24 protein-coding genes (1 of these 24 running past the window's edge) are annotated in these 57,671 nt (G+C 49.6%); 21 read left to right on the forward strand and 3 right to left on the reverse strand.

From position 1 onward, the window contains the following. Positions 1-236: transposase (locus H579_RS0112675; RefSeq protein WP_028300998.1), on the forward strand; the 236-nt coding region annotated here is incomplete at its 5' end. Positions 237-616: 380 nt separating this feature from the next. On the opposite strand, the gene H579_RS0112680 is transcribed toward H579_RS0112675, so the two are convergent. Next, on the reverse strand, positions 617-2,329 hold the full coding sequence (locus H579_RS0112680; protein ID WP_028300999.1) for an ABC transporter ATP-binding protein/permease: 1,713 nt from the start codon (positions 2,327-2,329) through the stop codon (positions 617-619). 213 nt (positions 2,330-2,542) lie between these two features. Between H579_RS0112680 and H579_RS0112685 the strand changes: the two genes are divergently transcribed. The 16 genes from H579_RS0112685 (at position 2,543) to H579_RS0112755 (ending at position 50,099) form a co-directional block, all read left to right on the forward strand. Further along, a complete protein-coding gene (locus H579_RS0112685) occupies positions 2,543-3,238 on the forward strand; it encodes an IucA/IucC family C-terminal-domain containing protein (protein ID WP_028301000.1) in 696 nt (231 codons plus the stop codon). A gap of 281 nt (positions 3,239-3,519) precedes the next feature. Next, positions 3,520-4,233: a 4'-phosphopantetheinyl transferase family protein gene (locus H579_RS0112690; protein ID WP_084624099.1), complete on the forward strand. Its 714-nt coding sequence runs from the start codon at positions 3,520-3,522 to the stop codon at positions 4,231-4,233. A 301-nt stretch (positions 4,234-4,534) separates the two neighbouring features. Next, complete coding sequence (locus H579_RS0112695; RefSeq protein WP_245583263.1) at positions 4,535-5,524, forward strand: TauD/TfdA family dioxygenase; 990 nt, start codon at positions 4,535-4,537, stop codon at positions 5,522-5,524. A gap of 10 nt (positions 5,525-5,534) precedes the next feature. Beyond that, entirely contained in the window at positions 5,535-8,066 is a 2,532-nt protein-coding gene (locus H579_RS28600; protein WP_084624100.1) for a condensation domain-containing protein, read from the forward strand. Continuing rightward, positions 8,063-11,242 (forward strand): non-ribosomal peptide synthetase, encoded by a 3,180-nt coding sequence (locus H579_RS25500; protein ID WP_051227590.1) that lies wholly within the window; start codon positions 8,063-8,065, stop codon positions 11,240-11,242. Before H579_RS28600 ends, H579_RS25500 begins: the two co-directional genes overlap by 4 nt. Before the next feature lie 199 nt (positions 11,243-11,441). Then, on the forward strand, positions 11,442-26,054 hold the full coding sequence (locus tag H579_RS0112710) for a non-ribosomal peptide synthase/polyketide synthase (protein ID WP_028301003.1): 14,613 nt from the start codon (positions 11,442-11,444) through the stop codon (positions 26,052-26,054). A 33-nt stretch (positions 26,055-26,087) separates the two neighbouring features. Further along, a complete protein-coding gene (locus H579_RS29880; protein WP_084624101.1) occupies positions 26,088-27,128 on the forward strand; it encodes a condensation domain-containing protein in 1,041 nt (346 codons plus the stop codon). Beyond that, positions 27,115-36,492, forward strand: coding sequence for a non-ribosomal peptide synthetase (locus tag H579_RS25505; protein WP_084624102.1), 9,378 nt, complete (start codon positions 27,115-27,117; stop codon positions 36,490-36,492). Before H579_RS29880 ends, H579_RS25505 begins: the two co-directional genes overlap by 14 nt. Before the next feature lie 11 nt (positions 36,493-36,503). Continuing rightward, the gene (locus tag H579_RS25510) at positions 36,504-40,499 is read left to right on the forward strand and encodes a non-ribosomal peptide synthetase (protein WP_051227591.1); all 3,996 of its coding nucleotides are present in this window, start codon (positions 36,504-36,506) and stop codon (positions 40,497-40,499) included. 18 nt (positions 40,500-40,517) lie between these two features. Then, positions 40,518-42,230 (forward strand): cyclic peptide export ABC transporter, encoded by a 1,713-nt coding sequence (locus H579_RS0112725; protein WP_028301004.1) that lies wholly within the window; start codon positions 40,518-40,520, stop codon positions 42,228-42,230. A 312-nt stretch (positions 42,231-42,542) separates the two neighbouring features. After that, positions 42,543-44,609, forward strand: a complete 2,067-nt coding sequence (locus tag H579_RS25515; RefSeq protein ID WP_051227592.1) for a TonB-dependent siderophore receptor — start codon at positions 42,543-42,545, stop codon at positions 44,607-44,609. Positions 44,610-44,869: 260 nt separating this feature from the next. Further along, positions 44,870-46,276, forward strand: a complete 1,407-nt coding sequence (locus tag H579_RS0112735; RefSeq protein WP_028301005.1) for a diaminobutyrate--2-oxoglutarate transaminase — start codon at positions 44,870-44,872, stop codon at positions 46,274-46,276. Positions 46,277-46,500: 224 nt separating this feature from the next. Continuing rightward, complete coding sequence (locus tag H579_RS0112740; protein ID WP_281167052.1) at positions 46,501-47,451, forward strand: FecCD family ABC transporter permease; 951 nt, start codon at positions 46,501-46,503, stop codon at positions 47,449-47,451. Continuing rightward, the gene (locus tag H579_RS0112745) at positions 47,444-48,475 is read left to right on the forward strand and encodes a FecCD family ABC transporter permease (protein WP_028301007.1); all 1,032 of its coding nucleotides are present in this window, start codon (positions 47,444-47,446) and stop codon (positions 48,473-48,475) included. The genes H579_RS0112740 and H579_RS0112745 overlap by 8 nt, the downstream gene beginning before the upstream one ends. Positions 48,476-48,486: 11 nt before the next feature. Then, positions 48,487-49,278 (forward strand): ABC transporter ATP-binding protein, encoded by a 792-nt coding sequence (locus H579_RS0112750; RefSeq protein ID WP_028301008.1) that lies wholly within the window; start codon positions 48,487-48,489, stop codon positions 49,276-49,278. 83 nt (positions 49,279-49,361) lie between these two features. Then, the gene (locus H579_RS0112755; protein WP_245583264.1) at positions 49,362-50,099 is read left to right on the forward strand and encodes an IucA/IucC family C-terminal-domain containing protein; all 738 of its coding nucleotides are present in this window, start codon (positions 49,362-49,364) and stop codon (positions 50,097-50,099) included. A 119-nt stretch (positions 50,100-50,218) separates the two neighbouring features. Here H579_RS0112755 and H579_RS0112760 read toward each other — a convergent pair whose 3' ends face one another. Next, positions 50,219-51,106 (reverse strand): LysR family transcriptional regulator, encoded by an 888-nt coding sequence (locus tag H579_RS0112760; protein ID WP_028301010.1) that lies wholly within the window; start codon positions 51,104-51,106, stop codon positions 50,219-50,221. 259 nt (positions 51,107-51,365) lie between these two features. On the opposite strand from H579_RS0112760, the gene H579_RS0112765 reads away from it, so the two are divergent. Beyond that, entirely contained in the window at positions 51,366-53,309 is a 1,944-nt protein-coding gene (locus tag H579_RS0112765; RefSeq protein WP_028301011.1) for a methyl-accepting chemotaxis protein, read from the forward strand. A 239-nt stretch (positions 53,310-53,548) separates the two neighbouring features. Further along, positions 53,549-54,295, forward strand: a complete 747-nt coding sequence (locus tag H579_RS0112770) for a substrate-binding periplasmic protein (RefSeq protein WP_028301012.1) — start codon at positions 53,549-53,551, stop codon at positions 54,293-54,295. A 76-nt stretch (positions 54,296-54,371) separates the two neighbouring features. Here the strand turns inward: H579_RS0112770 and H579_RS0112775 are convergent, their stop codons facing one another. Beyond that, entirely contained in the window at positions 54,372-55,205 is an 834-nt protein-coding gene (locus H579_RS0112775) for a LysR family transcriptional regulator (RefSeq protein ID WP_028301013.1), read from the reverse strand. Positions 55,206-55,396: 191 nt separating this feature from the next. Between H579_RS0112775 and H579_RS0112780 the strand changes: the two genes are divergently transcribed. Next, the gene (locus H579_RS0112780; RefSeq protein ID WP_051227593.1) at positions 55,397-56,620 is read left to right on the forward strand and encodes a YbfB/YjiJ family MFS transporter; all 1,224 of its coding nucleotides are present in this window, start codon (positions 55,397-55,399) and stop codon (positions 56,618-56,620) included. Positions 56,621-56,891: 271 nt separating this feature from the next. Further along, on the forward strand, positions 56,892-57,671 hold the 5' end (the start) of the coding sequence (locus H579_RS0112790; RefSeq protein WP_036566256.1) for a molybdopterin-dependent oxidoreductase. It continues 1,548 nt past the right edge of the window; only the first 780 of its 2,328 coding nucleotides appear in the window; the start codon lies at positions 56,892-56,894; its stop codon lies beyond the right edge, outside the window.

A 57,671-nucleotide genomic window follows, 5' to 3' on the forward strand; every position in this document is an offset into this window, starting at 1 on the left:
CTTTAGGTACAAGGGCATCTCCAGCAGAGAAGATGGCACATAAGTTAAGGACCAAGGCAGGACGAGCGATCTATGCCTTACGTAAACAAACGGTTGAGCCGGTCTTCGGTATTATCAAATCGGTCTTGGGCTTCCGTCAGTTCTCGCTACGAGGACTGAAGGGAGTGACAGGAGAATGGAGCTTGGTGTGTATGGCCTGGAATCTAAAACGAATAGCCAAGTTGCGCCTAAAATAAGGTATTGAACAGGGATATTCTCAAAAAATAGGAATATCCCTGCATAAATCGCAATTTTTTCTGATTTTTAAGCCTATTGACAGCTTAAGTCCGACAGGCTGCTAGAATGTAGCCAACAGCTGTTAGCTGTAACATCATACGAGCAGCAGCTAAGAGCACTTTAGTGGGATTTCCTTGCCAACGTAAATACAGTGTACTCATCAATGTAATCGGAATGGCACACCACACTAAAGACTGCCAAGATATCTCTTGCATATTATCCTCCTGATAATAATGGGCTGATTGCTAAAATAAGCATCTGATCAAAAGTATTCCGGCCTGTGGCCGGAATATACGGGTATTTTTTGTCGAAGAACTTTTGCTCAAGTCTGCCTACTGGTTTAGCAAGTAGCACTTTCCTCTGCGACAGTATTTTTATGCTGCCAGCGTTCTGGCTGTTGCAATGTCAAAAGCTGTGTGTGGAAACGTTTTAACGAGGCTCGATGGGCAATGCTGATTATGGTGCTATTAGGCAGTTCTTGTAGTAATAATTGATAAAGCTGAGTTTCACTCTCAGCATCCAATGCAGAAGTGCTTTCATCTAATAGCAGTAATGAGGGTTTGTAGAGTAAGGCTCGAGCGAATGCGCAGCGCTGTTGCTCCCCAATACTTAGGGTTTGTGACCAATCTGATTCGGTATCCAGTTTTGATAGCAGATGTTCTAAGCCGCACAGCTGAATGACTTTCTGTAGGTATGTGTCATCCATTGTTGGTTTGGCTGGATAATAGAGGGAGTCTCGAAGACTGCCTAAAGGCAAATAGGGTTTTTGTGCCAAAGTTAAGAATTGGTCTCTATTATAGCTGACATGACCTGAAGCTTGTGTCCATAAACCGCTAATAGCCCTAAATAGAGTGGATTTACCAAAACCTGATTCTCCTTGAATCATAAGACGCTCCCCTGAAGGGAGAGAGAGAGATAAACCCGATAACAGTGGTTTTCCTTCTGGTAGCCAAATATGAAGGTCATTTAATTTAAGGCCACTTTCTTGGTGTAAAATAGCAAGCTCTGTCGGGGTTTTGATATCATCTAAGCGCTGTTTAAACCCCGTCAATCGATCAATTACTGATTTCCATTCAGCGAGTTCAGGAAATGCTTCTACTAGATAAGAAAATGCGGCTTGCACCTCTTCAAATGCAGCGCTGGTTTGGGTTAATCGTCCCAAGGGAATGCTGCCAGAAAAAAATACAGGAGAGAGAATAAGCATGGGCATCATAACTGCAGAGCGCATATAAAAAGTTGAATAACCCAAGACTATTTTTTGTCGTTTGATAAGTTTCCAGAAATTTGTCAGTACAGTTTCCAGTCGTTGACTGAAGCGGGCGTGTTCTTCGTCCTCCCCTTGGTAGAGGGCAATTGCTTCGGCGTTTTCCCTGAGTCTCACCATGGAGTAACGGAAGTCTGCTTCTCGTTTTTGTTGTAGAAAGTGGAGGCGTGGTAGTTTGCGCCCTAGCCAAAAGACGCCGCCAGTACCTAATAATGAATAAAGTAAGGCAGCCCATACCAGTAAGCCTGGAATCACCACCTCTTCTCCATTAATAGGAAAACTGAGCAGTTCAGAGGCGTGCCAGAGAATATTGAGAAAGGAGAAGAGGGATACCACCGCCGTTAGCACACCCAAGCTCAACGTGATCGACATGGTAATGAACATCTTAATGTCATCCGCGATACGTTGATCGGGGTTATCCATCTCTGGAGCAGAGAGCTGTAGTTTAAGAAAGCGTTTCTGGTCTAGCCACTGCTTGAGCATATTTTCTGTTGCCCAGCGTCGCCAGCGAAGTATCAGTTTCTGTTGAAAGTGAAAACCAACCATGGTGCCGGTGGTAATAGCAACCTGTAAGCCCATAAACATTAAGCAGCCTAATAAAAAGGCTTGATAATCTAATTCTTGTAATGAGTTATAAAAGTACAGGTTCCAGTAGTTATTCAGAATATTGATACCAACCATAAAGAGGTTGGCGGCAATGGCGCCGACTAGCATCAGTAAAGCTGGTTTTTTTTGATCTGATATCCAGAAAGGTTTAGCCAGCCTCCAGAAGTTGTGCAAAGTGTGCATCTTGGGCAGTCCGTTGAATGTTGAACAAATTGAGATTGATTTACTTGCGGCGCAAGAATAACATTAATGCTAATTATTATCATTGATATATGAGCGCGTTACTGGAGTTATATTATTAGCCTTCCTGAATGGATTTATCAGGCTTGGCCTCCTCTACGGCAACGCTTTAAGCCTAGAGATGCAGATCTGACAGTTGATGAAGCGGCTTACTACTTGACAGAGCTGTACCAGCCTGAGGTGTTGGAGAAGTTGCTAACAGAGTTTGCAAAACACTACCCTGGACGTAAATCTGCAGCCATAGTATCTCAGTGGTCCATGAACTATATGAGTGTCTGTTTGCCTTCCTGTTTGATACCTGTGGTTGCTCTTCAACGCGGAGTACGTATCTGGCAGGAGCCAGTTTCCTTTGTGGTGTCAGATGATATGCCACAGTCACTATGGCTTGTTGGCCAGGAAGAGCAAATTCCTAGGGAGCATCTGCATCAGTACTATCATGATCTGCTGGACTTGCACCTGGGGCAGCTGTTTCCTGTTTTGGCGCGGGTTGGTCGGGTTAGTGATAAGATGCTGTGGAGTAATTGTGCCCTAATTTGGGACTACTTGTTTTATCGCCTAAGTGCTACTCCTGAGCTAACGTCTGTGGCAGAAGATGCAATGAGTTGGTGGTATCAGACTGAACTGGCTGAGAGCCAGATTAGTCTGGATTATTTTCTGAGTCTGGTTGATTCTCCGGTTCCTGAGATAAGGCCGCAGTTGCCGTTACGCAGTCACTGTTGTCTACATTTCAGGTTGCATGACAGGGTAAAGGGGCAGATGGATGTCTTATGTGAATCCTGTCCTAAATTGCATCGAAAGCCTTTAGAGCAACAGATTCGGTATTTAAATGAAATTTATGAAGATTGCGACTGATTTTGTCGCGTCATTTGGTTTCTGGTTGAGAGGGCTGGCTTTTTACGTTATCTAAATTGTTCGGTTTTTATCGGTCATTGATGTTCGTATCTCGGTTAAGCTTTCTTTGAATTGTTTTGTGTAATTGTTATACATATATTATTCGGGCAGTTAGTTTATTTTTCTGATGCTGCTGCTGTATATCCGATACAGAAGGCTTAATAGTATCTAATCTATTTTATAAGCGATTGTTATTGTCGTATAACCCTGAGTTGTTAGGAGAGGCTATTGGGAAGCAGTATATGATGTCGGAAGACTTTGTTATTCAGTGTGTATCTCCTTTTTCAAATGATACTGCCATTACCGTTGATCAGTTCTGGTGTGAGTTTGATGTTAGTAAATACCAGGATGATCTTTACCCGGCTTTAGATATTTCCTTTCCTGATTTTTTGCTTGGTGCTGTACAAAAACGCAAAGCTGAGTTTTTGGCGGGTAGGTATTGTGCTGCCAGTGTATTGCGACGTTTGGGGTCTCAGTCGCTGCAAGTAAAAAAGGGGGAGCATGGTTGTCCGATCTGGCCGGAGGGAATTAAGGGGGCTATCAGTCATACGGGGAATAGGGCGTGTTCTCTGGTATGTGCTGACCCTGGTTTGGCTGGGTTAGGGGTTGATATTGAAGAGGTGGTAACAAGCGAGCTGCTTGAACAGGTGTCTGACATGATACTGGTGGCAGAGGAGCGGCCGTTGTTGCAGCAGAGGTATTTCGATGCCAGGGTTGTTTTTACCCTGATTTTTTCACTGAAGGAAAGTTTCTTTAAAGCGGCTTACCCCATTGTGGGTGAGTACTTTGATTTTGACCGGGTTACTGTTGTTGGTATTGATAGTAAGGCTCAGGTGATTAGCTTTCGGGTTAATGGGCCTCTGCATGAGCGTTTTCCAGATGGGTCTTGTTATCAGGCGCATTATGCTTATGTAACAAAAAGTATCCTGGCGACTTTTGTGTTTTTACCTGTCTGATAGGTGCTGTTTTCTTAATTTTAGAATAAATACTTTGTTAGCATTTTTTCTGTCGTTTGATTTCACTGCTGTTTAAGTTTTATCACTTCATCTGTTCTGCTTCTGAAAGCTGATTAGAGTATTTGCCTGTATCCGGAATGGTATTGTTTATTTTTTGTAAATGATATTTATTATTATTTGCATTTAGTGAATGAGTAATTTACCCTTCTTCGCGGTTGAGGTAGCTGGTTTCGATCTGCCGCCTTTTGAACGGTTTTATGGAAAAAGGGTTCGTTGGAATACGAGCTGCACCAGGATACGAATGAATATGGCTAGAGAGGCATTAAAAAATCATGCCGACAAGTTGACAGGAGTCAGTTGTCATTTTCCAGATGATGATACTTCCCTTTCTTTAATTGTATCTGCCGACCATGGTCAGGATATTAATAAACTGGATGATGAGGCTCGGGAGCTTGTTGTTGATGCGGTCGGCAGTGTAGGGGCAGTGTTGTTTCGCGGTTTTAAAGTCAGTAGTCCTTTTGCTTTTCGGAAATTTGCTGCCAGTTTTGGTGCGCCTCTAGCGGATAGTTATGAGTATGGTTCAACCCCGCGTTCGCGTGTGTCTTCTGGGGTTTATAACTCTACGGAATATCCAGCCCATAGTTCCATCCCTATGCATAATGAGCAGGCTTATACCACGCAATGGCCGTCTCACCTTTGGTTTCATTGTATGAAGGCCAGTCAGAGCGGGGGAGAAACCCCTTTGGCGGATAGCCGGGTCATTTTTAATGAGATCCCTGAGTATATCCGAGAAGCCTTTATGAGTCGGGAGCTGATGTATGTGCGTAACTTCAGTCCTATGTTGGATGTGCCCTGGCAGCAGGTATTTAATACCGAATCCAGGCAGGATGTTGAGACATTCTGTCGCGCTCAGAATATTGAGTGGGAATGGATTGGTAATGATTCATTAAGAACCCGGCAAAAGTGTCAGTCAGTACTGCAGCATCCCGTTACCGGTGAGTGGGTATGGTTTAATCAGGCCCATCTGTTCCATGTCTCTGCCTTGGAGAGTGAAGCCCGTGAGGGGTTAATAACGACTCTGGGGGAAGAAAATTTACCTCGAAATGTTTACTACGGTGATGGTGCTCCAATCGCTGATGCTGATCTGGATGTTATTCGAGCGGTCTTTGATCAGCATAAGCTGGCTTTTCCTTGGCAAAAAGGTGATGTCACCATGATAGATAACCTGCTTGTGGCTCATGGGCGCAACCCTTATGAGGGTGAGCGTAAAGTAATTGTGGCAATGGCATAAGGAGGTTGTCATGGAAAGTGTTATTGGTAACTCACCGGAAACTTCTGATTTGACAGAAGCAGTGGATAAAGTGGAATTGTCCGCTTCTGTAAAAGAACAAGGGCCTTTGAATAATGCTCAGCAAAGGCTGTGGTTTTTGTGTCAAACCCAGGGTGATCCCTGTCAGTTTAATCTGGTTATTACCATAGATCTACAAGGCGCGATTGATTGTGCTCGTTTGGAGCGGGCGATTGATCTGCTGGTTGAGCGTCATCCGGCTTACCGTAGCCGTATTCAGGGTGCGGGCAATGGTCAGCAGGTCGTTTTGCAGTCTGAGTCTCTTGTGTTAGATGAGGAGGACTTGTCGGCAATGCCAGTGGTAGAGCGGGATGCCAGGCTTGCCGGTTATGTTCAAAGTGAGCTGCGAACCCCGTTTGATCTGACAGTCAGTACAGCACCTCGTTGGCAGCTGTTTAAGGTCGATGCTGATCGCTACCAGCTGGTCATGACTGTGCATCATATTGTTTTTGATGGTCAGAGCCTTATGGTGACCATGAAAGAGCTGGCAGAACTCTATTCCTTATCCGGTGCTGATGCTGCTGAGGATTCTTCCAGTCAGGGACAGGGCTCAGGGGTGAGTGGTACGGAAGATATGACTCTGATCGATTATGCCCTGTGGGAGCAGTCTGAACAGGCGATCGGGGCAAGGGAGGAGTCTCTACGCTTTTGGCAGCCAAGATTAAGAGATTTTCCGGAATCGCTGAGTTTTCCTGAGGTTAATTCTGGCGAGTCAGGTGCTGGAGCATACCGGTCTGTGCTGGACCGAAACGTTCTGAAGGTAGTGCGTAAGTGGGCCCATGCTCACAACCTTACGCCTTTTGCACTGCTTAAGGCTGCGTTTGATTTAGTGGTGTTTCGTTATAGCGGTCAGTCCCGTTTTCTGGTTGGGACCGATATTGCAGGTCGTGAGTTGCCTGGGCTAGCCCGTACTACAGGCTTCTTTATTAACCAGTTGTCTTTACCCTGTGAGATTGATGCCGCCAAACCTGTGCTGGAATGGTTGCAGCAGATCGATAGTGATATGGCTCTGGCCCTGAGTCATAAAGATGTACCTTTTGATCGCTTAGTGGCTGCTCAGGCTGGCCAGCATAGTGGTACAGATACCCCTCTTTTTCAGGTGAAGATGAATTATCAGCAGCGCCGGGCAAGAAGCTTGCGTTTTGCTGACGCCAAGTTGATGAAGCATAGGGTTTATCAGCATACAGGGCCTTATCACCTGGTTCTTGATCTGGTGCATGAAGAAGACGGCATCACGGCAGAGTTTGAATATCAGCAGCGTTTCTTCGGTGCTCAGAAAATTCAGCTGGTTGCCGGTCAGTGGCAGCGAGTGCTGGAAAACCTTGATGATCTTGTATCCGGCAATCTGGCTGAGGCGGATGCCCGGCTGGCAGAATGGGAGCGGAAAGTTTTGTCCGAGCAACAGCGTAGTTCACAGCAAAGTCGCGCACAGCAGCGCCCGGTTTCTTCCTTAAGAGCCAGGGGAGGTCGTCGTCAGGCAGTTGCTATTTCCAGTACAAGTCTGGTGAAAGAAAGTTTTATTGATGCTGATAGGTCTTTGCCTCTGGTGATTGAGCAGGGTGACTCGCCAGTGAACCTGATTGAATGGGCTCGCGAAAATCAGCCCATGCTGGAGAGGCGAGTGCTTGAGCATGGTTCAATTCTTTTCCGGGGTTTTGATGTCAGTTCATTGGATGAGTTTGACCACGTAGTAAGTGCCTTATCTCCAGGGGCTCTGGAATATATGTTCCGGGCATCACCTCGCAGCCGGGTGGATGGCAATATTTATACCTCGACCGATTATCCGGCGGATCAGCCTATTTTTCTGCATAACGAACACTCCTATTCACCTCGTTTTCCGTTAAGGCTGTTTTTCTATTGTCATAATGAAGCCGCAACTGGTGGTGAAACGCCGATCGGTTGTGTAAGAGAGATTACCCGTAGAGTACCTGAGGCGATTAAGGAGAAGTTTAAAGCCAAGGGTGTGCGCTATGTGCGTAACTATGGTGATGGTTTTGGTTTGCCTTGGCAGTCTGTGTTCCAGACCGAGGATCAGGCAGAAGTAGAAGCTTACTGTGATTCCATGGGTATTAGCTACGAGTGGAAAGAGGGGGGGCGTCTGAGAACCTTCCAATGGGGCGGGGCCATGATGAAACATCCCCGTACCAATGAAGAGTTGTGGTTTAACCATGCCACCTTTTTCCATGTCACAACCTTGCCGGCAAAGATCAGGGATTCCTTAATGTCCGATTTTGGCGCTATGGATCTGCCAACCAATACTTTTTATGGCGACGGTAGTCCGGTTGAGCCGGAAGTACTTGAGCAATTGCGCACGATTTATCGTGAAGCAACAGTCATGTTTCCCTGGAAGAAGGGAGATGTGCTCTTTATGGACAATATGCTGAATGTGCATGGCAGAACCCCTTACACCGGGCCTCGTAAGGTAATGGTCGCTATGGCCGAGGCTCAATATGGTAAAGACTTGGTAATAGGAGATACGGAATGAGCGACGTAACAGGCTTCCCACTATCACCTCAACAGGCACAGTGGTGGCGTAATCGGGATAGATTCCAGGCTCCGGTCTGGTTGCAGCTGGTTTGCAGACAGTCCCTGGATGTTGTTGCTCTAAAAGAAAGACTGGCACAGCAGTTGGCTAATGAAGAGATTCTGCGTACCCGTCTGCACCGCATCTCGGGTATGGAGTACCCACTACAGGTGATTGAGGATAGCAGTCAAGTTCCTCTGATCGAAAAAGACTGGCGCAATCTTGCTGGCGAAAATATCGAGCAGCTACGTAATGAGCTGGCGACTAAAACCCTGGATAAGGGTTTAGATCAGACCTCTGATGAACTGTCCGTTTACTGTATTGCACTGCCATCAGCAGATGATAAGCCTTGTTTTATGCTGCATCTGTCTGCGCCGGGCTGGATGCTGGATAGTCTGAGCCTGCAATTACTGGCGGAACGTATTCTGGGACTGCAGGCTGGTCCTGAAGAACCGTTGCAATATGTGGATTTTAGTCAGTGGAAACAGGAGCTACTGGAAGAAGAGCCTGACCATCCAGGTGTAGAATTCTGGCAGCAGAATAGCCCTGATAGTGTACCGGCACTGGGCTTGGAAAGCCGGAAGCCAGGTAAACAGATTGCCAGCTTGCCCTTTACTTTAACCGGTACGTTTATATCCTCTCTGGAACAGATTGCAGCGAATCAGCAGGTTTCTTTGTCCTGTTTGCTGATGTATAGCTGGAATGCTTTACTGACCCGTCAGGTGGCTCCAGAAGCTATGCCGGTGCTCTGGTACGATGAGGGCCGTAATGACGATACCTTTGATGCCCTGGGTGTCTACGGACAGACTCTGGCCTGTCAGTCAGTGATTAATCCAGAGCAGTCTCTGCTGGGTCAATTAAAGTCATTTTCCGAAACTGTGGCTATTGCGACCGGCTGGCAGGATTACATGCCAGGTTTCAGCGGCGAGAGTCTGCAGGGAGCAAAAAGTGCTGCCGTGTTTGCCTGGCTATCTGCCACTGATGTATCAGGTAATAATACAAAAAGTTTGGTAGTAGATCGCTTTGGCGGTATCAGTGCGCCAGGGGCGATTCAGTTACTGTGTTTTGCGGATAACCGCTCTGATTTAGCCTGTCAGTTGCTGGCTGACCCAAGCCGTTACGATGAGCAGGCATTAGCTTGTCTGGCAGAACAGTGGCAGCAGCTGCTTAAGGCGATGACAGAAAATCTGGACGTGCCTCTATCCCGCATATCGTTATTGGGTGAACAACAGAGGCAGCTGATGACCCCTGTATCTACCAATGCAGCAACGACTACCAATACAGAAACAGTTTCCAATATAAGTGCTAAGCCAGAAACCTTCCTGCAGAGATGGCAGCAAGCGGTTGCTCAGTACCCGGAAAATGTCGCAGTCAGAGAAAGCGAACGCACCCTGAGTTATTGCGAGATGAATGCTCGAGCTAATCAGCTGGCGGGTTATTTCCAGGCACAAGGTGTTGCCCAAGGTGATATTGTTGGTGTTCATCTGCCAAGAGGTATTGATGCGCTACTGACAATTCTAGCCGTACTAAAAGCGGGTGCGGCTTATCTGCCTCTGGACCCGGATTATCCCGAGGAGCGACTCAACTATATGGTGCAGGATAGTGGTGTGCGCTATATCGTGGGGTACAAACCTGAGTCTGCGCCAGAGGGCCTGAACTATCTGACATTGGACTCTGAACTGGCATTGTCTGAAAACAGCTCGGAGCTGGCCGCAGGGCCTGAGCGTGATGATATCGCTTATCTGATCTATACCTCAGGTTCCGTAGGGCAACCGAAAGCGGTGGAGATCAGCCATGACAACCTGAGCTATTCACTGGCTGCCAGATTGAGCTATTACCGTGAGCCGGTAAAAGCCTATCTGATGATGTCTTCGCTGTCTTTTGACAGTTCCGTTGCAGGTATCTTCTGGGCGCTATCCCAAGGTGGCGAGCTGGTTCTGCCCGCTAATGGTGATGAGCGTGAAGTGCAGGTGCTGCTGGATCTGATGACGCGCTTTAAGGTGAGTCACGGTCTGTCATTGCCTTCCGTATTTAATGCCATGATTGATGCCGCCAGTGCCGAACAGAGAACCGTGTTACAGAACAGTCTGGTGGCTTGGATTGTCGCGGGTGAAGCCTGCCCGGAAGCCTTGATTGAAAAACATTATCAGAGCTTCCCTGCTGCGACCTTGGTCAATGAATATGGCCCGACAGAAGCCACGGTCTGGGCGACGGCTGCTCAGCTCAGTACCGAATCTCCAGTCACTATTGGGCAGCCTGTACCTGGTATGGGTGTCTATCTGCTGGATGAGCAGGGCGAGGCGGTTGCGGTTGGAGAAACCGGTGAAATCTATCTGGCAGGTCCACAACTTGCCAGAGGCTACCGGGGTAAACCGGAACAGACGGCGCAGGCTTTTGTTGAAGGTGTTTCTGCCGCGCAGGGGCAGAGACTGTACCGTACCGGTGATCTGGCACGCTGGCAGGCCAATGGTGAGCTGCAATTTTTGGGGCGTCGCGATCATCAGGTGAAAATTCGCGGACATAGAATTGAGCTGGGTGAAATTGAAGGTCGTCTGAACAGCCATGAAACCGTGAAACAGGCCGTTGTTGTGGCTCGTGAGTCCGGTGATCGTCAGCGCCTGGTGGCTTATGTTATTGAAGATAGTCGCAGTATTGATGTGGCTGTATTGCGCAATCACCTATCTGTGGCTCTGCCAGATTATATGATCCCGGCTGACTTTGTCATTGTGCAGCATTTCCCTTTAACCCCTAACGGTAAGCTGGATCTTAAGGCTCTGCCTGAGCCGGATTCCCAATCCGGTGTGCCTTATACACCACCAAGTAATGATGTGGAACGCGCCTTGGCCTCCATTATCGGTTCTCTGCTGGAGCGGGAGCAGGTGGGGGTAGACGATAACTTCTTCCATATTGGTGGTGATTCCATCCTGAGTCTGCAGGTGGTCAGTCGTGCTCTGGCGGAAGGGATTGCTATCACGGCTCGAGATATCTTTGAGCAAAAGACCGTGCTTAAGTTGGCATCTGTCGCATCCCTAACGGAAAAGTCTTCAGGAGACGTTATTGAGGAGTCCGATGAGCTGCTTATCAGTCTGGATGATAGTGAGCTGAATGCTTTGCTGGATGAGGTTGATAGCGCCTGACCCTGGCCTAATAACTGCCCGATGATTGACAGCTGATCGGGCATTTTAAGTGTTAAGAAATGATTCCCTGCGCTGGCTTTAGCTAGCGGAGTGGGTTTTCTGTTGCCTGTCGAAAGTTTTGTAATGACACTAATGCCTTTTATATCAATACCTTATGGCTTTTGTGTCTTAACGATAAACAGTTCGGAACGTTGTCATAATGACTCAGAAATCTACTCAGCGTGAGAATATCGCTGATATTTATCCTCTTTCCCCTTTGCAGCAGGGGATGTTGTTTCACTCTTTGCTACAGGAAGACTCCGGTGTTTATATCATGCAGGATCGCTACCGGATTCAGGGCCGAATTGATGTTGCTGCTTTTGAGCAAGCCTGGCAAACCGTAGTCGATACCCATCCAGCGCTGCGTACCGCTTTCAGCTGGAAGTCGCAGAAACAGCCTTTGCAGATTGTGTATAAAAAGGTGGCGACCCCACTGACGATTATTGATCTGAGAGGTAAAGACAGTCAGGAGCAGGACAACTATATCCAGGATTTGTTGCAGCGAGAGCAACGTTCCGGTTTTAACATGGCCAAACCACCTCTGATTCGTTTCCGACTGGTGCAACGTGGCGAAGATGATTACGAGCTGGTACGCAGTTTCCACCATATTCTGATGGATGCCTGGTGTATCTCCCTGATTCTGGTGGATTTCCTAAAGGTCTATGATGCGTTAATCAAGGGTGTGCAACCGGAGTTGGAAGTACCCCGCCCATTTCGTGATTATATCGCTTGGTTACAGAAGCAGAATACCGATAATGCCCGTGATTTCTGGCAACAGCATTTGCAGGGCTTATCTTCTCCGACCCCTGTACCTGTGGAAAAAGCCGCTAGAAAAAATCAGTACGGTGAATCTGTACTGGTAGAAGATACCGAAATTAATTTTTCAGAGGCACAGAGCAAACAACTACACAATTTTTGCCGTCAGCACGATCTGACCCCCAATACTTTTTTCCAGGGGGTATGGGCATTGTTGCTCAGTCGTTACAGTGGTCAAAACGATGTGTTATTTGGGGTAACGGTTTCCGGCCGTCCACCTAGCCTGGCGGGCGTAGAGAAAATGGTGGGGCTGTTTATTAACAGTCAGCCCTTACGTGTCAATCTACCCAAAAACACCCGGGTGGTTGAGTGGTTGAAAAATATTCAGCTCGATAACCTGGAGATGCGGGAATATGAGCACACCAGCCTGGTAGATGTTCAGGGCTGGAGTGATTTTCCCCGTGGTGAAGCTCTGTTTGATACTTTGCTGGTTTATGAAAATGCCCCTTTTGATCGCCTGATTTTGGAAGGTGAGTTTAGTTTCCAATGGAATGGTATGCAGCATGGGGTACATACTCATTACGGCTTGACGATTGTTGTCATGCCCCATGATGAGCTAGAGCTGAAGATCTCTTATGACTATGCTCGTTTTGATCGAGCAACCATCGATGCCATGTTACGTCATATGCGTGAATTGGCATTGGCAATGATAGCGGCACCGGATGCTTATCTGGATAAGCTGGACCTTCTTGATAAGGATGAGCAACAGCAGTTAGAACATGGTTTCAACCGTTCTCAACAGGACTTCCCACTGGAACATGGCTATCCAGAGCTATTTAGACAACAGGTCGCCCGTTGCCCTGAGCAAATTGTAGCAGCCTTTCAGGGGCAGACGTTGAGCTTTGCTGAACTGGATCTACGCACTAACCGTCTGGGTCATGTCATTGCTGCTGGTGCCGCAATTCATAGTGTGAATATCGACAGCGCCGCTGGGAGTAGTGACAGTGCGAATCATAACGTAAGCCGTCAAGATGAGTTTTTAGTCGCTCTGCTGGGAGATCGTGATCTGCCCCTGTTAAGCGCCATGATAGCTACCTTTAAAGCTGGTGGTGCCTATCTGCCTCTGGCGCCAGGTCTGCCAGATGGTCGTCTGCAGGAGCTGTTTGAGCTGAGTCAGGCGCAAGTACTGGTAGCCTCTGAATCCTGTCGTGACCGGGCTGAGAAACTGGCGGCGCAGCGTGATTGTCATCTGGTGATTGTGGAAGACCACTGGTTGCAGGGCAATGAAGCCGCTCTACCGGCTATTTCATCCCCAGAGCGCTTGGCCTATGTGTTATTTACCTCGGGTTCTACTGGTACACCAAAAGGTGTGATGGTTGAACAACGGGGCATGTTGAACAATATTTTTGGTAAGCAGCCCCAAGCAGGTTCCCTGGGCTTATCTGAGCAGGATGTCATTGCTCAAACCGCTTCCCAAGCATTTGATATCTCTGTCTGGCAGTTTCTGGCCGCACCGGTAACCGGTGCGCGGGTAGAGATTTTGCCGGATTGTATAGCCCATGATCCTGCGCAACTGATGGATGCGGTCTCTGAACGGGGTATTACCCTGTTAGAAGCGGTTCCGGCCATGATGCGAGGTCTATTGGATGAAGCAAAAGACAGGCAAGCTAAGGGTGATGCTCAGCCCTTTTCTGGGCTACGTTGGCTGATTGCTACCGGTGAGGCTCTGCCTCCTGCACTAGCTAATGAATGGCTGGAATTCTTCCTACAAATTCCGATTATGAATGCCTATGGCCCAGCGGAATGTTCTGATGATGTGGCATTTCATGCCATTCGGGATAAGGACCTGGATCCAACCCATCCTCTACCAGTGGGTTCGCCAACGGCCAATAACCAGCTTTATGTACTGGATGATGATCTGCGCATACAGCCTGTTGGTGTACCTGGTGAGATCTGTGTCGCAGGTACAGGGGTTGGCCGGGGTTACTGGCGGGATCAGGAACGCACAGAACAGGTATTTATTGATCACCCTTTTAATCCAGGGCAGCGCTTCTATCGCACCGGTGACCTGGGACGTTGGTTACCGGATGGCACCATTGAATATCTGGGGCGTCGGGATTTCCAGGTCAAAATTCTGGGTCATCGTATTGAGCTGGGTGAGATTGAAAACCGTCTGGAAGCTCTACCTCAAGTAAAAGCTGCTGCAGTAGTCGCACCACAGGATACCCGTGGTAATCGTCGTTTAGTAGCTTATTGGACTCCCAGAAATGAGCAGGCAATTAGTGACACTGATGAGAAAGTTCTGAAAGAGGCGCTAGCCGCCCAGCTACCGGAATATATGGTACCTGGTGTGATGGTTCGTCTGGATGCGCTGCCATTAAGTGCCAACGGTAAGATTGATCGTAAGGTGCTGGAAGCAAAACAGATTACGCTGGCTACCTCTGAACCGGTTGCGCCTCGTAATGACACTGAACGTGAATTGGCAAAGATCTGGTCTGATATTCTGCAGCGTGAAGATGTGGGTGTTGAAGATAGCTTCTTTGCTCTGGGTGGTCACTCACTGCTGGCGACCCGAGTGATGGCTAGAATCAGAGAGTCCTTTAAGCAGGAGCTGCCGCTACGCACCCTGTTTGAACAGAACACCATTGCCCGCTTAGCCGCATTAATTGACGGAGGTGAGTCAGGTGCCGAGGGTAGTGGCTCTGTGCTGACTAAACAGCCGCGTCCTGATCGCCTGCCTTTATCTTTTGCTCAACAAAGACTCTGGTTCCTGGACCAGCTGGAACAGGGTAGCTCTCAATACAATACCGCATTTGCACTGCGCTTCAGTGGCCCATTAGATGTCGCCCTGTTTGAGTCAGATCTTAATGCTCTGGTTGCGCGTCATCCGATTCTGCGTAGCCGTATTCAGTCCGAAGGTGATACCCCCTGGCTGAGCTTTGATCAGCAGCAGAAGGCCAATTTTCAGTTAGTACAAGTATCAGAATTGGAATGGGCTCAACTCGCTCATCAGGTTATGCCTGAAGAAGTGGCTCGGGATTTTGAACTGGAGCATCAGGCCCCGATTCGTACTTTCCTATATCAGCATCCGCAGCGGGATGAAGCTATTTTCCTATGTGTGCAGCACCACGCGGTGACTGATGGTTGGTCGATTTATAACCTGTTAACCGAACTGGCAGAGATCCGTCTGGCTCGTAGGGAAAATCGCCGTCCTATTCTGGCAGATTTACCTATTGATTATGTGGACTTCAGTCTCTGGCAGCGTCGACCTGAGCAGCAGGCTCTGTTTGATCAGCAGCTGCAATACTGGGAGCAGACCCTGGGTCATGATCCTTATATCCTTGAACTACCTACGGATCGTCCGCGTAGTCAGCAGAAAGATGCACAGGATTACCGTAGTGGCGATGTCCGGGTCACTCTGCAACCTTCGCTAACGGACTCCATTCGTCGTTATGCCGCTGAACGTGCCGTAACACCTTTTACCGTTATGATGGCCAGCCTGCACCTGTTGCTAGGCCGCTATAGTGGTCAACAGAGAATTCAGGTGGGTACTCCAGTTGCGGGACGTAGCCAGCCTGAAACCCATCCCATCGTAGGTTGTTTTGTTAATACCCTGGTGATTGGTAGTGATCTGGCACCGGAAAACTCCTTTAATGAGTTGGTGGCTCAGCTGCATCGGACCATGATTGACGCTCAAGCCAATCAGGATGTACCGTTTGAAAGAGTAGTAGAGACACTGAGTCATGACAGGGACCTGTCGGTATCGCCATTGTTCCAGGTGCTGTTCACCATGCACCAGCATCGTCTGGGACAGCTGGATTGGGGCGATAATCAGGTGGAAGAGGTTGTGGTTGAAAATCGCATCAGCGCCTTTGACCTGTGTGCCGATGTGATTGATGACGAAAAGGATCTGCTGCTTATCTTTGGCTACCGATGTGCTCTGTTCGATCAGAGTACGGTACAGCGTTGGTTGAATCACTGGGTCAACCTGCTGGAAGCGGTTATCGCAGAACCTAAGCAAGGACTGTACCAGTATAACCTGCTCAGTGTTGAAGAACGTCACCAGCAACTGGAGCTATGGAATCAGACCGAACAGGACTTCCAGGCACCTGCAACTCTGACCGAAATGCTGGAAGTTCAGCATAACCGTACCCCTGATGCCATTGCTGTGGAGGCTGAAGACCAGCAATTGACCTATAAGCAACTGCACGAAAAAGCCAACCGGATTGCCCATTGGCTGCTTGAACAGGGTGTTAGCAAGGGGGTTGAGCAAACATCTGGGCAGGTCCCAGAGCACGGCCCTATTGTCGGTATCTGTCTGGAACGATCTGCTGATATGGTGGTTGCCGCTCTGGCAGCACTTAAAGCGGGTGCTGCCTACCTGCCTCTGGCTCCAGATCTACCGGCACAGCGTCTGCAGTATATGCTGGATGATGCGGAAGCCACTGTGGTTCTGAGCCACTCATCCCTGACAGCGGTATGCCCGAAAGCAGATCAAACCCTGCTGTTAGATCAATGGCAGGCCTCATCGAAGTCTGAACCCTATGTGTCAGTTGAATCTTATTCATCTGATGCTCCTGCAATTAGCCGCACAGGTGATGATCTGGCCTATGTGCTCTATACCTCGGGTTCAACAGGGCAACCAAAAGGGGTGTTGAACCTGCATAAAGGTGTTGTGAACCGTATGTGCTGGATTCAATCCCTGTTCCGGCTTAACGGTGATGATGCCATTTTGCATAAAGCACCGGTTATGTTTGACTTCTCCGTGTCAGAAATTTTCTGGGCTCTGACATCCGGTGCCCGACTGGTAGTTGCTAAGCCGGACGGTCATCTGGACAGTGAGTACCTGATTGATCTGGTGCAGGAGAAAGAGGTCACTACGTTAGATCTGGTGCCTGCCATGCTGGGTAGTTTGCTGGATAGTGGCCGTCTGGCACAGTGTAGCAAACTGCGTTGTGTTTTAAGTGGTGGTGAGGCGTTATCTGCTGAGTTGGTGCGTCGCTTCCAGCAGGCTATGGATCTAGATCTGTACAACCTTTATGGCCCTACTGAAAATGCCATCGATGCCAGTTATTACCTATGCCCAAGGGAGTCGATACCTGCGACCCTACCTATTGGTAAACCTCTGCCAAATACCAGCCTGTATATTCTGGATGAATATCAGAACCCTGTGCCTGTTGGGGTGTCAGGTGAGCTTTGTATTGGTGGTGTTCAGTTGGCAAGAGGTTATCTGAAGCGGCCAGATCTGACACAGGCCAGTTTTATTGCTTCGCCTTTTAATGCGGGTGAACGTCTATACCGCACCGGTGACCGTTGTCGCTATCTGCCAGATGGCAATGTCGAATATCTGGGCCGTCTGGATCATCAGGTTAAGCTGAGAGGACAACGCATTGAGCTGGGCGAAATTGATGCTTGTATTGAAGTTCAAGCGGGTGTTGGTGAAGCCATTACCCTGCTGCATGAGGCCGGCGAAGCTTCTCAGTTAGTCAGTTATTGGGTTGCTACAGACGAAGTTTCTGTTAGTACTGAAGCAACAGCCAGTTCCCAATCAGTCGGCATTTCTGAATCAGTATTGCGTCAGGCTCTGTCTAATGCCTTGCCGGTTTATATGGTGCCTGCACGTTTTGTCCAGTTGGATAGTCTGCCATTAACCCGTAACGGCAAGATTGATCGTAAAGCACTGTTGGACATGACTCCCGCGCCTGAAGTACGTGAGGTTATTGCCCCACGCACGGAAACAGAGCGTCAGTTAGCCCGTATCTGGGCTGAAGCGCTGCAGTTGGAAGAACAGGGCGTGGAAGAGTCAGGTGTTGAAGGGTTCAGCGTCGAAGATAACTTCTTTGCCCTGGGTGGCCACTCTCTGCTGATTACCCGCATTATGGCGCAGGTACGCCAGACCTTTGCTGTAGATCTGCGTTTACGCACCCTGTTTGATCACCCTACGGTGGCGGCTATGGCGGAGCAGATTGATAACGCCAGCCATCAGCAGACCCAAACGTTATCCGGTATTGAACGGCCCGAGCGTCTGCCTCTGTCTTATGCTCAGCAACGTTTGTGGTTCCTGAGTCAGCTGGAACCAGACAGCAGCCAGTACAATATGCCGTTTGCCATTCGCTTTAACGGTGAGCTGCATATTCAGGCATTGGTACAGGCCTTTGCTGATCTGGTGCAGCGCCATGAGATTCTGCGTAGCCGTGTCCAAGTAATGGATAATGATCCTGAGTTGATTATCAGCGCCGAGTCTCCTGAAATGGTGACGGAGGCTATCCGTGCCGAGCAGTGGGATGCTGTTCTCGAAGCTCAGATGACTCAGGAAAGCAATCAAGTATTTGATCTGGCAACGGAAGCGCCGATTCGTACACATCTGCTGTATGTTCAGGAACAGTCAACCTCAGAGGCTGAGGTTGCGACAGCAGAAACAGGGGTGCTATTACTGACTCTGCATCACTCCGTAGGTGATGACTGGTCGGTCGGCCTGCTACTGGATGAACTGGCGGAGTGTTATCAGGCTCGGTTAGATCAGAACGAGCAGGATCAAAACAAGCAGGTTCAAACATCTACTGATCTGCAGGCCACAAGTGCCCAGTATGTGGATTACAGTCTCTGGCAGCGTCGTCCTGAGCAACAGCAACGAGATGAAAAAGAGTTGGCTTATTGGCAAGAAACCCTGGGTGAAGGGGATTATCGTCTGCAATTGCCTCAGGATGCTCATACTGCTGCCGGTGATGACAAGGCCTGTGATTTCTGTGATATCACCTTATCCACAGAGCTGTATCAGGCGGTACAGCAGTATGCTCAGCAGCAGGGGGTAACACCTTTTATCGTCTATATGGCGACACTGCATCTGCTGTTGCATCGTTATAGCAGTCAACAGGATATTCGTGTGGGTATGCCTGTTGCTGGTCGCCATCATCCGGAAACACACGGCATGATTGGCTGCTTTGTTAATACTCTGGTGATTCGCAGTCAGCAAGCTGGCGATAAGCTGAGCTTTAATGAGCTGATTCAGCAGATCGGTCAAAGTGTGATTGATGCTCAAGAGCATCAGGATGTGCCGTTTGAGCGCGTGGTTGAACGCCTGGTGCGGGAAAGAGACCTGCAACGTTCCCCTCTATTCAGCGTGATGCTATCGATGGAACAGGCCGATCTGAAGCAACATAACTGGCCGAATCTGACCCTGGAAGAACTGGATATGCCTGGGATTGATGCCCAGTTTGATCTGAGCTTTGATCTGGGGGACCGAGGTGGTGATGCACTGCTTCGAGCCAGCTTCCGCAGCAGCCTGTTCTCCGAGGCCCGTATACAACGACTGTTGCAGCACTGGTTACATTTGCTGGAGCAGGGGCTGGCAACGCCAGAAGGTTTTGTAACGGACTTTAGTCTGCTGACTGCTGCTGAGCAGGAGCAGGTTCTGAGCTTTAACCGTTCTAAACGGGACTTCCCACTACAGCTTAGTTTTGCCGAGCTATTTGCCCATCAGGTGGCTGAGCAGCCAGAGAAAATTGTCGCCAGTTGTCTTGATCAGTCGCTCAGTTTCCAACAACTGGATCAGCGCAGCCGTAATCTTGCGCTGGCTTATCGGCAGGCTGGCTTGCTTCAGGCCGAGGTGCTTCTGGTGGCTGTCTTAGGTGACCGAGGTCTGCCTTTCCTGACCAGCCTGGTGGCTACGCTACGTAGTGGTGGCGCTTATCTGCCATTGGATCCAGGCCTGCCGGATACCCGTCTGGCTGAACTGCTGGCACTGGGTAAAGCTCCTCTGCTGGTCACCACAGCTAGCTGTCGTGAACGGGCGGAGCGTCTGGCATCAAACTGTGGCTGTCAGTTGCTGGAAGTGGAAGAACACTGGTTATCAGAGCAGGGTGAGATAGCCCTGCAGATTGATAACGGTGGTCCGGATAGTCTGGCCTATGTCCTGTTCACTTCAGGTTCAACCGGTACGCCTAAAGGTGTGATGGTTGAGCAAAAAGGCATGCTGAACAATATCTTTGGTAAATGCCCAGCAGATACTTCACTGGGATTATCCGAACAGGATGTGATCGCACAGACGGCTTCGCAGGCGTTTGATATTTCTGTCTGGCAGTTGCTGGCTGCGCCGGTCACTGGTGCCAGTGTGGTTATTCTGCCGGATTGTATTGCCCATGATCCGGAACAGTTGCTGGCTGCGGTGGATGAACACAGTATCAGTCTGCTGGAATCCGTACCCGCTGTTATTCGAGGCATGCTGGATGCAGCAGAAAATCGTTCGGAAGAAAGCTGTTCAGAAGAAAATCAGGTAACAACACTGAATAGTCTGCGTTGGTTATTGCCAACAGGGGAAGCTTTACCGGCAACCCTTGCTAACGAATGGCTGGCCCGTTTCCCTGCTGTACCTATGATGAATGCCTATGGCCCGGCTGAATGTGCCGATGATGTGGCTTTCCATCCTATTCGTACTGCATTAAACGCTTCTCAGCCTGTACCGATTGGCCGTCCGACCGCCAATAATGAACTCTTTATTCTGGATGAAGCGGGTCGTCTGCTACCGCCAGGTATACCGGGTGAGATAGGTATCGGAGGTGTGGGTGTCGGTCTTGGTTATTGGCAGGATACCGAGCGCACACGTCAAGTGTTTGTGAAGCACCCGCTGAAGCCAGAGGCACGTTTCTATCTTAGCGGTGACCTTGGCCGCTGGCGTGAGGATGGCAGTATTGAGTATCTGGGCCGTAAGGACTTCCAGGTTAAGGTACGTGGCCATCGTATTGAACCTGGTGAGATTGAAAGTCGTCTTGAGTTACATCCTGCTGTCAGTACTGCCGCTGTGGTTGCACCGGAAAATAGCCGTGGCGAGCGTCAGCTGGTGGGCTACTGGGTCAGAGTGGAAGGCGTAAAAGATGCCGCAGATCTAAGTACATGGCTGGCAGAGCAGTTACCGGCTTATATGGTGCCGAGCCTGCTGGTTGAACTGGCGGAAATGCCTCTAAGTCGCAATGGCAAGATTGACCGTAAGGCGCTGACCAAGCGTCCGGTGCAAACCCGCCAGCGTATGCGTCGTATGCCGGAAACCGCCACTGAGCTGCAATTGGCCGCTCTCTGGCAGCAGCTGCTGGTTAAGCCAAGAGCAGGCGAAAGTAAACTGGATATCAGTGCGGATGATAATTTCTTTGCCCTGGGTGGTCATTCTCTGTTGGCAACCCGTCTACTAGCACAGATTCAGCAGCAATGGGAGTTGAATCTGCCGCTAAGAGATCTGTTTGAATTGTCGGATATGGCGGCATTAGCATCACGTATTGATGAGCTTCGTGGTGAGGATACGGCTGGTCAGCGTCAAGGCGCGAGCTTGCTGCCGGATGCTATTGAACGACCTGATCAGCTGCCTCTGTCCTTTGAACAGCGCCGTCTATGGACTCTGGATCAGCTGGAACCTGGTAGCAATCAGTACCATGTACCTTTTGCTCTTAAGCTAACAGGTGCTCTGGATGTTTCGGCCCTGTGTCAGGCATTTGAGCAATTGGCGCAACGGCATGAGATTCTGCGTAGTCGCATCCGTGTTCAGGACGAAATACCTTACTTCTTTATTGGCAGTGAGATACCTGCTCTGGAAGTTAGTCAGCTGGCGGATGATAACTGGCAGGAGCAGGTAGGTGCTGCGCTACAGGTTCACTCCTGTAATCCTTTTGATCTGGCGGAGGAATCTCCAATACGGTCTCAGCTGTTGTTAAGACAAGAGCAAGGAGAAGGACAGCAGGAAGCGGTACTGATCATTACTCAGCACCATATTATTACTGATGACTGGTCCGTGCAGATCCTTATGGATGAACTGGCTCAGTGTTATGCCGCTAATCGGGATCAGAGCACTGCGATGCTACCGGCACTGTCTCTACAGTACGCAGATTATAGTGTATGGCAGCAGGCGCCAGAGCAGCAGGAGATGTTCTCAGGTCAGCTGGAGTACTGGAGCAATACCCTGGGTGATGAGCCTTATGTGCTGAATCTGCCGGTAGAGTATCCGGCTGCCGCTGAGGAAGCCCATCTGCCTGCCGGTGATGTGCAGCTGGCATTGCCAGAGGATCTGACAGGGAAGCTGCGGGCTTACGCCAGCCAGCACAATACCACGGTATTTGTGGTAATGATGTCGGCTCTGCATGCCCTGTTATCCCGTTACTGTAATCAAAATGATGTTCGGGTGGGGACTCCTGTTGCGGGTCGTCAACAGCTGCAGACCCAGGATATGTTGGGCTGTTTTGTTAATACTCTGGTGATTGGCAGTCAGGTTGATCATCAGCAGAGCTTTGCCCAGCTGGTGACTCAGGTTGGACAAAGAGTACTGGAGGCCCAGGAACACCAGGATATTCCGTTTGAGCGTGTTGTCGATGCCCTGGTAAAAGAGCGCGACTTTGAGCGTTCGCCGCTGTTCCAGGTAATGCTATCCATGGAAAACACTCAGCTGGACAGCGACTCCTGGCCAGGCTTGCAGCTGTCGGAAATGGATATGCCATCCGGTGCTGCTCAGTTTGCTCAGAGTTGGGAAGTTTATGATGACGGCACCCGTATCAGTGCAAGATTGTACTTTGATGCTGCGCTGTTTGAATCAGCCGGTATGCAACAATGGCTTAATCACTGGCAGCAGTTACTGGTTGTGGCTCTGGCCCAGCCTGAAGCACCTATGGCGCAGCTGGACTGGCTATCGGCTCAGGAACGGACTCAGTTACTGGAAAGTTTTAATGCTGTGGCCCAGAACTTTGATCTAAACCGCTTTTCTGAGCTAAGCCGCTCTTCTGAATCAAGCTTCGACCTGAGTCAGGGCTATAACGATCACTTTAGCCAGCAGGTACAACGCCATGGCCAGCGTCCACTGGTACATTTTGCTGGAGCTGATTCGCTTTCTGGTACTGAAGAAAGCCTGAGTTATACCGAACTGGATCAGCGCACAAATCGCCTGGCCCAGGTGATGCATCAGGCGTTACAAGCTTGCAATGGTGGCGAAAAACTGGTCGCGCTGTTGGGTGAGCGTGATCCTGGCCTGATGGCCGCTATGGTTGCCACCTTTAAAGCCGGTGCGGCTTATATGCCATTGGACCCAAGTTTGCCTGATGGTCGTTTGGCTGAGCTGCTTGAGCTGAGTGGTGAGCCGCTGCTGGTTGCTTCCCGTTCCTGTCGTGAGCGTGCACAACAGCTGGTACATAATCGTCAGAGCCAACTGCTGATTATTGAGGATCACTGGCTTGAAGGTGATACGAGTGCGTTGAATCTGCCGTGTACGCCTGATGACCTGGCCTATGTACTGTTTACCTCAGGCTCCACTGGTACGCCAAAAGGGGTGATGGTGGAGCATAAGGGTATGCTGAACAATATGTTTGGCAAACAGCCTTCTTTGGGACTGGGTGAAGGAGATGTGATCGCTCAGACGGCATCTCAGGCCTTTGATATCTCTGTCTGGCAGTTCCTGGCAGCACCTGTGGTGGGCGCTCAGGTACGTATCCTGCCGGATGAAGTGGCCCATAACCCTGAACGCTTGCTGGCGGCGATAGATGAATATGGCATCACTCTGTTAGAAGCGGTACCGGCGATTATTCAAGGTCTGCTGGATTGTGTGGAACAGCAAAAACAGCAGAATAAGGCCAGCCTGACATCTCTGCGTTGGTTGATCCCAACTGGTGAAGCCCTGCCTCCGGCATTGGCGAATCGCTGGTTGCAGCGTTTCCCGGATATTCCGTTAATGAATGCTTATGGCCCGGCAGAGTGTTCGGATGATGTCGCCTTTTATGCCATTCGTCAGAGTGGTTTGGATGCACGTCGCCCGGTACCTATCGGCCAGCCGACGCCAAATAACCTGCTCTTTATTCTGGATGATGCCCTGCGTCCTCAGCCTATTGGTGTGCCTGGGGAGATCTGTGTTGCCGGTGTTGGTGTCGGACGAGGTTACTGGCGTGATGAGCAACGCACTAAGCAAGCCTTTATTGATCACCCTTTTGCGCCAGGAGAGCGTTTCTATCGCACCGGTGATATGGGGCGCTGGTTACCGGATGGCAATATCGAGTATCTGGGTCGTAAGGATTTCCAGGTTAAGGTGCGCGGCCACCGTATTGAACCGGGTGAAATTGAAAACCGTCTGACCGATCTGGCACAGGTAAAAGCAGCCGTTGTGACTGCCCCTCGCAATGATAGAGGTGTGCGTCAGCTGGTGGCCTATTGGGTGTCTGAAGCAGGGCTTGGCAACAATGCAACTGCTGATACCTTGCGTGAGCAGTTACAGAAACAGCTGCCAGGTTATATGGTGCCAGAGCTGTTTATGCAGCTGGATGCCCTGCCACTGAATGCCAATGGCAAGGTGGATCGTAAGGCGCTGCCTCGTCCTGAAACTCATGCGGTTGAAAAGGTTGCAGCGGCAGATGCCAGTGAAGCGTTGTTGTGCGAACTGATTCAAAACCTGTTGGGACTGGAGCAGGTATGGAGCAACGACAACTTCTTTGCTCTTGGTGGTGACTCCATTCTGGCATTGCAGCTGGTTTCTCGGGCACGACAGCAGGGTGTCACCCTGACGCCGAAGCTTATTTTCCAGCAGCGTACTATTGCTGATTTGGCCCTGGCTGCCAGAAATATGGAGCAGACAGAAACCGAACAGGGTCTCTTGTCTGGCGCGGTACCGCTACTACCTGTTCAGCACTGGTTCTTTGGACATGGCTTTGAACAAGGGAATTACTGGAATCAGGCCATACTTTGTCAATATGAGGGTGAATTGAATGCCACCTTGGTAGAACGTGTGCTTTATAGCCTGGTTAATCATCATGATGCTTTGCGCCTGCGTTTTAAGCCTTCTGAGCAAGGCTGGAAGCAATATTACGGCGGTATTGAAGGAGCTCTGCGCTTCACCACATTGAATGATGTGCAAGAGGATGACCTAGAGACTGCGTTGACACCATTTGCGGCAGGATTGGATATTCAAAATGGTCCTATTAGCCAAGCCGTACTAGTGAATCTAGCTAACGGCCAGCAAAGGCTTTACTGGGCTATTCACCACCTGGTGATTGATACCGTTTCCTGGAATCTACTGCAGGATGACTTTGTTAGCCTGTATGGTCAGCTGGTTAACGGTGAGACACTGCAGTTACCTGAGAAAACCAGTTCCTATCGTCAATGGGCACAGTACTGGCGTGCGCCTGCAACTCAGGCGCGCCTGGTCCGTCAGCAGAGTTGGTGGCAGCAGCAGGATATTGAATTCAGTGTCCCTGTGGCGCATTCGGATGCCTCTCATAAGGTGGCCGATGCCATTACCCTGAGCACTAAGCTGGACAAAAAACGTACCGCTGAATTCCTGAATGAAGCTCAGAAGGCCTATCGAACCCGTCCAGAAGAGATGCTGGCAGCAGCCCTGGCGATGACGCTGAGTGACTGGAGTGGCCAACAGGATATCCGACTGGATATGGAGCATAACGGTCGTACCGGAGGCAGTGACCGTCTGGATATCAGCCGTACTGTGGGGTGGTTTGCCTCGGTTTATCCGCTGAAGCTGTCTGTAGCTTCTGCCCAGAACCCTGGACAGACCCTGAGTCAGATCAAGGATCAGCTCAGAGCGGTACCTGATCACGGTATCGGTTATGGCGCTCTGCGCTATCTGAGCGGAAACAATCCATTCGGTTCTTCATCTGAGGCGCGTCGTTCAGCGGTGTCTTTCGAGTACTTCGGGGTTGTTCAGCAGGATGAGGATGATGGTCCTCTACATGAAACCAGTGAGTGTCAGCCGCTGGAGCGAGGCGCAGATAACCACTGTGAGTATGAATTGGATGTGACTACCCAGATTGTCGATGGCTACTTGTGCCTGGAGTGGACCTATGGTGGTCAGCGTGATTCCCGTCAGGCACAGCAGGCACACCTGGAGCAATTTGTCCGACATCTGCAAAGCCTGATTGACCATTGCCTGAACCCTGAAGCTGGCCAGCTGACCCCTTCAGATTTCCCTATGGCTAAAAACCTAGATCAGAACACATTGAACTCGCTGCTGAAACGATTTGGTTCAGCGTCTAAGGATAAGACCCAATAGGGGCATAGGAATTGAGGGTTATAGGAAACATATATGCACGATATGATCGATAGTATTTATTCATTGTCCCCTCTGCAGCAGGGGTTGTTGTTTCACTCCGTGGCACAACCGGAGTCTACCGAATATTTCATTCAAACCCGAGTGGAATTGAAGGGGGACCTGAATCTGCAGGCATTTGAAGCCGCCTGGAGAGATATGCTGCAGCGGCATAGTATTCTGCGCACTGCCTTTGTCTGGGAGGGGTTAGATACCCCTCTGCAGCTGGTACAACGAGAAGTTGAGCTACCACTGCAGGTTGAAGATTGGCAGCACAGAGATGAAGCAGAGCTTGAAGCTATGCTGGAACAGGATGCCAGTGAGGGCTTTAACCTGGAGATGGCACCGTTGATGCGTTTGCGCCTGTTCCGTTTGGAAGAGAGCCGCTGGCAGCTGCTGTGGTCCTATCATCACCTGTTACTGGATGGTTGGAGTGTTGGACTGTTAATGTCCGACTGGTTCAATCGCTATGCTTATCACTGCGGTGCTATCTCAGGTGTTAGTAGCGTTCCTTCTCTGCCTGAAACTACGCCATTTGCCGATTATATTACCTGGTTGGACGGCCTGGATGAGGTTCAGGCAGAAGCCTTCTGGCGTGAACAGCTACAGGGCTTTACTTCTTCAACACCTCTGCCGCAGCTGGATACGGCATTCACACCGGCACCAGGTTTACCCTATGGTGAGCAGACTATCGATATTCAGGGCGAGCAGTGGCAAGCCCTGCAGAACTTTTGTCAGCAGCAAGGTTTGACGCTGAACACTTTGTTACAGGGTGCCTGGGGAGTATTGCTGGGGTCTCTGGCTGGTCGTCAGGAAGCCCTGTTTGGGGTGACAGTTTCTGGCCGCCCAGATAATCCGCCAGGGGCTGATGAGATGGTTGGCTTGTTTATCAACACTCTGCCATTGCGTTTGCGGTGGGATGAAACCGTTTCTGTGGCGGACTGGTTAAAGCAGCTACACGCTTTGAATGGTGATCTGCGCCAGTATGAGCACTCGCCATTGGTCCGTCTGAAAGGTCTGAGTGATGTGGGGGGGTGATGCGGCCCTGTTTGATTCCATTTTTGTGTTTGAGAACTTCCCGTTTGATGAGAATGAAAGCGGGGAGCTGGGGCTGAGTATGCAGCCTCTGGATGATGGTCAGATGGTTGATGGTATCCGTCAGACCCGTGGTCGTAACAGTTATCCTGTGTCACTGATTGCGGGCTTGGAGGGCGAGGGGCTGCAATTGTTGTTGAGCTATCAACGACAGCGTTTCAGTGATCAGACCATTGACCTACTGTTGGGTCATCTAAAGCAGTTACTACAGGCATTTGTAGCTCAGGCGGAACAGCCTCTGGTTGATTTGAACTGGTTATCTGTTGAGGATCGTTTACAGCAGCAACAGTGGGGGCAGGGTAAAGCCCTGGAGTTGTCTACAGCCAGTGTGGCTGAGATTTTTGCCAATCAGGTGGCCGCGTATCCTGAGCGGGAAGCCGTGGGGGATGGACAACGTAGCCTAAGCTATGCTGAACTGGATCAGCGTTCTGATCTATTGGCTCAGCGTTGTCTGACTGTGGGGCTGACACCAGGTGATACTCTGGCATTAGCCTTATCCCGTTCAGTGGATCAGGTTGTAGCACTGGTTGCGGCATTGAAAGCGGGCTTAATTTATGTGCCTCTGGATACTAGTCAGCCTGTGGGCCGTCTGGCTGCTATCGTAGCTGATAGCGGGGCGCGTCTGGTTCTGTCTGCGCCTTGCCTGTCTGAGTCACTGCAGAATGCTCTGGCCCAGAATCAGGAAACGGCAGACGTCAAATTGCTGCAGCTTAAAGAGTTTGCGCTAGACGAGAAGAGCGTGGATGGCTTAGCTATTAAAGCCTCTCTGCCTGCACCGACCGCAGATGCTACGGCTTATCTGATCTATACCTCGGGTTCTACAGGTACACCTAAAGGGGTGGCAGTCAGTCATAGAGCAATCATCGCTTATACGCAGGGTATCCTGGATGCTCTGTCACTACCTGAGGCCTGTCGTTTTGCCAGTGTCTCGACCCTGGCTGCAGATTTGGGCAATACCCAGTTATTTGGCGCTTTGCTTAGTGGTGGTTATCTGCACCTGGTGGATGATAACACCCGTTTTGATGCTTCTGCTCTGGCGGATCTGTTTGCCCAGCAGCGTATTGATGTCCTGAAGTTGACACCAGGTCACCTGCAAGGTTTGCTGTCTGCCAAGTCTGATGCACGTTTACTACCAAGGCACAGTTTGTTGCTGGGTGGTGAAGCACTGGAAAAAGGCCTGTTGCAACAGATTCAGGCGCTGGCACCTAAATTGTCGGTATATAACCACTATGGTCCAAGTGAAGCGACTGTGGGGGCGTTGTTAAATCCATTAGATATGGCTCAGGTTTGTGCTGATGAAGCGCTTGATCTGCTATCACTGGGTGGCCCTCAGCCCAATCGCCAGGTGCGTATTCTGGATCAGAAGGGACAGCCCTTGCCGAGCGGTGTGCCAGGAGAGATCTATCTGGGTGGTGAAGGTCTGGCGGATGGTTACCATCAACTGCTTGCAATGACCGCTGAGCGCTTTGTCTCTTTACCTGCTCTGGAGGACCTGTCTGCAGAAGATACTGCTGTGGAAAAAACGCTGTTCTACCGTACCGGTGATAGAGGCTGCTGGTTATCTGATGGTACGGTGCGCTTTATGGGCCGTCAGGATAATCAGGTTAAGATTCGTGGTTATCGGGTTGAACTGGATGAAGTGGCTTATCACCTGAGCCAAGTTTCTAAGAGTATTCGTCAGGCCGTCGCCAACCTGTGGCAGGAGGACAAGCGTCCGGCTCGACTGGTTGCCTGGCTGGTGGCAGAGGGCGATCTGAATATTCAGAAGCTTAAACACGATCTGGGGCAGCAGTTACCAGCGTATATGGTGCCGGATGAGATCGTACAGCTGGACCAGATTCCTGTGACCGGCAATGGTAAGGTGGATTACAAACGCCTTCCTGCACCTGTGGTGACCGAGGTATCAGAGAATCATCAACCACCGGTGACAGAGAGTGAAATTGCCCTGGCACAGATCTGGAGTGATCTGCTGCAACGGGATGCGATCAGTGTTAATGACAACTTCTTTGCCTTGGGCGGGGATTCCATCATGCTGTTGCAGGTGATTACCCGTGCCCAGAAGTTAGGGTTAGCTCTAACGCCTGCTCTGGCGTTCCAATACCGTACTCTGTCTACTCTGGCCGCCGCCATTGATGGTGATGCAGAAGATCTGCAGAAGGATAGTGCTGAGACTACTGATGTACGTAAGGTGGTACCTTTTACCCCTGGTCAGCAACAGCGCCTGGAAGGGGAGATGCGTCCTCTATGGTGTCTGTTACAGCTACCAGATGCTATGCAGCAGGAAACATTGGCGACTGCACTAAGTCAGTTACAGCAGCACTATTATCCTTTCACTCTGGTTCAAAATGAACAGGGGGAGTGGCTGCAGAGTCAGAACCGACAGGCTTCTGGTGTTACTGTGATCGCTGCAGATCAGATAGATAGCGCATCAGTGGATACACTGGCTGCATCGCTATTTGTAGACATGCAGCAAAATGATCAGCCCTGGCTGGGTGCTGCGCTATCTGATCAGCATCTATTGTTATGTGCCCATCCATTGGCACTGGACACTGCTGCTTGGCCTTTGTTGCTGGCTGATCTGACTCGTGTATATACCCAATCCCAGGAGAGTACACAATCCCCGAACAGTCAACCGGTACTGGCGACATCGGGTTTCCAGCAGATGCGTTATCTGGAAGCTGAACAGCAGCGTGCTTTGTCTGAAGATCTGGAAGAATCCTGGGAGTACTGGCTGGAGCATGCCGGGCTGGAACTGGCTGCGCCGGAATTTGCTGTTCATGAATCATTCGATACGCAGGCCTCAGAGCTGACGTTATCGGTTGAGAGTCAGGCAAATATTAAGGCCCTGATACAATCCCGTACTGTTACGCCGGTATCTCTGGTGACTTCGGCACTGGCGGCCTTGCTGGCTCGTCAGCAAGATACGGATACCCTGGCGTTGGCGGTCAGTGCTGCGCGTATCGATCTGAATGTTTTACCTGTTGATGATGTGTTATCTCGAACGGGTATTGATGCCAGCCAGCTGTCTGGAGCATTGGATCTGCCGGTGCCTCTGATTGTCGAAGGCTTAAGCGGTGAGACTGAGAATGACTGGCTGCAGGTCAGTGATCGTTTGCAAGCGATGCCTAGGGGCGGTGCGGAATATGGTGTTCTACGTTATTTGACCGATAATGAGTACCTGCTGGAACCTCTGCTGGAGCTGCCTGCCCCTCAGGCCTGGGTGCGCTGGTTGGGTGACTGGGATAGCCAGATGCCACTGGGCTCTTTAGTTGCGCACCAGGATAACCTGGTGACTGATATTCCTCTGATTATTTCCGTGTTTCGTCAGGATGGTGAGCTGGGTATCCGCATGGAGGGTCAGTTGGGTGCAGGTACCACAAGGGATATGGCTACTGAGCTAACGGCTGAACTGGTGTCTCTGTTGGATGTTATTGCTGCTAGCATAGATGCCGAAGAGACATCTGTGGAACAAAGTGCTTTCCCTCTATGCCCTGAGCAGGTCGTTTTGGAAGGCCTGTCAGTGGAATGGCTGCAGGTTGAGGATCTGTATCCCCTGACGCCGATGCAGCATGGCATGGTGATTCAGTCCCTGAAATCCGATCAGTCGGATTATTTGGCACAGACCTGTCTGCAGTGGGATGGTCCTCTGAATCAGGCTGCATTGATTTCGGCCTGGCAACAGTTGGTTGAGCGACACCCTGTGCTAAGAACCGTCTTTTTATGGCGTGATCTGGAGCAACCGTTACAGTGTGTTTTGCGTCAGCTTGATACAAGCCTGATCTGGGATGATATCAGCGACCTAAGCGCAGAACGCCAACAAAGCTACATCGATAGCGCCCTATTACAGGAGAGAGTGGAGCCCCTATCTCTGGAAAAGGCACCTCTGACCTGGTTAAGAGTATTCCGTTTATCTGATCAGCGTTTTGTCCTGTGCCATAGTGCACACCATGCGCTGAGTGATGCTTGGAGCTTTGGCCTGCTACTGGATGAACTGTTGCAGTGTTATCAGGCCCATAAAAATGGCGATTTGGCGGTGTTATCTCCGGTGCGGCCTTTCCAGCATTATCTGCGTTGGTTTGCCAATCAGCCGATGGATGAAGCGCGCTCATTCTGGCAGCAGACACTGGTAGGTTTTGATACCCCAACTGCTCTGCCATTTATGGAGAGTGCTCCGCTGGCGGGTTCTTCTGATATTGGCTCTTCTAATAGTGATAGCAATCATCGTCAACTGGTACTGGGCGTTGAGGAAACCAGAAAGTTAAGTACTTTCTGTCAGCAGCAACAGATAACGGTTAATACTCTGGTTCAGGCCGCATGGGCATTATTACTGGCCCGTTGTAATGATCGTCAGGATGTACTGTTTGGCGTGACCGTTGCGGGCCGTCCCGCTGATCTGGATGGTGCCGATGGCATGCAGGGCTTGTTTATTCAGACCCTGCCATTGCGGGTCGTTCTAGATGAGGACACCCGAGTCAGTGATTGGTTACAGGCGTTGCTGGAACTCAATCTGACTCTGCGTCAGCATGAATACCTGCCATTAACCGATATTCAGCAGTGTACCGAGGTAGACGCCGACCAGTCTCTATTTGACAGTGTGATGGTATTTGCCAATGCCCCTATGGATAATGGTATGGCTAGCCGTCTGCCGGACTGCCAGATCGACTTTATCGAAGATAGAGTACAGACCGAATACCCACTGCTGATTGATGTACTGCCGGGTTCCCGACTGGAACTGCAGTTTACTTTCCTACCTGAGCGCTTCCGCTCGGTCTCTGTGGATAAGCTACTAGGGCTGATGCAGCATATGCTGTTGTCTCTGGCAGAACATGGCGATGCCAAATTGGCGGATCTGACACTGATCAGTGCCCAGGAACAGCAGCAACTGGCTGAGTTTAATCAAAGTGCTAATAATTTTGCTGATTATCTAGGAAAAGGGCCGCAAGAGGGTGAGCCGCAGGGCATAGGCTCTGACTTGCCACTAAATGCCAGCTATCCTGAGCTGTTTGCTCGTCAGGTTGCAGAGCAGCCGGGTAAAATTGCTGCGGTCTGCATGGATCAACAACAGAGCTATCGTGAGCTGGATCTGTGCAGTAATCGCATTGGTCATACTCTGGTTGAGATGGGGGCCAAGCCTGAACAGCTGGTGGCATTACTGGCAGAACGGGGCCTGCCTTTCCTGAATACCATTATCGCCACCTTTAAGGCTGGCGCGGCTTATATGCCGCTGGACCCAGGCCTGCCGGCTTCCCGTTTGGAGCACTTGCTGATTCAGAGTGAGGCTCCGGTACTTGCCGCTTCTGCTCAATTCAGAAAAGAAGCGGATGAACTGGTTGCCCGCGTGAGTGCGGCCACCGGTCGTTCTGTGGCGCTGTGTATTATTGAGGACCATTGGCAAGCTACTAATGAGGAGACGAGTAATCAGAAGGTAGATAACGAAGCGGCTCTGCCTGTGCAGACAACGGCTGATAGCCTGGCTTATGTAGTCTTTACCTCAGGCTCTACCGGTACACCAAAAGGTGCCATGGTTGAGCACAGAGGCATGCTCAACAATATGTTGGGTAACCGGGTTTCTCTGGGCTTATCCGCTGAGGATCGTGTTGCCCAGGTGGCGGCTCAGTCCTTTGATATTTCGATCTGGCAGTTCCTGGCAGCCCCTGTGATGGGTGCTACGGTGCATATTATGCCGGATGAGGTGGCCCGTGATCCTGAGGCCCTATTGCAGGCGGTTGAGCAACAGCAAATCACTCTGATGGAGCTGGTGCCGACTCAGATTCGTGCTCTGTTGTCTGCCGCAGATAACAATGCCCAGCTGACTTCTCTGCGCTGGTTACAGTCTATTGGTGAAGCCTTGCCAGCGGCTCTGGTCAGTGACTGGTTACAGCGTTTCCCTGATACCCCTATTCTGAACGCTTATGGCCCTGCGGAGTGCTCGGATAATATTGGCTGGCATCCGATTACGACCATTCCAGAGGATCTGCATAAGCCAATACCAGTGGGTCGCCCTACGTCCAATAACCAACTCTATATTCTGGATAGCGCCGGTCGTGAACAGCCTATAGGCATTGCTGGTGAGATTTGTGCGGCTGGTGTCAGTGTTGGACGGGGTTACTGGCGTGATCCTGAACGTACTGCCGAAGTGTTTGTTGAACATCCATTTGCTCCGGGTGAGCGTTTTTATCGCACCGGAGATCTGGGGCGCCGACTGGATGATGGCCGTATTGAGTACCTGGGCCGCCGGGATTTCCAATTGAAATTACGGGGGCAGCGTATTGAGCCCGGTGAAATTGAAGCCTGTCTGGAGATGCAGATCGCGGTTGATAAGGCTGCTGTGGTAATTGTGGCGCAGGATGGACACAGCTATCTGGTCGCCTACTGGCAGGGACGTCAGTCAGTGGCAGAAAGCGAACTGCGCGCAGCGGTTAGCCAACAGTTACCTGCCCATATGGTGCCATCGCGTTTTGTTGAGCTGGAAGAATTACCGCAAAACCGCAATGGCAAGGTGGACCGTAAAGCACTGATGCAAAAGCCGGTGGAGTTCACACAGACTGGTAATAGGCAGGCTGGCAATGATCAGAGTGTGCCTTTTAGTGAAACGGAACAGCAGCTGACGGCGATCTGGCAGGGGCTACTGCCGGTTAAACAGTTTGGTACAGAGGACAGTTTCTTTGCGCTGGGCGGGCACTCACTGCTGGCAACACAGGTTATTTCCCGTATCCGTCAGGAGCTGGATATCTCCCTGCCGATTACCGCGTTATTCAAGCATAGCACCATTGCCAGTCTGGCCAGTGCCGTAGAACAGGTGCGGGATCAGCAAGAGAGCGGGGATAATGTAGTGGCAATTAAACCTGTGAGTCGTTCTCTGGCGCTGCCTCTATCCTACGCCCAGCAAAGACTTTGGTTTATGGATCAGCTGGAAGGGGCTGATGGCGCCTACAACATTCCTGTGGCCCTGAAACTGCAGGGCAAGCTGGATCGTCAGGCAGTACAGGCTGCGGTGGATATGATTCTTCAGCGACATGAGGCCCTGCGTACTGGTTTCCGCATCCAGGGTGATGCACCACGACAGTATATTGTTGAGCAGCCAAACAGTGATCTGATCTTCCAGGATCTGAGTCATTTAGATGAATCACAACAGGCGCTACAGGTGCAGCAACTGATTGATCAAGAGGCAGAGCGGCCTTTTGATCTGACTACACCGCCTATGCTGAGAGTGATGCTGCTGCGTCTGGCAAAAGAGAGTCATGTGCTTCAGTTTACCCTGCACCATATTGCAGCAGATGCCTGGTCGCTAGGCGTTCTGGTTGATGAGTTCACTCATTGTTATAAGGCCTTTGCTGAGGGGGCTGAACCTGCATTAACTCCTCTACCAATTCAGTATGCGGATTACGCTTACTGGCAGCGCAGTGATCAGCAACAGCAGAAGTTGTCCCGTGATCTGGATTACTGGCGTCAGCAGCTGCTGGATGTGCCTCTGGTATTGGATCTACCGCAGGCTCTTACACAACACGGCTCTTCACAAAACATCTCGCGTCCGGATAAGCCGGATTATCAGGGGGCCGCTGTCAGCCATACCGTATCAGCCCGTCAGATTGAGGCGCTGAAAACCTATAGCCAGGGGCGCAATGCGACCCTGTTTATGGTGTTGTTAAATGCCTTCAACAGCCTGCTGCAACGGACCACAGACAAGCATGACTTTATTGTCGGTACCGATGTTGCTAACCGTGAGCAGGCCGAGCTGGAAAAACTGATTGGCTTCTTTGTTAACGTGCTGCCACTACGGGCTCAGCTGTCGGATAACGAGAGCTTTGATCATCGTCTATCCAACCTGAGAGATACCACCTTAGGTGCTTATCAACATCAGCAGGTGTCGTTTGATAAGTTGGTGGAGATGCTGCAACCACCTCGTGCCAAGGGCATTAACCCTCTGGTTCAGGTGTTGTTTGTTATGCAGAACACCCCGAAAGGTGACGATGATTTTGCTGGTCTGACCTTTGAAGAGCTGGAGCCTCAGGGAGAAACCTCCAAGTTTGATCTGGCGGTCTTCCTGGAAGAAAGCGATGACGGCAGTCTTAATGCTCGCTGGTTATACCGAACCAGCCTGTTTGATACCACAACCATTGAGCGTCTGACCCAGGGCTTTATGTCTCTGCTGGATTACCTGACGACTCATGCCAACCATAGCAGTCAGCCACTGGAGCAGTGGGACTGGCAATTCTCACAACGGACGACGATTACCCCGGAGAGCAAGGGCGTGCGTAAAAAAGATAAGCTGAAACGTTTAAAAAGTATTAAACCCACTCAGATCAGCCAATCTCCGGCTGAGCAGGTGAAGACCTCTTTATTGAATGAAGAGACTCAACTGCCATTAATTATTGAACCTAAGTTGGGTGAACTGGACCCTATGGTATGGGCGGAGCGGGCCAGAGACTGGATTGAAGAACAGTTGCGCCGTCACGGTGGCCTGTTATTCCGTGGTTTTAACCTGCCTGATGCTACCAGTTTTGAGCAGTTCTCTCAGGCAATTGTGCCAGAGCTATATGGTACCTATGGCGACTTACCGAAGAATAACTCGGGCAAGAATATCTATCATTCCACCCCGTATCCAGAGCAGCACATGATCCTGTATCACAATGAAAGCTCCCATATGTCGTCATGGCCGTGCCGACAGCTGTTCTACTGCGAAACGCCTTCGCCAGTGGGTGGCCGTACCCCCGTGGCGGACTGTCGTGAGGTTTACCGGGAGCTGTCGGAAGAGGTGGTGAAACCGCTGGAGGAAAAAGGCCTACTATATGTGCGTCACTTCACCGATAAGCTGGATGTGAACTGGCGAGACTTCTTTAAAACAGATAGCCGGGATGAAGTAGAGGCTTACTGCCGGGAAGAGGGCATGCGCTGGTATTGGTTGGAAGATGATGGTCTGCGTATTGAGCAGCATCGACCCGCAGTGGTACCTCACCCTGAGACTGGGGATAAGTCGTTCTTTAACCAGGTACAGCTACACCATGAATCCTGCTTAGAGCCTGAGGTCAGAGCAAATCTGAAAGCTCTATTTGGACCCGATAGCTTACCGCGTAACGTTTACTACGGTGACGGTACACCTATCAGCGATGAAGTGATGACAGAGATTGGTCGAGCATATGAAGCCTGCGCAGTACGTTTCTACTGGCAAAAAGGTGATGTGGTCATGGTGGACAATATGTTAGTCGCCCATGCCAGGGATCCTTTTGAAGGGGACCGTAAGATCTGTGTGGCAATGGGAAAAATGCGCCGCGATGAGAATATTGATACTGCGACTGTTGAAGAGTAAAGGGAAAGACAATGACAACTTATCAGGATATCTCGGCAAACTTCCGACTATCACCTCAGCAACGCCTTTGCTGGCTATCTAAACAGCCTGCACCAGTCCTGATTCTGGATATTCGGGGGACTTTTGATCCGTCGCAGTGGTTACAAAAACTGGAAGCCATTGTGAAGGAACAGGAAACTCTGCGTATCTGCCTGCAGTTTCAGCAAGGGTTACAGGTGCCTTTACAGGGCATCAGTAGTCAGGGGGGGGTAGAGATTGTGTCGTCTACCACCGAGTCTTCCAGGGATAACCCGGAAGAACAACCTGTTCCGTCTATCCGGGCGGAGCTGACCCGATTGAGTGATGAGTGCCATCAGTTGCGTTTAATACTGCCAGCGCTGAGCGCCGACCGTGGCACTCTATTGCGTTTGGCTCATGCTCTATCTGGTTTTCAGTCAGAGAGCAATGCTGATGAAGAGGTGACACCATACAACCACTATTCCGCCTGGTTGTATGACCTGCAGGGTGATGAGGACGCAGAAGAGGGTAAGGCTTTCTGGGCACAACAGTGTCCAGAGCAATGGCAACCGGTTGGTCTGGTATATCAGCAGAATACAACTGCTGAAGCAGGGCTATCAGATATTGTATCTGTAGCTGAGGAGGGGGTATATGAAGCCGTATCTATATGTGATGAAACATTGGTTCAGGCATTAGAATCCTTTACCAGTCAGCAGGATATTAGTGCAGAAACTGTGCTGATGACGGCTTGGGCGATCCTATTACGTCGTCTGAGTCTGGACCATACAGAGCAGGCGATTACGCCTCTGGGCTGGGTGCATGATTGTCGTCGTGACTATGAAGAGTTGGCTGATACTTGGGGGATGTTCACCAGACCTCTGCCTTTACCTTGGCAAGCGGTAGAGGGTGAAAGTTTCCAGGTTGCTATGGAACGCATGCAGAATCAGCAGGAAGCGGCCAGTGAGTGGCAGGAATACTACGCTGTTGAATCTGATGCTAAACCAGAGCATAGCCGCTTTGGTTTTGAATGGGGTAATAGCCTAGATAGTACTGAGGGTGAGGTATCAGGGTTAGGCCTTTGTAGTGATGGCTCTATCAGTATTACCCGTCTGCAAGCCTTTAGTCAGGGTTTTGATCTATTGTTGATCCCTACAATAGATACGCAGGGCAAACTGACTCTGAGCTTAAACTATGAGTCCAGTTGTTACAGTGAACAGGCTGCAACTGTGCTGCTGGAGCAGTACCAATCCCTGCTATTGGATGCTTTATCTGCACCTAATAAGCCTGTGGTAACACTGGCTTTGGATAGTGCCACGTTTAACACTTGTCTGGAAAACCTAGCTCCTTCTCAGCCTTGGCCAGTGCTGATGAGCGAGGATTTATATCCGGCTCTATTCAGTCGTTCTGCCCAGGAGCATGCTGAACTTAAAGCGGTGTTGGCCGATGGAACACATTTTTCTCTGAGCTATCGTGAATTGGAAACTCGCAGTAACCAGTTAGCTCATCACCTGATTGCCCAAGACATGGTAGCAGAGTCAAGGGTCGCACTGTATCTGGATCAGGCTCAGGATATGCTAGTGGCGATGCTGGCGGTGATGAAAAGTGGTGCGGCTTTTGTACCACTGGAGATGCGTCAGCCTGCGGCCCGTACCCTGGATATTTTGCGTGACTCTAGTCCTGACCTGGTGCTCTGTGCCCCAGGTCAACCGACACCGGCATTGCTTGATGTACCTTGCCTGATACTGAATCCGCTCTCTTTTGCTGGAGAGTCGGCCTTGGATGGCTACTCTGCTGAGTTACCCGATATCAGTATAGATCCAGATCAAGCGGCTTATCTGCTGTTTACCTCTGGTAGTACCGGTAAACCTAAAGGGGTGGTGGTCAACCATCGTCAGGTTCAGAACTACAGCAGTAGCATTCTGACTCGCATTCCCCTACAGGCGGGTGAAAAAAGTGCGATTGTGACCTCACTGGCAGCAGATCTGAGTTATACCTTACTGTTTACTGCCCTATTAAGTGGCGGTGAACTACATCTGATTGATCGAGAAACCACATTGAATCCAGCAGCTTGGGCGCACTATCAGCAACAGCACCGGATTGACCATCTGAAAGTTGTGCCGTCTTTGTTGGATGCTTGGTTAAGCCATGGTGATGTATCTGGTGTGTTGCCTGGTAAACAGTTAATTCTGGGAGGCGAATCCTGTAAAGCGAGTGTATTGGGCATCTTGCAGCAGCATGCTCCTGAGCTACAAATTTATAACCACTACGGCCCTACGGAGGCAACCATTGGTGTGATGATTCACAAAGTGGATGCTTCTCTACCTGTTCAGGGGTTACCGCTGAGTGAGCGTTTAGATAACACCGCTATTTTCTTACTGGATGGTGATCTTCAGCCTGTGGCAGCAGGTATGTCAGGGGAGCTCTACATTGCTGGGGCTAACCTGAGCCGAGGGTATTTATCTGAGGAGCAAACAGCTGAGCGTTTTATACCTAATCCTTTCTCTGTTGGTGGCAAGCGCTTGTATCGTACCGGTGATCTGGCCCGTTATCTACCCGATGGCAGCCTTGTGTTGCAGGGACGTGCGGACCGTCAGGTGAAGGTTCGGGGTTATCGAGTTGAGCTAGATGAGATCGAAAACCTGATTAATACGTTGCCATCGGTGAATCAAGCAGCGGTGGTGGTGGTACCACGCCTACAAGGTGACCTGCAGATGTTTGCCTTTGTGACCTTGAAGCAGGAGCAGCAGAGCAGTCTGGCACAATTACAGGGGCAGCTGCAGGATCGTTTACCTGATCATATGGTGCCTACCCTACGCTTATTGGATCAGTTGCCACTGATGGCCAATGGCAAGTTGAATCGTCAGATACTGACTCAACAAGCCGAGGATCTACTAAAACAAAGTGGCTCAACACCACCACGAACGGCTCTGGAAGCAACATTGGTCAAGTTATGGGCCGAAGTACTGGGGCTGGAGAGTGTCGGTGTCGAAGATGATTTCTTTGCTTTGGGGGGACACTCATTAGCCGCGATTAAATTGACTAGTCGCCTGCAATCTGCTTTGGGTATGTCAGTGAAGGTTAATATGATCTTTTCTGCCCCTTCGGTTGCTCAGTTTGCACAATTGGTGGACGGTGAAGCGAACACTGGAACCCTAATTGCACTTTCGAATAAAGAGGCGGCGCTTTCCCTTGAGGAAGGCTCTACAGAGCAGGAAAATAAAAAACCTAAGTTGTTCTGTTTCCACCCTTCAACCGGTTATGTGCAGGATTACCGTCATCTACCAGAGAGGCTGCCACAATGGCAACTTTGGGGCTTACAAAGCCATGATATGACAGGGCAAGCAGAGGACAGTGCCGATTCACTAACGTCTATGGCAACTGGGTATCTGGCCAAGATAAGGGAGCAACAGCCCAAGGGACCGTATTACCTGTTGGGTTGGTCATTAGGCGGTATGTTGGCTGTTACTGCAGCAGAAATGCTGGAACAAGCCGGTGAAGAGGTGGCTTTCCTAGGGGTTGTGGATACTCGACTTACTACAGATGAAACGGCCCAGACTGTTGAGCAATTGCTGCACTGGGCAGAAGACGAGTTTGATAGTGAGAGTCGACAACGTTTGCAGCAGCTATCAGATACTCAACGCCAGTCTTTAATAGAGCTGCTTGAGCAAGATGCTCCTGAACAGTGGCCTTTTGTACTACTGAATTGGGCTCGATTACAAGGTTTACAACTGGCAGATGACAGCTGGCAACATGCCGAGGAACGTCAGCTACGTCATGCCTATACTCAACAGCTGATCCGTAGTTTTACTCCTGTTGAATTGAGCTGTGCAATTACCGCTTGGTGGGCGGGTGATACCCTGGCAGACAATCCGATGCCTGCTGATTGGCAAAAAATGACAACGGGTTCTGCTCAGGTGCGCACGATTCCTTCCCATCACTTTAATATCTTACAGAAAGAGGATTGGCAGACGCAGATTCAAGCTGCACTAGAGTCTGCTTTGCTGGATTAATAGGACGATTATTCTGTTATGCAATTGCTTACACTTATTGCGCGCCGTTCCTGGCGCGCCCTTTTGTTAGCGGTCGTCACAGGTTTAGCCTGTGGTTTAACTGCTGCGGCGTTAATTGCTGTGATCAATGAGGATCTGGCCGGTTTTGAAGGTTTAGAGTCCAGCCATATCTGGCAGTTTCTAGGCTTGACACTGTTAGTTGTTGTGACCCGTACTGTGGCCGATATTAGCTTACTTGAACTGGGTCAATCAGCAGTCAATGATATGCGCCTGCATCTGAGTAATCAGCTCGTGGATACTTCCTATCGTAAGTTACAGATGTTGGGAAAACATCGACTGTTAGCGATGTTAACGGATGATAGCCAGGTAATCAGTCAAGCTGTCGAGCAGGTGCCTATCCTTTTGGTCAATGCAGGGATTTTATTTGCTTGTTTGGGGTACCTCGGTTGGTTAAGTATGCCTATGTTAGGGTTAACTCTAGTATTACTGGTAGTGGGGTTAGCGGTATTTAAACTGCCTGAAAGTCGAGCATTAGCTGCTATTAGCAAAGCTCGTGATGGTAAGGACAAACTGTTTGATCAATATCGATTGTTGACCGATGGCACTAAAGAGTTACAGCTGAATGAACATAGACGTCGGCAGTTTTTCCGCCACCAGTTAGAGCCTACCAGTTTGGAATACAAAAAAGATTTTGTTCGTGGGATGAGCATCTATGCTGTTGCACTTAATTGGGGTAATGGCCTGTTTTATCTACTGATTGGGGCCGTACTTTATGCTGGGCCCCAGCTATTTCAGCTGGATATGGTGCTAGTCACGGGTTATGTATTGACGATTCTCTATATGATCACCCCTCTGTCAGAATTGATTAACGCCTTACCTATTCTGGGACGGGCTTCCATTTCCCTGAATAAAATTAAAGCGTTGGAGGGTGAGTTAAATACAGTGCCGTCGCAACAGGGGGCTGCTGATACTTCTGTATTAACTCAGATTAGTACTCAGGCATCAGCGGATAGAGGGAAACTGGAGGAAGAACCTAGCTCTGTGGATACTTTGCAATTGCAAGGGGTGACACATACCTATTACCGGGAACGAGAAGATGGTCACTTCACCTTAGGTCCGGTCGATTTAACACTAAATAGTGGTGAAATTATCTTTATCACGGGGGGGAATGGTGGCGGAAAAACATCCCTCGCGATGTTATTAACCGGTTTATATCAACCTGAAGGCGGTAAGGTCTGTTTAAATAAGGTGCTCTCTTCTGGAGAGGAAAACTTCCGCTTCCGGCAACATTTCTCTGCAGTATTTACTGATTTTTGTTTATTTGAACATTTGTTGCAGGATGATAGTGAACAAGCATTAGCAGATAAAGCACAGGAGTACCTAATCCATTTACAATTGGATCATAAAGTAGCTATTAAAGATGGCAAACTTTCTACATTAGAATTATCTACAGGACAAAGAAAAAGGCTTGCTTTATTAGCTTCTTATTTAGAAGACCGTCCCTGTTATCTATTCGATGAATGGGCTGCAGATCAGGATCCATTATTTAAACGCTTTTTCTATATGCAAATACTACCTGATCTAAAAGTGCGACAAAAAATGGTTATTGCAATCACTCATGATGATGCCTATTTTCATTTGGCCGACAAGGTGTTAAGGGTTGATCAAGGGCAAGTACAAGAGTTGCAGTATGTCGTTAAGGATGAACCATTAGCCACGTTAACAAGCTGATAGTGGCAATAATTCAGTTTATGTCTGAGCTTTAAACACTACAAGTGATTGATATACTCCAGTTATATGTATGGCTGGAGTATATTCTAAGCTCATCAGTATTTTCAGTGGTTTTGATTGCTGTTGCGAGTCTGTTTGTCGCTATTGTGTGATGTGGTGATTTTATGGGCTGCGGAGAGGACTGATTGCACTCGTAACCTTGTTTCAAGATGGTATTGCATATTTTTTCAAATGCGACTCATTATTGTTTGCAATTTTTTTTGCGTTATAATTAAATATTATCCAAATAGATGGAGGTAGGAAACCGATCTTATGACCCCTTACAACCGTGCTTTACTCGTCACCCTATTAACCGGTGGTCTATCCGCTGCGGTTAGTGCACAAGATGCAAGCAATAATGCTGATGCTCAAGAACAGGCAGCAGAGTCCATTACTGTTTATGGTCGCCAGACAGAGGACTCTGTTAAAAAGATTCCACAGAGTGTTTCTGTTTTTTCAGATGAATCTTTTAACCTGGTTTTTGCTGACAGAGTTGGTGACGTTTTACGTTTATTGCCAAACATAGCGCCAGCAGGCTCATCTTTGGATATGTTTGCTGATAATGTTTTGATCCGGGGCTTTGATGCAGAGCAATCAACCAATGGTTTAGGATTTACCCGTACTGACCATCCTACTGATACTGCTAACGTTGAGCGTATTGAGGTTCTAAAAGGCCCTGCTTCTGTGCTTTACGGTCAGATGGAGCCAGGTGGTACGGTTAATACTGTGACCAAGCAGCCTCTGCCTTATTTCTTTGCCGAAGCAGGTTTGGAGCTAGGCAGTGATAGTCGCGCCCGTACTACTCTGGATGTTACCGGTCCTATCAATGACAGTGTGCGTGCTCGTTTGAACCTGGCTTATCAAGAGAGTGAAGATTCAACGGATAACTGGGACAACGAAAGGGTTTTTATTGCGCCTAACGTTACAGTTGATCTCTCTGAGAAAACTAACCTGACGATTGAAGGTAGTTATTCAAATAACGATTGGACTGCCATGCAGGGTGGTGCCCCTCTTGAGGGTTCGATTCTACCGAACCCAAATGGTGATTATTCTAAGTCGTTTAATGTTTCAGCAGATGATAGTTTTACAGAACGTGATTCTCAGAATACCAATATACGTTTGACCCATGCGTTAACGGATAAGATCAATGCCAGAGCCAGCTACACGTACCTAAAAAATGAAGCAGATTGGCAGGAATACGCGTATTGGGAGCTAAACGATGATAACCGCACAGTAGATCGTATTATCTTTGCTGGTCAGGATACCTATAAAAAGGATAAAAACCTTATCCTGGATATCAATGGTGAAGTTGATACGGGTTCTCTAACCCATAAATTTATTGTCGGTTTGGATCATCGTAAAAGTGAGATGTCTCGTCCGACTCAGATCTATTTTATCGACTCCATCGATCTGTATAATCCACAATACACAGCTCTGGATCTGGCAAGTGCTGATCTAGCTCGTGATAGAACCACACTACAAGATGGCGATGTTTCTGCATTCTTTGTTCAGGATCGTGTTACTTTAATGGATAGCTTGCATTTAATGGCAGGCCTGCGTTATATCGATTCTAAGCAAACGCAAACAACCGTGAACAATGCTAGTGGTAGTTCCTCAACGGATAGTATCAGTCAAACAGATTGGACAAGCCAATTGGGCGTTGTTTATGATTTGAACAAAGATATGTCTATTTTTGCTAACCGTAGTGAATCTTTTGTACCTCAGCAGGGTACTACATCAGGTTCTGTGCCTCTTGACGCAGAGGAAGGGGTTCAATATGAAATGGGTATGCGTTTTAACGTAGGTAAGTTACAGGCTAATATCGCAGGTTTTGTAATTACTAAAGATAATATCGCAATTGAAGACCCATTAGATGATGATTTTGAGGTGGCTGAAGGTAAAGCGCGTTCGAAGGGTGTTGAATTGACGCTTTCCGGTTATGTCAGCCCTAATCTCTATATGATGGCTGCTTATGGTTATACCGATACAGAGATTCTACGTAGTGATGATGATGAGTTAGTCGGTAATAGTTTTGCTAATGTACCACTACACACTGCATCTCTACAGAGCCGTTATTATATTGGCAGCCTACCTGGACTAAGCGTAGGCGGTACCCTGGCCTATCTAGGGGGCCGTTATGGTGATGATGACAATAGTTTTGAACTACCTAGTCATACTCGTACTGATTTAACCGCTGCTTATGAGGTTAATGATTCACTACAAGCAGAAGTATTAGTAAGTAACGTCTTTGATGAGGGAATTTATTCTCCAGGCTCATTTGATGGTGTTGTTCGCGAACCAGGTCGTACATTTAAGGCAAGAGTTAAGTATAATTTCTAGTAGTGCGACAAGCTAATATAAGCTTATTGAAAAGAACCGTAACAGTTAATCTGTTGCGGTTTTTTTATTGTCTTTAAAGTAGCATAAGGTGTTTTTTGTCACGTAGATTTTTGTATTGATCTATTGTTTATCTGTTATATTTCTTTTGTTATACATAAAGATACAAAAAACTGTTATTGTAAGTGTTTTTTGTTTGTAAATGAGATATATTATCGTTAATATCGCTGTTTTGTTATTGTTAGTTCGTTAGGGAGAGCCGCATGAACGTTATCGTAAACAAAGCAGTGACAGATTCATTACCGCTGAATCTTGATCGCTTCTATCATCAAGCACCTATTACATTGTCATCCAATGAATATTTAGATAGACAAGCTGCCCAGGAGTCTAATGCTCGCAGTTATCCACGCCGCTTTCCCATTGCGATTAGTCGGGCAGAGGGTATTTTTATCGAAGATACGAAAGGGCAGCTTTTTATTGATTGCCTTGCCGGAGCAGGCACTTTGGCTTTGGGGCATAACCATCCAGATATTCATCAGGCGCTAAAAACTCATCTAGATAGTATGGCGCCGTTGCATACTCTTGATATTACAACGCCAGTGAAAGACGCATTTGTTAATAAACTTTTTGAAGCATTACCGGATAATTTTGCCCAACAGGCAAAAGTCCAGTTTTGTGGGCCAACTGGGGCCGATGCCGTAGAGGCAGCACTTAAATTAGCTAAAACGGCAACAGGGCGTCGATCAGTTCTGGCCTTTAGCGGTGCCTATCATGGCATGACTCACGCTACATTGGGCATTATGGGCGATGTGTCGGTCAAAGAGCCGGTGCATAACCTAATGGCAGAAGTGCAGTTCTTACCCTTTCCATATTTGTATCGCTGTCCTATGGGGCTGGAAGCCGAGCAAAGTATCGATAGTAATCTGCATTATATCGAAAACATGTTGAACGACTCACATTCAGGTGTATTACCACCTGCTGCTTTAATTGTTGAGGCCATCCAAGGTGAAGGTGGCGCAATTCCTGCTCCCACCCGTTGGTTAAAAGAGTTAAGACGTATCACGAAAGAGCATAATATCCCTTTAATTCTTGATGAAGTTCAATGTGGTATGGGGCGTAGTGGTAAAATGTTTGCCTTTGAACATGCGGATATCGAGCCAGATATTATTGTGATTTCTAAGGCAATAGGTGGTGGCTTGCCATTATCAGTTATTGTCTATAACCAAGAATTAGATACTTGGGGGCCTGGTGCTCATACAGGCACGTTTCGAGGTAATCAATTGGCCATGGTTGCGGGTAAAGTCGTCTTGGAAACGATTGCTGAGCAGAATTTATGTAAAAATGCTGAAAAAATGGGAGAGTTACTTAAGGCTCATCTGCTAGAGCTGCAGGCTGAGTGTTCCTACATTGGTGATGTTCGAGGGCAGGGCCTCATGCTGGGTGTTGAGATTGTAGATCCAAGAGAAAATACTAGTCCAGCGCCTACCTTTAAAGAACTTGCCAGCATCATTCAAAGGCAATGTCTGCAAAATGGCCTTATTCTTGAAAGTGGAGGTCGTAACGACAGCACATTACGTTTCCTTCCACCTCTTATTATCAAAGAAGATGAGGTCAACTTGGTTGCAGGTATCTTTAAGAAGTCAGTCATTGAAGGAGTGAATCAATTATAAAATAGATCTTTAGATATTTTTTGGCGCTAAGTCGTCATCTCTACTCGGTTCAATAAGCGTCTTGCAGGTAGGTCCGGTAAGGCGCTTTTTTTCAGATAAGAGACAGCGACTGACTTATTTATTGAAATAAGAATTATTAGCAATTAATATCAATTCCTAAAATCTAACCAGATCTATTCTGTTCTGTTGACAGTATGCTCAGTTGATAGCTGACAGGGCTGTTAGTGTTTGCCATGCTGTTAAGCCTGATGACAGGGGCTCGCTGGATTCCTCTAAGCGACGTTATCACAGCCTTTATCCAGCCTGACACCATGAATATCAACCATATTCTGGTCTCCAGCACCCGTTTGTCCCGCACCCTGATGGCGGTTGTGGTCGGTGCCAGTCTGGCGGTAGCCGGGGTGTTGATGCAGGCGCTGACCCGTAATCCTCTGGCCTCACCGGGATTATTTGGCATCAATGCCGGTGCCGCTTTTTTTATTATTCTCTTCAGCACCCTGTTTACCCTGACCTCCCTGCAGGCCTGGCTGGGATGCGCCTTTTTGGGAGCGGCTCTGGCCGGATCTCTGGTCTGGCTGATTGGCAATATGGGTCAGGGGCGGATGAACCCTCTGCGTATTGTGCTGGCCGGAGCGGCGATGACGGCGCTGTTTTCAGCCTTCAGTCAGGCATTGCTGGTGGTCAGCCAGGAGGGGTTGGATACGGTGTTGTTCTGGTTAGCCGGCTCACTGACCGAACGCAGTCTGGCACTGGTTTGGCCATTAATGCTGTTAAGCGTACTGGCATTGGCTCTGGCGCTGCTCTGTGCCCGCCAGGTTAATGTACTCAACGCCGGAGAAGAGATCGCTATCGGCTTGGGGCAACGTCTTGGGCTGATACGCCTGCTGCTTGGCATACTGATTATCGTACTGGCCGGGAGTGCCGTAGCCCTGGCCGGTAGCATCGGCTTTATCGGTTTAATTGTGCCCCATATGGTGCGTAAGGGGCTGGCCATCGACCATCGCTGGTTATTGCCCGGTGTAGCACTGGCGGGGGCGACCTTGCTGCTGCTGGCTGATCTGGTATCCCGCGTTGTGATCTTGCCGCAAGAGGTGCCTGTGGGTGTGATGACGGCATTACTGGGTGCACCTTTCTTTATCCTATTAGCCCGTCGCCGGGGAGTACGCTATGCCTGAAGAGATCATCTGGCGCTGGGGGCCGCTATCCCGCCGCATCAACCCGGTTACAGGCTATCGACTGGCCTGGGCCACAGTGCTGACGCTGTGTGTCGTTATGACCTCCCTGTCGCTGGGCAAGGTGATATTAACCCCCTGGCAGGTGCTGGATATTCTGGCCTCAGCTGAAACTGGCGGCGTACATTTTATTGTTGAGCAACTGCGCTTACCTCGTACCTTGATGGCCTGGTTGGTGGGGGCAGCACTGGCGATCTCGGGGCTGATTCTGCAAAGCATCGTGCGCAATCCTCTGGCCTCCCCGGATTTGTTGGGAGTAACCAGTGGTGCCAGTGCTGCTGCGGTGTTCTATCTGGCATTTTTTAGTATGACGTTAGGACACACTTGGTTGCCGTTGGCCGCGATGGCTGGCGCGGGATTGGCTGCCGCTGCCATCTATCTGCTAGCCTGGCAGGAGGGTGCATCACCGTTACGCCTGGTTCTGGTAGGAGTCGGTATTTCAGCGCTCTTGGCCGCAGTCACCACGTTTTTACTGGTGTTTAGCCCGTTATCCACCACCTTGTCCGCCTATGTCTGGCTTGCGGGCAGTGTCTATGGCGCCACCTGGCAGGAAACACAGACTCTGAGCCTCTGGTTGCTGGTGCAAATCCCACTATTGGTTTTTCTCGCCCGTCAGGTAGTGGTTCAGCAGTTGGACGATAGCCCGGCCCAGGGGATAGGTGTCAGAGTGCAGTGGCTAAGAGCCGGTTTGTTATTTGCCAGTGTTGCCCTGGCAGGCACTGCGGTGGCCTGGGCGGGAGGGATCGCTTTTGTCGGTTTGATCGCGCCCCATATTGCGAAAAAGCTGGTGCTTCCAGGCTTTGCCGGACAGGCAATGATGAGTGCTCTGGTGGGTGGCTTACTGGTACTGATTGCTGACTTGATCGGCCGCACCCTGTTTTTACCGGCTGATCTGCCTGCCGGTATTTTTGTTGCCGCGCTAGGTACGCCTTTTTTCCTCTATCTGTTAATTAAACAGCGTCATTAAGGATATCGAATATGAACGCAATCACCAGTCAGGATCTGACCCTGAGCTACCAGGACAGCGTGATCATCGATCAACTGGATGTGTCCGTGCCTAAGGGGAAGGTGACCGTACTGATCGGAGGCAACGGCAGTGGCAAGAGCACTCTGCTGAAATCTTTTGCCCGCTTGCTGAAACCGCAACAGGGCATTGTCTTGTTAAATGGTGCAGATATTCAGCGCAAAGCCACGGCAACGGTGGCCCGTGAGCTGGCGATACTGCCGCAAACTCCGGTAGCTCCGGAAGGGATCAGTGTGCGTCAACTGGTGGCACTGGGCCGATACCCCTATCAGAGCTGGCTGCAGCAGTGGTCCGATGAGGATGAAGCCATGGTCAATCGGGCGCTGGCATGCACGGGGACGCTGGAGCTGGCAGACCGCCCTGTGGATGCATTGTCTGGTGGTCAGCGCCAGCGCGCCTGGATCGCCATGACCCTGGCTCAGGGCACAGAAACGGTGGTGTTGGATGAACCTACCACCTTCTTGGATCTGGCCCATCAGATGGAGGTGTTGGAGCTACTGCGGGAGCTGAACCAGAAGGAGCAGAAAACCATCATTATGGTATTGCACGATCTGAATCTGGCCTGCCGTTACGCCGATCAGATTCTGGTGGTGCATGAGCAGACGGTCTACGCCCAGGGTGTACCAAAAGATATTCTGACCGAAGACTTGGTTAAGACAGTGTTTGATCTGAACTGCCGAATTATTCCTGATCCCTTCTTTGATACACCTCTGTGTATTCCTTTTGGCAGGGAGAGAACAGAATAATGTCTCACTTCTCACCCTTCAGGATGCCTGCTTTTCGGGAAACACATTTTAGGGAGTCAGCTTTCAGCCGACAGGAATGGGCTGTGCTGAGTGGAAACTTTCGTCTGAGAGCCTTTGAAGAGCGTGATCATAGGAGCATTCGTGCAGTTGATCTGCTGGAAGAAGACCAATGTCTTGATTTGCTGAATCGGCTAACACCTGTGATTAATTCTCCTAATCGGGCAGTGACGGCATCCCTGCTAGCCAAAAGGATCGCCTTTCTCACCACTGGAGCCAGCCTGTATGCCGTGTCCATTTATGACAAATGTTTGGTGATGTCATCAGAGAATAGTTGGATTGAATACGGGCATGATGGTGCGCTTTGGACCTCTTGTATGCCGTTGAACTTCACAAAACCATTAATGTATACACAAGGACAAAGAGAAGTTTGGCGAGAGGTGTTGGTACGTACCCTATTCGCCGATTTGCTGGCTCCTTTATGGCAGGTTCTACATAAAGTCGGTGGTATCTCACTAAGGGTTTTATGGGAAAACACAGCGGTACGGGTGTATTCCCTGTACGAACGCAAGATGGATAACATTGACTCTGAAGCTACACGCCAACAAGCACAGACCGACTTTGACTGGTTATTAAACCAAGCCCCCCCTGAGTTGTTTGCCTGCAGTGATAACCCGTTGCAACGTTTCCGTCAGCCTATTTGTCAGACTGATAATGGATTGGTGCGTTTCCGTCGTACCTGCTGTCTGTATTACAAGACAACGCTACCCAAGGAATATTGTTCGACCTGTTCATTGCTCAAACCAAGATCAAGAAAAGAGTGATGTTCCAGAAACAGCATTTAAGAAATAGTGCTCCCGGAATAGAGCATGGTGGAGCGTGATAAAGCTTATAAGGCTACTTTCTATCTACAAGAGAGTGCGTCTGTCAGGTCGATGTGTGATTACAGTACATGACTGCGAGCCAGCTCAATAAAACCGCTGACATAATCCGTCTCTAAATCAGAAGCTCTTTGTCCCAGAAAAATCTGTTTTTGAATGCCTTTATCGCCTAAACGAACCGCAGTAATCGGCATACGGCTTTGATACTCCTCGACCAGCCAACCCGGCAATGCAGCAACGCCTCGTCCTGCGGCTACCATCTGCAGCATAATATCCGTGGTTTCGATCGTTTTATGTTTGCGTGGGCTGCAGTTCGCGGGATGGAGAAAGTGACTAAAGATATCCAGTCGTTCCGGCTCAACCGGGTAGGTAATTACAACCTCTTGTAATAACTGCTCGGGCTCTACCTGAGATTGCTGAGCCAGAGGGTGGTCATTAGCGACGACCAGTACCTGCTCGTAATCAAATACGGGATCAAATCTAAGTTCGGGGCTTAGTAATGGATCTGGGGTAACCAGGATATCGATCTCATAGGCAAACAACGCCCCGATGCCGCCAAACTGAAAACGTTGTTTAACGTCCACATCCACCTCAGGCCAGGCTTTTAAATAGGGATGCACGACCTTTAATAACCATTGATAGCAGGGGTGGCACTCCATACTGATCCGCAGATTGCCTTTCTGTCCTCGGGCAATTTGGCGTACCACCTCTTCGGCTTGTTCCAGTTGGGGCAGAATCCGCTCAGCCAGTTTTAACAGGTAGTTACCCGCCTGTGTCAGGCGCAGCTGTCGCCCCTCTTTCTGCCATAGCGGTGTGCCCAGCTGCTGCTCCAGCTTTTTTATACTGTGGCTCAGGGCAGGCTGTGTCAGATAGAGGCTATTGGCGGCAGCGGTGAGCGAGCCCTGTTGTTCGATGGCTCTTAAAATGGTCAGGTGGCTACGTTCCAGCATAGTAATCAATCATATGAGCAGAATTTATAGATTAGAGGCAATAGTAGCACTTTGCGCTATCTATTTTTCAGCTCTTTTTGCACCGATAGGGTGCGTTATGGTGGCAATTGACTCGTTTATTGCCTTTAACGTTATTTAGCACACGTTATCGGAGTAAAAATTTCCATATACGGCATCAAGGTGTCGTTTATAGGCAGGCTTTGCTTCGTCTTTAGTCTTAGTGTTGGTGGTTATCCGTGGAAACCGAGCGTTTGACGACATGACTATAAGAAAGCAACTGATCCTGGCCCTGCTCCTTGCGGTGATATCCCCCTTGGTGGTGATTACCGTACTGGTATTGAATAATGTGAAACAGAATGCTGTGGAACAATATAAGCATCAGGCCAATACTGAAATCCGCCATGTGGATACTGCCTTTACCCTCTACCTGAACGGCTTGGCTGAAGATGCCCGCTTTTTTGCCCGCAGCGAACTGCTGGCGAAACTGACTGCCGATACCCATCGTTATACGGGTGAAAAAAGAAAGCTGGCCACAGAGCGACAAGGTTCACCAGAGGCCGAAGCTTATTCCCTGATGGAAGACTTTGGTGAATCTCATCCTGATCTGTCTTACGTGTTTTTGGGTTTGGAAACAGGCGGTTATATTCAGTGGCCCGGCGGCGAGCTGGGTAATTACGACCCTAGAAAACGTCCCTGGTATATGGCTGCGATTAAGAATGAAGGCCAGGTAACTCAGCCACCGGCCTACCCTGATATCAACTCCGGGGTACCTGTAATCGACTATCTGCACACCTTTACCACCCAAAGCGGTCTGAAAGGGGTCGTTGGCGTTGATGTGGGTCTGACAAAGCTGGCTGAAATCGTTAACTCAATCAAGTTTGGTCAAAGCGGCTACCTGGTGCTAGTCGAGGATACCGGCGTGGTGTTGGCCGATGGTGCCAATGCTGAGCATAACTTTAAACCGGTACAGGAGCTGGCAGGGCCTTATAAGACGCTGTTTGATAGCGAAGGTTTTTTGCCCGTGACCATGCACGACCAGACCTGGTATGCGAGTGTTTATACTTCACCTGAACTGGGCTGGAAGTTTATTGGTCTGATCCCGGAGTCTGAAGTGTATGCTCTGGCCGATCAATTGGGGCAGGATATTATTCTACTCAGTATTATCCTGATTCTAGTGTTCTCTGCGGTGGCTTACTGGACCAGTAATCTGATTGCTAACCCCGTGCGAAATGTCACGAAAGGTCTGGAAGATGTGGCCAGTGGTGAAGGGGATCTGACCAAGCGATTAGCCACGGATGCAAAAGGTGAAACCGCGCTCATGGCTCATGCTTTTAACCGCTTTATTGGACGGATTCATACCTTGGTATCCGATATCAATGTCAGTGCGAAACAGGTAAAAGAGCAGGCGGAGAATACTCAACAGGTGTCGAGGCAGATCGCTACCGGAGCGGAAGAGCAGCGCAGTGCTATTGAACAGATCTCTACCGCCTTTAACGAGATGGTCTCGACCGCTAATGAGGTCTCCCGTAACTGTCATGCTACTGCTGAGTCGGCCAAAGACAGTAACCGCTTTGTCAGCGAAGGGCAGCGATGTATCGATCAGACCTCCAGTTCGGTAGAAACGCTGGAGCAATCCATTAGGGAGGCCAATAGCTCTATGGAGCTGCTAAAAGAGCAGTCCAGCAATATCACCCTGATTTTGGATACGATTCGCAATATTGCTGAACAAACCAACCTGTTGGCATTAAATGCGGCCATTGAAGCGGCCCGTGCCGGTGAACAGGGGCGGGGCTTTGCGGTTGTAGCCGACGAGGTGCGTTCTCTGGCAGGCAAAACGGCTCAATCCACGGAAGAGGTTGATGGCTTGTTATCAACCCTGCTGAATCAAACGAAAGATGTGTCAGATAAGCTCTCCAGCAGTCTGGGGTATGCTCAACAGACATCTGAATCCACCCATCAGATCCATGATGTGTTTATCAATATTCAGAGTTCGATTGAGGGTATCCAGGATCTGGCAGCACAGATAGCAGCCGCTGCGGATCAGCAGCATCAGGTTTCTGAAGAGATCAATCAGAATATTCTCAGTATCAGCACTCAGGCTGCAACCGCCTCAGAGCAAGCCGCTCAGGCCGATAGCAGCTCAGTCTCAATGGGTGCTGTATCGAAAGAGCTGGATAAACTGGTATCGAGCTTCAGACTCTAGTTTTTGGCGGGTGATCGGTGATATCTGCTATATCTCTATAGAGTATGGTTCTTCTTGATTTGTGCCAGACCCAGTTGAACGGGTGTAGAGCTGGCTTGATGGCTGGTTTTAAAACTCTAAAAATAGTATGAGGTGCTTCACTCCAGTCACTGAAGCCCTCACTTTTGGGTAGGGATGATAAAAGGAGCGTACTAAACTAAAGTGGTTTCCATCTGTTTCTACTGATTAAGGCCAGGGATATGCGATATGTGATGGCTCTATTGTGTGCTCTGCTCTGTGTCAGCCCTCCGGTGATGGCAGAGATTGAAAACATTACCTTAACGGCCAATGAGTGGCCACCATACACCTCGGACCATATTGAGGGTGGTGGTTTGGTGATTGAACTCATTACCGCTGCCTTTGCCGAGGAGGGCATTAGGACTCAATATCAAATCATGCCCTGGGCCAGAGCGATTGCATCCGTTGAGGCCCGGGAGGCGGATGCCGTCGCAGCCTGGGATAGCTCAGAGCGGCGTGAAACCTTTCATTTCAGTGATCGTCTGCTGCTCAATAATATGGTGCTGGTGAAACGGGATAATAATCCTGTTTATTGGCAAACTCTGGATGATCTCAAGCCGTACAGCTTTGTGCTGGTCAGAGGCGCTGTCAGTCTGGAAGCGATTGATCAGGCATCGGACTTTAAGAAAAACTATGTCACCACCGAGGAAACCGCTATAGATCTGGTGCTGAAAGGGCGGGCAGATCTTACCATCCGGGATCAGGGAATTGTGGAATACCTGATCCAGCAGCAGCCGGAACGTTTTGCCGGTCGTATTGATTTTTCTGGTAAGACCCTGGGCCGGAATGCTCTGCATCTGGTTGTGTCCAAGCAGCATCCCAGAGCTTCTTGGATTATTACCTCTTTTAACCGTGGTCTGAAAAAGATCAAACACAGTGGTCAGTATCAAGCATTAATGGCTAAATACGGCATGACCTTATCAGAGTGACAAGCTGCGGTGTGAAAGGCGCAGCTGCACAAAGAAGCGACTATGTAACTGTGTAAAGAAGCGATGGTGCAAGAAGCTATGGGGCAAAAAAGCTGGCCAAAGCTTGTATGCCTGTTTCCAGCAGACAGTCATTCTTATAGATCAGGGAGATCTGCAGATTGGCGTGATGATCGGTTAAGGCTTCAACCGCCAGTGAGTCCTCATAGCGATTATTGCGCACCATATCCCACCCCATAATGGTATAACCCAGACCCGCCGCGACACAGCCAAGCACCCCATCCACACTGCTCATCTCCATCAGCTGCTGCTCAGTGTTGCCCATCTCTCTCTGCCAGGCTAAAGCCGCCTGGCGATAGCCGCAGCCCTCACCGCGAACAAATAGCACAGGATCATAATGACCATCACTGGCGGTAATTTTTACCATTTTCTCAACAACGGCGGGAATAGAAACAAAATCATCATTGATAATATGGCCGCCAACAAAGGCGCAGTCCACGGTATTGTTTTTGACTGCACTGATCAGCTGGCCGCTGGTCGCGGTATAGATTCTGGGTTGAATATGGCTGTGTTCCCGGCGTAGCCCTTTCAGTGCCCGGGGCAGATGTATGGCGGCAAAGGTTTCCGGTGTGCCAATCACCAACTCATACTGACCTTCGTGGATGCGGATAGCATCCTTCGCCTGTTTCTCCAGCTGCAATATCTGACAGGCGTAGGGGTAGAGGAGTTTGCCATTAGCGGTTAGCTCCAGCTTACGCCCCTTCAGTTGAAACAGGCGTACACCCAGTTCCTGTTCCAGTCGTTGAATACGGCTGGAGATATTGGATTGCACGGTGTTGAGCTTGTCAGAAGCCCCCTTGATTCCGGCCTCATCCACAACGGCCTTAAAGGTTTTAAGACTGATTAACTCCATGATTTCACCGACCTTTTCCTGGCTTTTGTTTTTGGGTTGATTCAATAGTTCTCAAAAAGAGAATCTTTTGTTCTTAATTATTCGATTGTAGCGTCTTTTTGTCCGAATTAACCTGTCAATAAGTCGCAAATGGGCAAAAGTGATCGGCTCAGTGCTGACCGGTATCGAGAGTGAATAATAAGGATAATAAGATGACCCCAAGCAAGGTAACAGAACCACTGGATGATGGAGCGGTGCAGATGGCACGTATCCGGGTATTACTGGCTGGTATCTGTACTTTTATTGTCACCGTAGGGGTGGCGCGTTTTTCCTATACGTCGTTGCTGCCGGTGATGCAGGCTGAAACCTGGCTGACCGAGGCTTCCGCCGGTTGGTTGGCGGCGTCGATCTATATCGGCTATATGTGCGGTGTTTTGCTGGCCGCCAGCACCAATAGTCTGGCGCGTAAATATTATTTTCTGCGCCTGTATCTGGTGTTATCGGTACTGACCTCCTGGGGAATGGCCCTGAGCGACGATATTATCGTCTGGTCTATGCTGCGTTTTGTCGCCGGTATTTGCGGTTCCGGGGCCTTGATTCTGGCGTCGGGCCTGATTTTGAAGTGGCTGATCAAAAATGGTCACCGGGGTGAGCTGGGTGTTCACTTTGCCGGTGCCGGGGTCAGTATTGTCGGTACGGCCCTGCTGGTCGAATGGATGGCCGGGCAGTCGATGAGCTGGCAGTCCCAATGGATTGGCTTTTCTGTGATGGCGGCTATTTTTGCTATTCCAGCCTGGTTGTGGATGCCTCATCCCGGTGAAGATCACGCTCAGCAAAATGGAGCGGCGGCACAGGATAAAGCCCCCGCCCGTGCTTTCTTCCTGCTGATGTTGGCAGCCTACTTCTGTGCCGGTTATGGCTATGTGGTCAGTGCGACCTTTATTGTTGATATTGTTGAGCGTCAGGACGGTCTGGCAGGACAGGGACAGATGATCTTTATGTGGATCGGGATTGCAGCGATTCCGGCGGTCATTATCTGGGATAGGGTCGCGCGTCGGGTGGGGTATATCCGAGCACTCGTGATGGCTTATCTGCTACAGGTTGTGGGTATTGTTATGCCTGCCTTTACCGACTCCATGGCCGGAGCGGTATTCAGTGCCTTGTTGTTTGGCGGCACCTTTATCGCCTGTGTCAGTCTGGTGCTGACTATGGCCGGGCATATGTACCCCAGTAACCCGGCTAAAATGATGGGCAAGATGACCCTGGCCTACGGTGTGGCACAGATTCTGGCACCTATGCTGACGGGTATGTTGGCGCAGCAGCTGGGAGATTACTATTTAGGTTTGTATCTGGCGGCGGGCGTGGTCTTTGCCGGTAGTTTATTACTGCTGTTATTACTGCAATTGGAAAACAGACTGGCCCCGGCGCTGGCCTAAGCGCCGCCTCTTATGCTTTCTCCGCTTTCTACATTTTCTCCACTGAATCGCTAAAGCCTGCGCTATCAGCGATATTTAAAGAAAAAACTGGGTGTTATCAGTCCACCCGGTTTTTTCTCTTTTTTTCCAGTTTATGACGATAAAAAACGCTATGTAATCTGTCCCAGTGATTGCACTTTGGTGTAACCTAATCGCCATGATTACTCATCTTATATTAAAGCCGGATGAGCCACCAATATCCCCATATATGTTGTAAGGAGTTCGCCCGCCAATGGCTATACCGACAGTTAAAAGTGGTATTACTGCTAACCACTGGGGACCTGGCGTGGTCACACAGGAGAATGATCAGTTGAAGGTGCAGGGGCACCCGGATGATCCTGATCCCTCCATGATTAATGACAATATTCCCGGTGCCTTGTTAGGCAAATCCCGTATTCGTCGCCCCGCCGTGCGTGAGAGTTATTTAAAGCACGGTCCCGGCAAAACAGGTTCAGGTAGCCCTAATGGCGAACGCGGTAACGAAAAATTTATCGAGGTCAGCTGGGAGAAAGCCTTTGAGCTGATCACTGCTGAGCTGTTGCGGGTTAAAAACGAATACGGTAATAAAGCGATATTTGGCGGTTCCTATGGCTGGTCCAGTGCCGGGCGTTTCCATCATGCTCAGGGGCAGTTAAAACGCTTTTTGAACAGTATTGGTGGCTTTGTCCGCTCTGAAGGTAACTACAGTTACAATGCCGCGATAGTGCTATTGCCCTATATCGTGGGTAATTTTAACCAGCATATTAAACAGGCGACCCGCTGGACAACGGTGAAGGAATCCGGCGAGCTGGTGGTGATGTTTGGCGGTATCCCGCTGCGTAATGCTCAGGTGTCCGGCGGCGGTATCGCACAACATAAACTACGTGATGATCTACTGGCCTGTGCGGAAGCCGGAGTGGAGTTTATTAACTTCAGTCCATTAAAACAGGATGCCCTGGCGGAGCTGAATGCCGAATGGCTGGCACCCCGCCCTGGCTCTGATAACGCCATTATGATGGGTCTGGCCCATACC

This window comes from Oceanospirillum beijerinckii DSM 7166 (assembly GCF_000422425.1).
GTDB classification, from domain to species: Bacteria; Pseudomonadota; Gammaproteobacteria; order Pseudomonadales; family Halomonadaceae; genus Oceanospirillum; species Oceanospirillum beijerinckii.

Bases quoted from the DNA above. Each gene is read 5' to 3' on its own strand.
- H579_RS0112680 (WP_028300999.1), bottom strand. From the start codon at position 2,329: ATGCACACTTTGCACAACTTCTGGAGGCTGGCTAAACCTTTCTGGATA.
- H579_RS0112690 (WP_084624099.1), top strand. From the start codon at position 3,520: ATGATGTCGGAAGACTTTGTTATTCAGTGTGTATCTCCTTTTTCAAAT.
- H579_RS0112695 (WP_245583263.1), top strand. From the start codon at position 4,535: ATGAATATGGCTAGAGAGGCATTAAAAAATCATGCCGACAAGTTGACA.
- H579_RS28600 (WP_084624100.1), top strand. From the start codon at position 5,535: ATGGAAAGTGTTATTGGTAACTCACCGGAAACTTCTGATTTGACAGAA.
- H579_RS25500 (WP_051227590.1), top strand. From the start codon at position 8,063: ATGAGCGACGTAACAGGCTTCCCACTATCACCTCAACAGGCACAGTGG.
- H579_RS0112710 (WP_028301003.1), top strand. From the start codon at position 11,442: ATGACTCAGAAATCTACTCAGCGTGAGAATATCGCTGATATTTATCCT.
- H579_RS29880 (WP_084624101.1), top strand. From the start codon at position 26,088: ATGCACGATATGATCGATAGTATTTATTCATTGTCCCCTCTGCAGCAG.
- H579_RS25505 (WP_084624102.1), top strand. From the start codon at position 27,115: ATGTGGGGGGGTGATGCGGCCCTGTTTGATTCCATTTTTGTGTTTGAG.
- H579_RS25510 (WP_051227591.1), top strand. From the start codon at position 36,504: ATGACAACTTATCAGGATATCTCGGCAAACTTCCGACTATCACCTCAG.
- H579_RS0112725 (WP_028301004.1), top strand. From the start codon at position 40,518: ATGCAATTGCTTACACTTATTGCGCGCCGTTCCTGGCGCGCCCTTTTG.
- H579_RS25515 (WP_051227592.1), top strand. From the start codon at position 42,543: ATGACCCCTTACAACCGTGCTTTACTCGTCACCCTATTAACCGGTGGT.
- H579_RS0112735 (WP_028301005.1), top strand. From the start codon at position 44,870: ATGAACGTTATCGTAAACAAAGCAGTGACAGATTCATTACCGCTGAAT.
- H579_RS0112745 (WP_028301007.1), top strand. From the start codon at position 47,444: ATGCCTGAAGAGATCATCTGGCGCTGGGGGCCGCTATCCCGCCGCATC.
- H579_RS0112750 (WP_028301008.1), top strand. From the start codon at position 48,487: ATGAACGCAATCACCAGTCAGGATCTGACCCTGAGCTACCAGGACAGC.
- H579_RS0112760 (WP_028301010.1), bottom strand. From the start codon at position 51,106: ATGCTGGAACGTAGCCACCTGACCATTTTAAGAGCCATCGAACAACAG.
- H579_RS0112765 (WP_028301011.1), top strand. From the start codon at position 51,366: ATGACTATAAGAAAGCAACTGATCCTGGCCCTGCTCCTTGCGGTGATA.
- H579_RS0112770 (WP_028301012.1), top strand. From the start codon at position 53,549: ATGCGATATGTGATGGCTCTATTGTGTGCTCTGCTCTGTGTCAGCCCT.
- H579_RS0112775 (WP_028301013.1), bottom strand. From the start codon at position 55,205: ATGGAGTTAATCAGTCTTAAAACCTTTAAGGCCGTTGTGGATGAGGCC.
- H579_RS0112780 (WP_051227593.1), top strand. From the start codon at position 55,397: ATGACCCCAAGCAAGGTAACAGAACCACTGGATGATGGAGCGGTGCAG.